This is a genomic window from Xylophilus sp. GW821-FHT01B05 (assembly GCA_038961845.1).
In the GTDB taxonomy this organism is placed as follows: domain Bacteria; phylum Pseudomonadota; class Gammaproteobacteria; order Burkholderiales; family Burkholderiaceae_C; genus Xylophilus.
The window spans coordinates 5,394,727-5,452,397 of the sequence record CP152408.1 but is presented as its reverse complement, the minus strand read 5'-3'; the positions used below and the strand labels follow the sequence as shown (position 1 = coordinate 5,452,397).

The following is a 57,671-nucleotide window of genomic DNA, read 5'->3' as shown; positions in this document are numbered from 1 at the left end:
CTGGAATCTCCAGCGAGCGGATCAGCGCGTGCAGGTCTTCTGCGCGCACGGTCTTGCCGCGCGTGACTTCCTTGAGCTTCTCGTACGCGCCCTGCACGCCAAAGCGGCGCATGACGGTCTGGATCGGCTCGGCCAGCACTTCCCAGGAGGCGTCGAGGTCGGCGTCGATGGCTTCGCGGTTGAGTTCGAGCTTGCCCAGGCCCACGCCCATGGCGTGGTAGGCGAGCTGGCTGTAGCCCAGCGCCACGCCCATGTTGCGCAGCACGGTGGAGTCGGTCAGGTCGCGCTGCCAGCGGCTGATGGGCAGCTTTTCGGCCAGGTGGCGCAGCAGGGCGTTGGCCAGGCCGAGGTTGCCTTCGGCGTTCTCGAAGTCGATCGGGTTGACCTTGTGCGGCATGGTCGAGGAGCCGATCTCGCCCTCTTTCAGGCGCTGCTTGAAGTAGCCCAGGCTGATGTAGCCCCAGATGTCGCGTGCCCAGTCGATCAGGATGGTGTTGACGCGGGCGATGGCGTCGAACAGCTCGGCCATGTAGTCGTGCGGCTCGATCTGGATGCTGTAGGGCTGGAAGGTGACGCCCAGGCCGAGCGGCTCGGGCGTTTCGATGACCTTGCGGCTGAAGGCTTCCCAGTCGAAGTCGGGCCAGGCCGAGAGGTGCGCGTTGTAGTTGCCGACAGCGCCGTTCATCTTGGCCAGCAACTGCACATCGGCCACCTTGGCGCGCGCGGCGACCAGGCGCACCACGACGTTGGCGATCTCTTTGCCGACGGTGGTCGGGCTGGCGGTCTGGCCGTGGGTGCGCGACAGCAGCGGCACGTCGGCGTGCAGGTGGGCCATCTCGCGCAGCTTGGTGATGATGGCGTCGATGGCGGGCAGCACGACGTTTTCGCGTGCGACCTTGAGCTGCACGGCGTGGCTGGTGTTGTTGATGTCTTCGCTGGTGCAGGCGAAGTGCACGAACTCGGCTGCGGCCAGCAGTTCGGGGCGTGCCTCGAACTTGCTCTTGATCCAGTATTCGACGGCCTTCACGTCGTGGTTGGTGACCTTCTCGATGTCCTTGATGGCATTGGCATCGGCTTCGGAGAAGTTCTTCACCAGGCCCAGCAGGTAGGTGCGTGCGCCGGGCGTGAGCGGCTTGAATTCGGCAAAGCCGGCGTCCGACAGGGCGATGAACCAGACCACCTCGACCTGCACCCGGCGGTGCATGAAGCCCAGCTCGCTCATCAGCGGGCGCAGGGTGGACAGGCGGTTGGCGTAGCGGCCGTCCAGCGGCGAGAGGGCGGTGACGGCGGAGGCGGCGGCAGGGGTAGGGCTCATGGGGCGGGATTGTAGGTGGCGGCCCGCGCGGGACCATTCGTGACAGTTTGGCGCCAGGGCGAGCCGATAGAATCTGCCCTCCGCCGGGTTCCCGGCTGCTGCCCCCACTTCCTGCATGAAACTGATCGGATCCCTCTCCAGCCCCTACGTTCGCAAGGTGCGCGTTGTCATGGCGGAGAAGAAGCTGGATTACCAACTGGTGCAGGACAACCCCTGGAGCGACGCCAGCGTGGCCCCGGCCTCCAACCCGCTGGGCAAGGTGCCTTGCCTGGTGATGGAGGGCGGCGAGGCGGTGTTTGATTCACGCGTGATCGTCGAGTACCTCGACACCTTGTCGCCCGTGGGCAAGCTGATCCCGCAGCCCGGGCGCGAGCGCGCCGAGGTCAAGACCTGGGAGGCGCTGGCCGATGGCATGCTGGACGCGGCCGTGCTGGTGCGCCTGGAGCAGGGCGGCTTTGCCGGCCGCACGGAAGCCGAACGCAGCCAGGTCTGGACGGATCGCCAACTGGCCAAGGTGCATGGTGCGCTGAAGGCCATGGCGCAGGGCCTGGGCGACAAGCCCTATTGCAGTGGCATCCACCTGAGCCTGTCGGACATCGCGGTGGGCTGCGCGCTGCTGTGGCTGGAGTTCCGCTTCCCCGACATCACCTGGCGCGTGGACTACCCCAACCTGGCCAAGCTGGTGGACAAGCTGTCGCTGCGCCCCAGCTTTGCGGAAACCCAGCCCGGGTGATGGAGCGCCCCCCGCTGCGGGTTTTTGGGCGGGGATTGGATTTTTAAGGAAAATAGGCCTCTAGCCCTTGTGTGATCTGGGCTATTAGCTATCTATTTTGTAGCTAAGTCGCGCGTGCTGCAGACGCGGCTGCGACGGGTTGCGGCAGGCGTGCGGCCTGCGCCCAGTCGATGATCTCCAAGCGGCCGTCGGCGTGCTCGGCCAGCGCGGTCAGGCTCTCTACCCAGTCGCCGTCGTTGGCGTAGAGGATGCCGTCGATCATGCGCATCTCTGCATGGTGGATGTGGCCGCAGACCACGCCCTGCACGCCGCGCTTGTGCGCCTCGCGCGCCACGGCGGCCTCGAAGTCGCCGACATAGCTCACCGCGCGTTTGACCTTGCCCTTCAGGTACTTGGACAGCGACCAGTAGGGCAGGCCGAGCCGGGCGCGCAATGAGTTCAGGTGGCGGTTGAGCTTGAGCGTGAACTCGTAGAGCGAATCGCCCACGTGCGCCAGCCATTTGGCGCACTGGATCACGCCGTCGAAATGGTCGCCGTGCATGACCCACAGCTTGCGGCCGTCGGCGGTCTCGTGCACCCAGTCTTCCGCCACCTCGATGCCGCCGAAGTTGTGCTGCAGGTACTTGCGCGCGAACTCGTCATGGTTGCCGGGGATGAAGATCACCCGTGTGCCCTTGCGCGCCTTGCGCAGCAGCTTCTGGATCACGTCGTTGTGCGCCTGCGGCCAGTACCAGTGGCGCCTGAGCTGCCAGCCGTCGATGATGTCGCCGACCAGGAACAGGGTGTCGCACTCGGTCTGTTTGAGGAAGTCCAGCAGCGCATGCGCCTGGCAGCCAGGCGTGCCCAGATGCAGATCCGAAATCCACAGGGTGCGGTAGTACCGGGCGGGAGCATCGGACGGCTCGCCGGGAGGGCGGGCAACCACTTCGCTCCAGGCGCGGAAGAGGGCTTCTTCGCGTTGCATGGCCCGATGCTGGCGGGCCTGCATGACCATGCCGTGGCAGCGGCGTGAATATCTTGTGACGGACGCACGGCGCCTGTGATGGGCGGCTGGGCGGGGCCCCGGCCGGCCGCAAGGGCCGGGGAGGCGGAAGACAAAATTGCTGCGAAGCGCCCCGACACGAAGGAGGGAGGGAGGGAGGAGGAGAAGAGTCGCCTCGGGATTGCAACCGATTCACGGAGAACCGGCAGACTTCGCAGCAAGAAAACGGTTATTTAGTGAGGGCTCATCGCCGCTCGTGCAGTGTGAGAGCCGCCAGCGTAAGTGACAGTTCCGCGAAAGCCGAGGCATTTGGGTAAGCTTTTGTAAGCTACCGGTAAGCCTGGGCCTGGGTTCAAGGCGCTGCCAGTTGCTTCTCCACCTCGCGCACAAAGCTCTTGTCGTCGGGCTCGGTCTTGCTGGAGTAGCTGTCCACCACGCGGCCATCGCGGCTGATCAGGTACTTGTAGAAGTTCCATTCGGGCGCAGTGCCCGTGGCGGCCGCCAGTTGCTTGAACAGTGGGTTGGCATCGGCACCGCGCACCGAGGATTTGACGAACATCGGGAACTTGACGCCGAAGGTGCTTTCGCAGAAATCGGCAATCTCCTTGTTCGAGCCAGACTCTTGCGAGAAGTCGTTGGACGGAAAGCCCAGCACCACCAGGCCGCGGTCGCGGTACTTGGCGTGCAGTGCCTCCAGCCCCTTGTACTGCGGCGTGAAGCCGCAGAAGCTGGCGGTGTTGACCACCAGCAGCACCTTGCCGGCGTACTGGCACAGCGACTGCGGTTTTTCGTCCTGCAGGCGCAGGAAGGTGTGCTGCAGCGTGGCCGGGCAGGCTGCAGTCGTGGCGGGCGCGGGCGTGTCGGCGGCCTGGGCCGGCAGGGCGGTGGTCAGGACGGCGGCAAGCGCCAGGGTGGACGGGAGGAGGAAGGTGAAGGTACGCATGGTGTCTGCCATCGTGGAACCAATCGGCGCACTTGTCGAGCGCGGGGCTTATCCATCGTACGCCGCCGCCCGGCTGTCACGCGTATGTCCTTGAATACCCTGATGATTTACGCCAGGGCCTCTGGTGGCTGCCGCTTAAGATTCAAGCAACGTGCAAGGATTTTCAATGCTGTACCCCGAACTCTTCAAGCAGCTCGAATCCGTCCGCTGGGACATGGAGCGAGACATTCCCTGGGACCGCTTCGACGCCGCGCAACTCACCGACGAGCAGGCGCAGACGGTGAAGATGAACGCCATCACCGAATGGGCAGCACTGCCGGCGACCGAGATGTTCCTGCGCGACAACCGCGACGACAGCGACTTCTCGGCCTTCATGTCGATCTGGTTCTTCGAGGAGCAAAAGCATTCGCTGGTGCTGATGGAGTACCTGCGCCGCTTCCGCCCAGACATGGTGCCGACCGAGCAGGAGCTGCACGACATCCGCTTTGACTTCGACCCGGCGCCGCCGCTGGAGACGCTGATGCTGCATTTCTGCGGCGAGATCCGGCTCAACCACTGGTACCGCCGCGCCGCCGAATGGCATACCGAGCCGGTCATCAAGCAGATCTACACCACGCTCAGCCAGGACGAGGCACGCCACGGCGGCGCCTACCTGCGCTACATGAAGCGCGCCATCGGCAAGTTCGGCAACGAGGCCCGCGCCGCCTTCACCAAGGTGGGCGTGCTGATGGCCAGCGCGCGCCGCACCGCCCAGGCGCTGCACCCGACCAACCTGCACGTGAACAAAGCGCTGTTCCCGCGCGACACCATCCAGAGCCGCCTGCCCAACCCGGAGTGGCTGGAGCACTGGCTGGACACGCAGATCAAGTTCGACGCGGTGTGGGAGAACAAGGTGGGCGAGCGCATCCTGCACAACCTGAGCCTGCTGCTCAACCGCAGCTTCAAGACGGTGCAGGAGCTGAACCGCTACCGCAAGGAATTGGCGGCGGCCTAGCTGCAGACAGTCTTTAGATCAAGGCCTGCATCTTTTCCAGCGGCAGCTGCACCTTGACCTCGTGGTGGGGCACGCCGGCGGTGATCTTGAACGCCGGCTGGCTGGTGTCGCGCACGGCCCGTTCGCCTATCGGCATGCCGTGGCGGTTCAGCACCACGGCCACCTTGGGCGTGGTGCCGCTGCGGCCGCGCTTGAGCACGATGGCGGTCTCGTTGCTGGCCAGCTTCACGAAGCAGCCCGGCGGGTAGACGCCCAGGGCGGCGATCAGCGCCGCGCCGGCCTCGTCCACCCGCTGCTCCTGGTCGAAGTAGCTGCCGCGCAGGGCCGCTGCCGCCGGCATGGCCGCGCGCGATACGCGCGGCGACAGGCGGGCGGCGAAGATGTCGGCGCGCTCGACCAGGCGCGCAATGCGCTGGGCCGGCTCCATCTGCGCCAGCGCGCCGGTGGGGGGCTCGTGGTGCTGGCGCACCGCGTCCAGCCATAGCGCGTCGTGCACGCCCAGGCGCTCCAGCAACTCGGCCGAGGCATTGGCGTGCACGGCGATGGCGGCCATCTGGGCCGCGTTGGGCCGCTCGGGCTGCCGCGCCAGGGTGTCTTGCAGTCCGGTCATGGAAATGTTCATGGTGAGCGCGGTCCGGCCCAGGGCCTCGCACATCGGCGCATCCCATTGCAGGGCGTCGCGCGCGGTCATGCTGCAGACCACGGCCACCAGCAGGCTGTGGGTGGCGCTGTACATCTCCAGCTCGCGCGCGGCGAAGTGCACCAGCGTGAACAGCGCGGTATCCGGCTGCTGGCGCACCTGCGCGTCGATGTCTGCGTGCAGCCGCCGCAGGCGCGGCAGGAAGTCGTGCTCTTGCGGGGCGCGCAGCAGCGCCGTGGCGCGGATCTGCAGCTCGTGCCAGTCAAGCGGCCCGGTGCGCAGCGCGGCTTCGTCGCGCGCATGCGCCGTGCCGCGTGGTGCGTCGGCGCTGATGCGCGCGGAGGCAATCTCGCCAATGGTGTGCTCGGTGCGCAGCAGCGTGTCGAGCTGGCCCATGAAGGCGCGGTGGTAGTCGGGCGACTCCTGGATGTCCACATACAGCGTGCCGCCGCCTTCGGCCAGCAGATCGAGCTGCTCCAGCACCAGGCCCCGCGCGGCCAGCAGCGTGCCCTCCGCCGTGCGGATGGAGAACGGCAGCGGCTGGCCGAGGCGTATCGATTCGAGTTTGAGCGGGACCAGCTTCATGGGGCGGTCATTATTGCCGCCGTACCCGCGCAGCGCCTTAGAACGTGTTTACGATCTGTATGGGGATCGCGTTGGAGTGCAATCGGGATGAGTGGGCGGCCCAGTCTGCTTGCATGGGCTCGTGCCCATGCAAGCAGATGGGGCGCCACAGCTTTCGAATTCGCGCCCGATTTCACTCCAACCCGCAGGGCAAGTGCCTTTGCGGGCGGTCTGCGGCGTTGCGGCGCTTGCCAATAGCCATGCTATTGGCTGCGTACCGCGCCTTGCATCCCATCCCGCAAAGACACTTGCGCGACCCCATAGAGATCGTAAACACGTTCTTAAAAGTCGACCGATGCCGTGAGCGAGAAGGTGCGTGGCGCGCCCAGCACCAGGTAGCCGTAGCCCGGGTAGCCGCCGACCGAGGCCCAGTAGTTCTTGTTGGCCAGGTTGTCGATGCGGGCGCGCAGCGTGAGCAGCTTGCCGTTGAACTCGGTCAGGTAGCGCGCGCCCACGTCCACCCGCGTCCAGGCGGGCACGGCCTGGGTGTTGGCCGCGTCGGCGTACTGCTTGCCGGTATGGATGACGCGCGCGTTCAGCGCCAGGCCGTGCACATAGGGCACATCCCAGTCGACGCCGAGGTTGGCCTGCTGCCGCGGCACGCCGATGACGTCCTTGCCGTCGGTGGCGCCGCCCAGCGTTTGCCGCTGCTTGGCATCCAGCAGGGTCAGGCCGCCCAGCACGCGCAGGCCTTTTGCCGCTTCGCCGAAGGCCGCCAGCTCAAGGCCCTGGTTGCGCTGCTTGCCGAACACGCCGTAGACGCCGTTCTGCACATAGGCGCTGGGCTTGTCGGTGGAGAAGAAGGCGGCGCTGGCGCCGATCTTGCCGCCGTCGTACTTCACGCCGATTTCCTTTTGCCTGGAAACATAGGGCGCGAAGATCTGGCCGGCATTGCTGATGTTGGTGCCGCTGGCGGTGTCGCCCTTGACCAGGCCTTCGATGTAGTTGGCGTACAGCGCGACCTGGCTGGTGGCCTTGAACACCACGCCGGCCACGGGCGTGGTGCGGCTCTTGTCGTAGGTCGTCAGTTGCGCGCCGCTGTTGTAGTCGTAGTTGGTGTCCTTGATGGTCTGCTGGCGCAGGCCCAGGGTCAGCAGCACGCGGTCTTGCGCCAGCGACAAGGTGTCGGCCAACGCCAGGCTGGTGGTCTTGATGCGCTCGACTTCCAGCGGGCTGCCCAGCACGCCGCCGGTGAAGTAGGTGGGCGAGGGCGCCGCCACGGCGTTGGGCTGGTAGATGCTGCTGGAAAAACCGGCGAAGTCCGAGAAGCCGTAGGCATTGCGCTCGCGGGAGTCGAACAGCGCGGCCGAGGCGGTCAGCGTGTGCTGGATGCCGCCGGTGACGAGCTTGCCGCGCACGCCGATCTCGCCGGTCTGGACCTTGTTCTTGCGCGTGTTGTCAAAGCGGTAGGCGGTGGTGTTGCCCAGGCTGTCCGTCAGCGTCGGGGCGGCCAGGGAGTTTTCTTCCTTGCCGTGGCGGGCGCCGTAGGCGGCCCAGGCCGTCCAGCTGTCATTGAGGTCGACCTCGCCGCGCAGTGTGCCGAACAGGTCGCGGTCGTTGGAGTAGGTCCACGGCTGGGCGAAGTTGCTCTTGGCGTCGGGTGCGGCCGGGATGGCCAGGCCGGCCGCGGGCGTCACGCTGGGCCGGGGCTGGCTGAGCTTGTGCTCCTGGAAGCCGAAGTCGCCCGACAGGCGCACGTTGCGGCTGTGCCAGTCCAGGCCCACGGCCAGCGCGCTCATCTGCTGCTTCTCGTTGCTGACGCCGGTGCCGCCGTCGCGCCGCGCTGCGTTGACGCGGATGCCGGTGGATTGGTCAGGGCCGAAGCGGCGGCTGATGTCCGCCGCCGCATAGCCCTGGCCGCCGGTTTGCGCGCCCACGGTCACGCGGTTGAGCGGCTCGCTACCGGCGCGCTTGGGCACCACGTTGATCAGGCCGCCCACGCCGCCACCGGCCACCGAGCCCGCACCCGCGCCGTTCAGGAAAGCATTGGCGCCGCGGAACAGCTCCACCCGCTCGACGAACTCGGTCGCCATGTACTGGCGCGGCACCAGCCCGTACAGGCCGTTGTAGGCGATGTCGTCCGAGTACACGACAAAGCCGCGGATGAAATAGGCCTGCTGGAAGTTGCCAAAGCCGCGCGCCTGCCGCACCGAGGCGTCATTGAGCAGCACGTCGCCAATGCTCTGCGCCTGCTGGTCCTGGATCAGCTCGCTGGTGTAGCTGGTGGTGGAAAACGGCGTGTTCATGATGTCCTGATTGCCCAGCACGCCAATGCGGCTGCCGCGCGCCACCTGGCCGCCGGCAAAGGGCTTGGGCAGCCCTTCGGCCGAGGCGTCGGCGCTGGCCTCGACCGTCACGGTGGCGAGCGTGCCGCCTTGCGGGGCTGTGGTCGATTGGGCGTGGGCGGCAACGCCCAGCAACAGGGTCAGGGTGGCGGAGGCAACCGGTGCCAGCGCAAAACGGGGAGTAGGCATGGTGTCCAGATGCTGTAAATGAGAATGAATCCCATTTTCTCCGCAATGCGAGCTACGTGGGAATGAGGCCCGCGTAAAAGCTCCTGGGTATGGTCGCAGCGTTGCCGGACTACAACGTTTCCAGACATAAAAAGGCCTGATTAGGTACCTGCCTCAGACTGACTTGAATTCTGGCTGGGATGTTTGATACTGGATTTATGTCCAGTTATCTGCGAGGCATCCCATGTCCATGAACCTCATCCAGTTCCAGCCCGGCCTGTCGCTGCTGCAGTTCCACGAGCGCTATGGCAACGAGGAGCAGTGCGAGAGCGCTCTCTTTGCCTCCCGCTGGCCCCAGGGCTGGCGTTGCGCGCACTGCGGATGTTCACGCTCGTTTCAAACGCGCAATGGCCATGGGCGCCAGCTGTGGGAGTGCCTGATCTGTGGCTACCAGTCCTCCAGCATCGTCGGCACGGTGTTTGAGCACACCAAGCTGCCTCTGCGGGTGTGGTTTCTGGCGATGTATCTGATGACCCAGCACAAGAACTCCATCAGCGCGCTGGCCTTGGGGCGCCAACTGGGCGTGAGTTACAAGACGGCCTGGCTGGTCAAGCACAAGCTCATGCAGACCATGCTGTTGCGCGAGGCGCCGCGGCGTCTGGATGAGCGGGTGGAGATTGATGACGCCTATCTGGGCGGCGAGCGTGCCGGCCATATCCACGGCGGGCGCGGGGCCTGGCGCAAGTCAGCCTTTGTGGCAGCGGTGCAGACCGATACCGAAGGCCATCCGAGGTTTATGCGCCTGAGTCCCGTTGCAGCCTTCACGAACGAGGCGCTCAAGGTCTGGGCCACAGAGAGCCTGGCTCCCACGGCCCACGTGGTCTCCGATGGCTTGCGCAGCTTTGCGCAGGTGCGCCAGATCGGCGCTACCCACGAGCGCTACGTGACCGGTGGCGGACGGGAGGCGGCTAAGAAGCCCGAACTGCGCTGGGTCAACACGATGCTAGGCAATCTGAAGACCGCGCTGGCGGGTACCTACCACTCGTTTGATCATGCCAAGTATGCGGCGCGCTATCTGGCGGAGTTTGCGTATCGATTCAACCGCCGCTTTGATCTCTCCTCCATGCCTGCTCGCTTGCTGCGCGCCGCTGTTACTACCAAGCCCCAGCCTCTGCTCATCCTCCGCATGTCTGAGGCAGGTACCTAATCAGGTAAAAAGGACTAATACCTAATTGGATAAAGGACTCTTAGCTCTACTTTTTGTAGCTAAAGCCCTGCTGGGTGGCCATGCTGCGCCGGCGAGCTGTCCCGGGCAAGGCGGCGCAGCCGTTCCAGGCATTCGCCCTGGGCGCCATGGCGAATGCGCGGGTCCCAGAAAGCCGCCAACCCCAGGCTGAGCGATGCGGGATAGGGCTTGATCGGCAGCCGCACCGTGCCCTCCACCGCCAGGCTGCGTGATTGGACCGGCGCCAGGCCCACGCCGAGCCCGCCGGCGATCAGGGCGCATTGGCTGTGCAGCCGCGACGCCGTTTGCGCCACCACCAGTTCCCGGCCCGCCAGGCGGCATTGGTCGCGGATCAGGGCGTGCAGCGCCGGGCCTTGCTCCTGCGGGAACAGTACGAAGGCATGGGCGGCGAGTTCCGCGAAGGAGATGGCCGCTTGCTCGGCCTGTGGATGGTCGCTGGGCAGCAGGGCATCGAAGCGGTCGTTGATGAGCAGCTCGCTGCTGATGCGCGCATGTGGTGGCACTGGCAGGTGGCCCAGTCCCAGGTCGATCTCGCCGCGGGCCAGCAGCTCCAACTGCTCTTCGGTGGGGGCCTCTTGCAGCTCGATGTGCAGGCCGGCGTCGTCGCTGCGCAGCTCCCGGACCAGCGCCGGCAAGAGCCGGTACAGCGCCGCCGACACAAAAGCGATGCGCAGGCGCCGGGCATGCGCGCGGTCTGCCTGCAGCGCCAGCGAGCGAGCGCGCTGCTCACCGCGCAGCAGCTCTGTGGCTTCATCGCGCAGGCTTTCGCCGGCAGGCGTTAGCTGGACGCGGCGGCTGGTCCGCAGAAACAGGGGCACGCCCAGCTCGGCTTCCAGCTTGGCGATGGCCCGGCTCAGGTGCGGCTGGGCCATGCCCAGTTGCTCTGCGGCCTGCCCGAAATGCAGGGCGTCGGCCACGGCCAGGAACTGCCGCAGTTGCGCGAATTCCATGTATGTATATTTTGGTATTGAAGTATGTAAATTGTAGATATTGATCGCATGGATGGTCATTCCTAGCATCCCCTGCCGGCGTCGGATGTGCGCAGGCAGACAAGGATGCAAGGACATGAATCGAAGAAAGACGACCGCCTGCCTGCTCGCGCTGGCCAGCATGTGGATGGCTGCGGCACCGGTGGCTGCGCACCATGGTTGGGGCTACTACGACACCAGCGGCCCGCTTTACCTGCGTGGGCAGATCAGCGCCGTTGACTGGCGCAATCCGCATCCGTCGGTGGTGCTGCAGGTGGCCGAGGCCGCATTGCCCGCCAGTTGGACGGGTCTGCCGGTGCCGCCGGAGCTGCGCGCGCTTGGCTTCGAGGCCACGCTGGCCCGGGCCCGGCCGGCCGCGCAGGCCGGGGCATGGATGCTGGACCTGGCGCCCATCAACCGGCTGGAGAGCTGGGGCATGCCGCGCCCGCCGCGCGTGGGCGATGCCTTGGTGGCCATCGCCTTTCCGTCCTGCACGCAGCCACGGGTGGCGCGCCCGGTGCTGATCGTGCTGGATGGCATTGGTGTGCGCCAGCAGTCGGTGGCCCTGCCCGCCGGCTGCAGCAGCCGATGAGCGTAGATGCCATGCTGGCCGCGCTGGAGGCTTGGGCACCGGTCACGGCGCTGCGCCAATCGGCCTGGGGCTATCCACTGGCAAGCTGGGCGCATCTGCTGGGGCTGGGCCTGCTGTTTGGCGCGATCACGGTGGTCGATCTGCGACTGGCCGGCGGCTTGCGCCGCCTGGATCGCGCGGCGGTGCTGACGTCCCTGGTGCCGCTGGCGCTGGCAGGGTTTGCGCTGGCCGCGCTCAGCGGCCTGCTGCTGTTTGCGCCGGCCGGGCGTGAATACCTGGCCAACCCCTACTTTGTCGCCAAGTTCCTGTGCATGGCACTGGCCGGCTTGAATGCGCTGGGACTGCATCTGGCGCTGCGCCGCAGCGGCACCGGTAAGTGGCTGCCGGCCTTCGGGCTGGCCTCGCTGCTGTTGTGGTGCGCGGTTATTTTTGCGGGGCGCATGCTGGCGTTTGGGTAGTGATGAGGCGGCGCGAGGCCGGGTCTGCGCCTGCTCAGCCATCATGCAAGCATTTGTATAATTGCAAATCATTCTTGTTAATGGTTGCGCCGGCAGGCTGCGATTTCTTTCATGGCAGTCCAGAAGCTTGCACCCACCCTCGATGTGGCCGCGCTCTACGGCGATCACCACCCTTGGCTGTTGGGCTGGCTGCGGCGCAAGCTGGGCGGGGCCGAGCACGCCGCCGATCTGGCGCACGACACCTTTGTGCGCATTCTCTCGGCGCAGGCGCGGCCGCAGGAGCTGGCGCTGCGCGAGCCGCGTGCCTACCTCACCACCGTGGCGCGGCGCTTGCTGATCAACCATGTGCAGCGCCTGTCGCTGGAACGCGCCTGGCATGAGGCCATGGCCCTGTTGCCCGAACCCCAGGCGCCCTCGCCCGAGCAGCGCCTGCTCATTCTGGAAACCCTGCAGCAGATCGACACCATGCTCGACGGCCTGCCACCCAAGGCGCGCGAGGCCTTTTTGCTGTCGCAGCTAGACGGCCTGACTTATGCACAGGTAGCTGCCCGCCTGGGCGTGACCGACCGCACCGTCAAGCGCTATATGGCGCAGGCGTTCGAGCAATGCATTCTGCTGGTGGCGCCTTGAGCAGCGCGGCCGTCGATTCGCGCGCCGCACGCGAGGCCGCGCAATGGCTGGTGCGCGTGCAGTCTGGCGATGCCAAGCCCGCAGAACTGGCCTCTTGGCGCGCGGCCGATCCATGCCATGAAGCGGCCTGGCTGCGCGCGGAACGCGTGGTGCACGCGCTGGGCCTGGCCAACGGCCCGGCTGCGCTTTTCGGGCCCTTGGGTGCGTCGGCGCTGCGCCAGTCCAGCCGTGCCGGGCGGCGGGCCGCTGTGCGCGTGCTGGCGCTGCTGATCGTGGCCGGCCCGGCAGCGTGGGCGGCGTGGCGGTATGCGCCTGAACCCTGGGGGGCCGACGAGCGCACGGCCACGGGCGAGCGCCGCGACATCACGCTGCCCGACGGCAGCCGAGTGGTGCTCGATACCGCCAGTGCTGCTGACATCGCCTTCAGCCCAGCGGCGCGGCGGCTGGTGCTGCGCGAAGGCGCCCTCTGGGTGCAGACCGTGGCGGACCCTGCCGGCCGGCCTTTCCTGGTGCAGACCGCGCAGGGCACCGCGCGGGCCTTGGGCACGCGCTTTACCGTGCGTAGCTTCGCGGCAGAGGCTGGGCATGACGCCACCACGCAGGTGGCGGTGATGCAGGGTGCGGTTGAGCTGCGTCCCGCGAATGGCCCGGCCAGCGTCATCGCCGCCGGCCAGCAGGCCCGCATGAGTGCCGAGGGCACTACGCCCGCCGAATCGCTGCAGCCCGAAGCCGATGGCTGGACGCATGGTGTGCTCTATGCCGAGAAGCTGCCGCTGGGGGCGTTCTGCGCCGAGCTGTCGCGCTACCGGCCGGGGCTGCTGCGCTGCGATCCGGCGGTGTCACAGCTGCCGGTATCGGGCGCGTTCCAGTTGGGCGATACCGACGCCGTACTCACCGCCCTGGCCGCATCGCTGCCGTTGCGCATCGAGCTGCGCACGCGCTACTGGGTGCAGATCGGGCCGAGGTAAGGCGCGCCGCGCTGGCGATGTCCCCTTTTGCGCATGCGCCGGTCAAAGCAATAGAGGCCGCTGCACTGGTGGCTTTATTCCGTTCTCCCATCCTGGCGGCCCTTGCTCGCCGTGCGGATGCAGCGGACTCTGCTTTCACCCGTTCAAAGGACACGCATCCATGGCGCATCGTCGCTCCGGCCGCCGGCCGGATTCCGCTTTCCATTTTTCTCGGGCGCGCAGCACCGTGGTGCAGGCGGCCGTGCTGGCCTTGCTGCTGCACACCGCTGCCGCAGCGGCGCAAGCCGTGCCGGCCGCAACGGCCGTCGCCGAGCAAACCTATGACATCCCGGCCGGCTCGCTGAGCCCTGCGCTCTCGCGCTTCGCCGGGCAGGTCGGCGTCACGCTGTCGTCGGAGCCGGCACTGACCGATGGCCGCAGCACGCCCGGGCTGCGCGGGCGCTACGGCGTGCACGACGGCTTTGCCCAATTGCTGGCGGGCACGGGCTTGCAGATCGCGCAGGCGAGCGACAAGGTGTTTGTGCTGCGCCGGGTCGCTACGACTGCGACCACCACCGCCCTGGCCCAGGTCGAGGTGCGCGCCAAGGCTGATGCCACCACCACCGAGCACACCGGCTCCTACACCACCGGCAGCATGAGCGCGGCCACCGGCTTGCCGCTGTCGATACGCGAGACGCCGCAATCGGTCTCCGTCATCACGCGCCAGCGCATCGAAGACCAGCGCCTGGAGACGCTGGACGACGCGCTGCGGGCCACTACCGGCATGACCTCTACCTACAACGGCAGCGAGCGCGCCCTTTGGTACTCGCGCGGCGAGCGGGTCGAGACGCTGCAGATCGACGGCCTGCCGATGAGCGTGGGCTTTGTGTTCTCCAGCGATTCGTTGTCGCTGCCGGCCACGGTGCTGTATGACCACGTGGAAGTGGTGCGCGGCGCCAATGGCCTGCTGCAGGGCTCGGGCAGCCCGTCGGCCGCCATCAACCTGGTGCGCAAGCGCCCCACGCGCGAGCGGCAGGTGGAGGTGGCCCTGAGCGCCGGCTCGTGGGCCAACCGCACCGCACAGGTCGATGCCAGCGGGCCGCTCAACGAGGCGGGCACGCTGCGCGCACGCGGCGTGGTCTATGCCAACAAGGCCAACAGCTTTCGTGACGCCGGTAGCAAGGACAACCAACTGCTCTACGGCATTCTTGAGGCCGACCTCACGCCCGACACCACACTGATGGGCGGGCTGGTCTGGCAGGACGACAACACCGGCGGCTACGACTGGGGTGGCCTGTCTACCCGTGTCGATGGTTCGTTCTACCCGTTTGCGCCCTCCACCACATTGACGCCGGGCTGGGCCTACCTCGACAAGCGCAACAAGCAGATCTTTGGCGAGCTCACGCACCGCTTCAACGACGACTGGAAGCTCACGCTGGCCGCCAGCAAAGTGGACGCCAAGTCCGACATGCTGGGCCGCTCGACGCGCCACCTGAGCCTGGACAACAGCTCCCTGCAAATGCGCGCAACCCAGCTCAATTACGACGATGCAAGCAAGAACCTGGGCGTGCAATTGCAAGGCGCCTACGAGCTGTTCGGCCGGCGCCATGAAGTCATGGCGGGCGCCAACCTGCAGGAGTCCGACTGGTTCTACAGCAGCGCCAGCGTGGGGGCCTACCAGTCGTTCGACCCGCTGAGCTTCAGCCCCGACAGCATTCCCGCGCCGTCGAACGTGGTGAACGTGCGTTCGCACGAAGGCAGCCACAAGAAGGACAGCGGCATCTACCTGGCCACCCGCTTCGACCTGCCCGCCTCCAACAAGCTGATCGTCGGGGGCCGGTTCAGCTGGGTGGACTACAACGCGTACTACTCCTGGAGCGACGAGGCTTCCCGCTACAAGGCCACGCGCGAATTCACGCCCTACCTGGGCCTGGTGCACGACCTGAATGCGAGCACCTCGCTCTACGCCAGCTACACCGAGATCTTCAAGCCGCAGAGCAACATCGACGCCAATGGCCAGTTGCTGCCGGCGGTGATCGGCAGCAACTACGAGCTGGGCGTGAAGGGCGCGCTGCTGGGCGGCGCGCTCAATGCGTCTGCAGCCGTGTTCCAGACCGAGCAAACCAACCTGCCCAGGGCCGTGGCCGCCGGCGAGAGATGCTCCACCCCCGCCGTCACTTGCTACGAGGCCGCCGACAAGGTGCGCAACCGCGGTGTCGAGCTGGATGTGTCGGGCGAGCTGGCCCGGGGCTGGCAAGTGGCCGCCGGCTACACCTACAACCAGTCGCAGTACGTGAGCGGCAATGGCAGTGGCACGGCCTACAACACGTATCTGCCACGCCAGTTGCTCAAGCTGTCCACCACCTGGCGGCTGCCGGCCGATCTGCATGCCTGGAAAGTTGGCGCCAACCTGCAGGCGCAAAGCGGCATCTACCAGGACCAGACCACTACCGCCTATCAGTCCTATGGCGGTGTTGCCTATCGGATCGAGCAAAAGAGCTACGCGCTGGTAGGCCTGATGGCCGCCTACCAGATCAACCGCCAGGCCGAGGTGCAGCTCAACGTGAACAACCTGTTCAACAAGCAGTACTACACGACCATCGGGGGCACCAACTGGGGCAACTTCATGGGGGCACCGCGCAGTGGGGCTGTGACCTTGCGGATGCGGTTCTAGCGCCAGACCCCGCAGGGCCGTTCATTCGGCGCGGTGCGGTTCAGGCACCTCGGCCGCCACCGGCCGCCGCCGCAGCTTGCGCATCACCCACTGCCCCAAATCATCGACATAGGTAAACACCGCCGGGATCACCAGCAGGCTCAGCACGGTCGAGGTGATCAGCCCGCCGATCACCGCCACCGCCATGGGCGAGCGAAAGCTCGGGTCAGCCGCGCCAAAGCCGACGGCGATCGGCAGCATGCCGGCGCCCATGGCGATGGTGGTCATGATGATGGGCCGGGCGCGCTTGTGGCAGGCGTCGAGCAGGGCCTGGAGGCGCGTCATGCCGTGCTCGCGCCGCGCCAGGATGGCGTACTCCACCAGCAGGATGGAATTCTTGGTGGCAATGCCCATCAGCATGATGAGCCCGATCAGCGAGGGCATGGAGAAGCTCTTTTGCGCGATCAGCAGGCCCACAAACGCGCCGCCCAGCGACAGCGGCAGCGCCGCCAGGATGGTGACCGGGTGCAGAAAATCCTTGAACAGCAGCACCAGCACGATGTAGATGCACAGCACGCCGGTCAGCATGGCCAGGCCAAAGCTGGCGAACAGCTCGCCCATGACCTCGGCGTCGCCAACCTCGGTCACGCGCACGCCGGAGGGCAGGTTCTGCACCGCCGGCAGTGCATGCACCACCTTGGCCGCGTCGCCCAGTTGCACGCTGGACAGCTCGATGTCGAAGTTGACGTTGCGCGCGCGGTCGTAGCGGCTGATGACGGCCGGGCCGCCGGCCACCTCCAGCGTGGCGACCTCGCCCAGCATCACCGGCCCGTGCGTGCCGGGCACGGCCAGGCGGCGCAGGGTGTCCAAGTCTTCGCGCGCGGCGTCGCCCAGGCGCACCACGATCGGCACCTGGCGCTGCGCCAGGTTGAGCTTGGGCAGCGACACGTCGTAGTCGCCCATGGTGGCAATGCGCAGCGTCTCGCCAATGGCCGCGCTGGTCACGCCCAGGTCGGCGGCGCGGGCGAAGTCCGGGCGCACCGCGATCTCGGGCCGCACCAGGCTGGCGCTGGAGGCAATGTTGCCAAAGCCGGGCACGGTGCGCAGCTCGCGCTCCACGGCGCGGGCGGCCTCTGACAGCGCCTGCGGATCGTCGCCGCTCAGCACCAGCACGTACTTGTTGTTGCCGCCGGCCAGGCCGACCTTCAGGCGCACGCCGGGCAGGGTCTCGAGCGTGTTGCGGATGTGCTCCTCTATGCCCAGCTTGCGCGGGCGCTCGCTGCGCGGCGCCAGTTGCACCGTGAGCGTGGCGCGGCGCGGTTCGGCGCCGCCGCTGCCGGCAAACGGGTCGCTGCCGGCGCTGCCGCCGCCAATGGTGGTGTAGATGCTCTTGATGTGCTCCAGCGCCATGATGCGCAGCCGCGCCTCTTCGGCCACCGCCATGGTCTGCTGCAGGTTGCTGCCGGGCGGCAGCTCCAGGTAGACCTGGGTCTGCGAGTTGTCGTCGGGCGGGATGAAGCCGGTCGGCAGCAGCGGGATCAGCGCCAGCGAGCCAAAGAAGAACAGCGTGGCCAGCGCCATGGTGGCCAGGCGGTGGCGCAGGCTCCAGTTGGCGCAGACCATGTAAATGCGCATCCAGCGCGGCTCGTGCTCGGCGGTGACGATGGGTTTCAGCAGGTAGGCGGCCATCATGGGCGTGAGTACGCGCGCCACCACCAGCGAGGCAAACACCGCCAGCGCCGCCGTCCAGCCAAACTGCTTGAAGAAGCGCCCGGCGATGCCGCTCATGAAGGCGGTGGGCAAGAACACCGCGATCAGCGTGAAGGTGGTGGCGACCACGGCCAGGCCGATCTCGTCGGCCGCCTCCATGGCGGCCTGGTAGGGGCTCTTGCCCATGCGCAGGTGGCGCACGATGTTTTCCACCTCGACGATGGCGTCGTCCACCAGGATGCCGATCACCAGCGACAGCGCCAGCAGCGTGATGCCGTTGACCGAGAAGCCCAGAAAGTACATGCCGGCAAAGGCCGGGATCACCGACAGCGGCAGCGCCACCGCAGAGACAAAAGTGGCGCGCCAGTCGCGCAGAAAGAACCACACCACCACCACCGCGAGGATGGCGCCCTCATACAGCAGGTGCAGCGAGCTGGCGTATTCCTCGGACACCGGCGTGACAAAGTCAAAGGCCTCGGTCAGCGTGATGTCCGGGTGCTGGGCCTTGAGCTGCGCCAGCGCCTGCTCGACGGCGGCGCCCACCTCTACCTCGCTCGCGCCGCGGCTGCGCGACACCTCAAAGCCCACCACCGACTGGCCGTTGAGCAGGGCGGCGCTGCGCTTCTCGGCCACGGTATCGGTCACGGTGGCCAGGTCGGCCAGGCGGATGCGCCGGCCGCCAATGGACAGTTGCAGGTTGCCCAGCTCTTCGGCCGATTGCACCGTGGCCAGGGTGCGCACCGGCTGCTCGCCGTCGCCCAGGTTGGTGCGGCCGCCGGCGCTTTCGTTCTGCACCTGGCGCAACTGGCGTGACACCTCGGCCGCAGTGGCGCCCAGCGCCTGCAGGCGCTGCGCATCGAGTGCCACGCGCACCTCGCGCTGCACGCCGCCCACGCGGTTGACCGCGCCCACGCCCGGCACCGTGAGCAGCTTGCGCGCCACCGTGTCGTCGACGAACCACGACAGGCCTTCTTCATCCAGCTGGCTGGACTGGATGGTGAAGGCCAGCACCGGCGTGCCGGCCAGGTCGACCTTGGTGATGATCGGGTCGCGCAGGTCGGCCGGCATGTCGGCGCGCACCCGGTTGACGGCCGAGCGCACGTCGTCCACGGCTTCCTGGATGGGTTTTTCCAGGCGGAACTCGGCGGTGATGGTGGCCACGCCGTCCTGGATGCTGGTGTGGATGTGCTTCAGGCCCTGCACGGTGGCGATCGAGTTCTCGATCTTGCGCGCCACGTCGGTCTCCAACTGGCCGGGCGCGGCGCCCGGCAGCATGGCGGTGACGGTGACCATGGGCAGGTCCATGTCGGGCAGGTTCTGCACCTTCATGGACTTGAACGACCAGGCGCCGGCCAGGGTCAGCAGCACGAACAGCATCACCGCAGGGATGGGGTTGCGGATCGACCAGGATGAGACATTCATATCGAATGCTCCTTATTTCGTAGCTGATAGCCCAGGCGTAGCATGGGCTGAAGGCACTTTTGATGCTGAAGTGCTGGTGGCCGCCACCACGCGCACGATGTCGCGGTCATTGAGAAAACCCGCGCCCTGCGCCACCACCGCCTCGCTGGCCTGCAGGCCGCTGGTGATCTCTACCTGGTTGCCGATGCGCCGGCCGGTCTGCACCTTGCGTTGGGCCACGCGCTGCTCGCCCGCGCCGCCGGGGGCATCCAGCGGGCCGGGCACGAAGACGTAGCTGAAGGCTTCGCGCACCACGACTGATTGCTGGGGCACGGTCAAAGCCTGGCTGTTGCCCAACTGGAATTCACCCTTCGCAAACATCCCGGCCTTGGCCGGCAGGCCGTTGCTGGCGGTGGCCGGCAGATCGACATAGACCAAGCCGTTGCGCGTCTGCGGATCGACCGTAGGGCCGACCATGCGCACCTTGCCCTCCAACTGCGCGCCGCTGGCAGCGGTAACGCTGACCGTGGCGCCGGGCTGGATGCGGCCCAGCTCGGCCGAGGTGACCTCGGCGCGCCACTCCAGGCGGCCGCGCCGCACCATGCGAAACAGCTCGGTGCCGGCGCTGAGCACGGCGCCCACGGTGGCGCTGCGCGCAGAGATCACGCCGCTGTCGGGCGCGCGCACTTCGGTAAAGCCCAACTGCAGTTGTTGCGCGTCGTAGTTGGCGCGTGCGGCGGCCACGCGGGCGTCGGCGGTCTGGGCGCTGGTCTGGTACTGCGCGATCTGCGATGCGCTGAGCGCGCCCGATGTCGCCAGCGTGCGCGCACGCTCGGCATTGGCGCGCGCCTCGGCGGCATTGGCCTCGGCCTCCAGCAGGCTGGCGCGGGTCTGGGCCAGCGCGGCCTTGGCCGTCTCGGGCGCGAAAGTGGCCAGCACCTGGCCGGCCTTGACCACGTCGCCCACGTTCACGCGCACCTCGGCCAGGCGCAGGCCGTTGACCTGCGCGCCAATGCTGGCCTCTTGCCAGGCGGCGATGCTGCCGTTGGCGCTCAGGCGGATCGGCAGCGCCACTTGCTGCGGCAGCGTGGTGGTCACGGTCAGCGCCGGCCGCGCCGTGGGCGCCGGGTCTGCGGCCACGGCGCGCAGCGTGCCCAGGGCCCAGCCGCCGCCGGCCAGCAGCAGCGTGGCGGCCAGCGCAAGGGCCGCCCGGCGGTTCAGGAAGGGCAGGGAAGATGAAACAATGCGGGAAGACATGTCGGGAATCCGGGGAGGGCGTGCGGGCACGCGGGTCAGCGGGAGGTCGTGGTGGCAGGCGCTGCAGAGACGGCATCGCCCGGCGCGGGCTGGCTGGCGTCCCAGCCGCCGCCGGCGGCGCGGTACAGGGCCACCCAGGCGGCCATGCGCTCGCGCTCCAGGTTGACGCGCGCGGTCTCGGAGGCCAGCGCGGTGCGCCGGCTGTCTTCCAGCTCCAGCAGGCTGGCCAGGCCGCTGCGGTAGCGCGCCTGCATGGCCTCGAAAGAGAGGCGGTAGCCGTCGGCGGCGGCCTCCGCCGAGGCGGTGCGGTCGGCGGCGGCTTGCAGGTTGACCAGCGCCTCTTCCACCTCGCGCACGGCCTGGCGTGCCTTGCCGCGATAGACCGCTGCGGCCTCGTCGTAGCGCGCCTGGGCCGCGTCCACGGCCGCGCGGCGGCGGCCACCGTCGAACAGCGGAAGCGCCACCGACACCGGGCCGACCGTCCAGCTGTTGAAGCTGAGCGTCTGCCCCTGCGATTCAGAGCGTGCGCGGCCGACCGTGCCCTGCAGCGAGAGCTGCGGGTAGCGCTGCGCGTCGGCGCTGGCCACCTCGGCGCTGGCGGCGGCCAGCTCGCGCGCGGCGTTGTAGACGTCGGGCCGCTGCTCCAGCACTTGTGCCGGCAAGGTTGCTATTGAAAATAGAGCTAAAAGCCCAGGTGCGGCCTGGGCTGAAGCCACTTTTTGTTCTAAAACTGTTTCGTCCAGCGCGGTCAGGGCGACCAGGCCCTTCAGGCTCACGTCGCAGGCCGCGCGCTGCTGGGTGCTGCGCGCGTCGGCGTCGGCCGCGCTGGCGCGGGCCAGCGCTGCGTCGGCCGGTGCCTGAAAGCCGGCGTCGGCCGCCAGCCCGGCCAGCCGCGCCGTCTCTGCACGGGATGCCGCGTCCGAGCGCGCCACCGCCAGCAGGCGGCGGCAATTGCGCAGCGTGTCGAGCTGGTTGGCGACATCGGCGGCCACGGCCACGCGCGCCTCGTGCCACGACGCGCGGGCGCCGGCCAGGCGGGCGTCGGCGGCATCGCGATTGGCGGCCAGGGCGCCGAACAGATCGGCATCCCAGCTCGCCTGCACGCCGCCCTGCAGGGTCGTGGCGATGCCGCCCAGGCTCACGTTCACACCGCGCTGTGCGCTGGCGCTGGCGTCGGCCGTGGGCAGTTGCGCGGCGCGCGCGGTGGCGGTGGTGGCGCGGGCCTGCAGCAGGCGCGAGCGCGCCTGCGCCAGCGTTGGGCTGGCCTCTTGCGCGGCGGCGATCAGCTCGACCAGCAGCGGGTCGTCCAGCCGCTGCCACCAGCGCTCCAGCCCTTCGACCGTGCCGCCGTGCGGCAGCGGCGCGTGCCAGGCGGCAGGCGCGGGCGCCGCCACCGTGGCCGGCGGGCGCGACAGGGCGCAGGCGGAAAGCAGCAGCGGCAGCAACAGGGCCGGGGCGGTACGTCGAAACAGCGTCATGCGGAGGTGTCGGGGGAAAAGGGCAGGCCGCGGCGCGCGGCTTCGCAGGCCGCCAGCGCCAGCGCCTGCTGCACCAGGCGCTCGCACCAGGTGTCGAGCGCGCGGGGCGTGGCGATCAGCGAGGGGCGTATGCCGTGCAGCAGATCGTGGCAGGTGATGAGGTGAAAGCACAGGCCCGCTATCGAGAAGGCGAGCCGGTGCACGTCGTCATCGGCGCGCGCCAGGCCCAGGCGGCGGCGCAGGATGCCCACCAGCGCGGCATGCTGGCGCCCGACGTCCTGCTCCAGCTCTTCGGCCCACTGGCCCGTGGGCTCCAGCATCTCGCGCATGTGCAGGCGCATGCACTGCTGCACGATCTCGCCCTGCCGCAGCAATTGCAGGTGGTAGTGGATGTAGGCCTGCAGCGATGCGCGCAGCGACAGCTGCGGCTGGTCGTACAAGGGGATCAGGTCGCGCGCCGCGCCCAGCGGCTCCGTGAGGGCGGCAAGGTAGAGGCCGGCCTTGTCGGCAAAGTAGTAGCGGATCGCCGCCAGGTTCACGCCCGCGGCCTCGGCCACCTGGCGCGTGGAGGTGCGGGCAAAGCCTTGCTCGGAGAACAGCCGCAGGGCGGTCAGCAGCAGGCGCTGGCGCGCTTCTGCGCCGTCGGCGCGCTGTGCTCGTGGAGAAGAAGTGGGGCTGGGAGATGTGGCTGATGGCGCTGGCATGGGGCCGCATTACAGCACAACATCAATCGATTGATTGAAATAGCGCCGGCATGTACCGGAGCGGCGGCGATCAGCGGCGCTCGACGATCACCGGCGCAATCTGCAGGCCGGCGCGGATCTGCGCCGCCGCGCGCAGGGCGGCCTCGCGCGAGTCGAACGGGCCGGCCTGCAGGCGGTTCAGGCCGCGTTCGTTGTACACACCCAGCAGAGGGGCCAGCGACTGCAGCTCGCGCGTGGCCTGCTGCTGCAACTGCTGGGCGCCTTCGGGCCGGCCAAACGCGCCCAGCTGTACCCAGAAGCCCGGCGCCATGGCGGGTGGCGCGGCAATGGCGGGCGCGGCGGGCGCCGGCTCCAGCGGCGGCAGGGGCTGCGTGCGCAGGCTGTCTTCGTTGGCCATGACGGGTTGGGGCTCGGCCAGCACCGGTTCGGGCGCCGGGGCGGGCTCTGCCACGGCGGCTGGCGGCGGTGCTGGCGGCATGCCGCGCACCGTCAGCGGCACGCTCCAGCCCGCATTGGCGGGCGGCGGTGCGGGCGGTGGTGTCTGGGCTACTGGCTGCACGGCCGCCAGCGGCACGGCGACCATGGCTGCGGGGGCCGGCGTGGCGGCCTGGGCCAGTGCGCTGCCATCGCCGTCGCGGCGCCAGGCGCCGGTGCGGATGTCTTGCTGCGTGATGCGCGTGATCTCTACCGGCGCCACGCCGCGCAGCAGGTCGAGCCGGAGCGCTGCGGTGTAGCTCAGGTCGATGACACGGCCGTCGTGGAACGGGCCGCGGTCGTTCACCCGCACGATCACCTCGCGCCCGTTGGCCGGGTTGCGCACGCGCACGTAGCTGGGCAGCGGCAGCGTGGTGTGGGCGGCGGTCATGGCGTACATGTCGTAGCGCTCGCCGTTGGCGGTGGACTGGCCGTGGAACTTGCGGCCATACCAAGAGGCCAGGCCGCTTTCGCGAAACGGGCGGTCGTCCTGGATCGGTGTGTAGCTGCGGCCCAGCACGGTGTAGGGCTTGTTCGGGCCGCCGCTGCGCAGGGCTTCGATGCGCGGCTCGGCGTCGGGCACGCGCTCCAGGCCGGTTGGCGGGTTGGCGTCGGGGCCGTCGCGCCCGCTGCTGGCAACGCCGCCACCGCCGCGCGGGCCGCTGGCGCAGCCGGCCAGCAGCACGGCCACGGCGCAGGCGGCCATGGCCGCGGCGCGCTTAGCCAAAGACCGCCTTCCACAGCGCCAGCACCGCCGCGCGCGGCTCTTCGGCATCTTCGATGGCCATCTGCGTGGGCGCCTCGTCCAGCCGCGCCTGGTGCTGCACGCGGCGCAGCACGCGGTAGGCGTCGGCGGCGCGCTCGCCCAGGCCGGGCGGCAGCAGGCCGGCGGCCTCGGCGCGCCGCAGCAGGGTGATGTTGCCGCGGTTCTCGCGCAGGGCAGGGTGCCGGGCCGACTCGGCCAGCACCAGGTACTGCACCGCGAACTCCACATCGACCATGCCGCCCGCGCTGTGCTTGACGTCAAAACGCCCGCCCTTGACCGGGTGCGCGGCGCGCACCTTGTCGCGCATGGCGACGATCTCGCGGCGCAGCGCGGCGGCGTCGCGTTCGGCGGTGATGACGGCCTCGCGCACTTCCTCGAAGCGGGTTTGCAAGGCGTCACTTCCCAGCTCGCCGTCGGGCCGCCCCAAGGCGGGCTGCGCCCCCTCGGGGGGCAGCGAGGACACGTCAGTGCCGAGCGTGGGGGCAAACGTGATGCATCGCGCCCTTGTCATGGCCTGGTGCTCCCAGGTCCACGCCGTATTGCTGCCACGCTTCTGCTGGTAGTTGGAGAAGGCGGCAAAGCTGGTCACCAGCAGGCCCGAGCTGCCGTTGGGCCGCAGCGCGGTGTCGATCTCATACAGGTCGCCCTCGCCGGTCTTGACGGTGAGCCAGTTGATCAGCTTGCGCACGAAGTTGGCGTAGACCTCGGGGGCGCGCTCGTCCTCGTCGTCGAACACGAAGACGATGTCCAGGTCGCTGCCGTAGCCCAGCTCCTTGCCGCCGAGCTTGCCGTAGCCGATCACGGCAAAGCGCTGCAGCGCGTCGTCGGCTTCGCGGTGGCGCCCGCGCAGGCGCTCCCAGCACCAGCGCGCGGTGATGCGCAGCACGGTGTCGGCCAGGGCGCTCAGGTCATCCGCCACCTGCTCGACCGTGAGCCGGCCCTCGACGTCGCGCGCCAGGGTGCGGAAGGTCTCGGCGTGGTGGGCGCGGCGCAGCAGGTTGAGCAGGTTCTCGTCGTCGTCCTCGGCCGTGGTGCGCACCGAGGCCAGGCGCTGCGCCAGGTCGCGCTCGAAGTCGGCCGGCTGGAAGCGCTCGGAAAACAGCGCCTCGCTGGCCAGCTCGTCGATCACGCCCGGGTGTTGCAACAGGTAGCGCGCCGGCCACTTGGCCGCGCCCAGCAGGTGCAGCAGGCGCTGGTGGATGGCCGGGCGCTCCAGCAGCAGCGCCAGGTAGCTCTGGCGGCGCAGCAGCGGCTCGATCCAGTTGGCCATCTGCACCGCGCCTTCTTCATTGACGCTGCCGTCGGCCACCCAGCGCGCGGTGCGCTGCAGCAGGCGCACCAGGCGGGCGCGGTCTTCGTCGCGCAAGGCCTGCACGCGCGGGTGCTCGCGCCATTGCGCCACGCGCTGGCGCAGGCGCTCGGGCAGCGAGGCCAGCAGGGCTTCGATATCGGGCGGCGGCTCGGCCTTGCGGTTGCAGTTGCCCTTGCTGCAGTTGCTGGCACCGCCAAGCAGGGCGTCGAACTCTTGTGCGACGAACTCGCGGTGCGCGTCCAGGTCGTGCAGGAAGGGGCAGACCTGGGCGTAGCCCAGGCTGTGCGCGATCCAGTCCAGGTCGGCGTCCTGCGTGGGCAGCACGTGGGTTTGCTGGTCGTCCAGGTACTGGATGCGGTGCTCGACCCGGCGCAGGAAGGTGTAGGCGCGGGCCAGGGCCTCGGCGGTCTCGGGCGTCATCAGGCCGGCCTGGGCCACGCGCGGCAGGGCGTCCAGCGTGGTGCGGCTGCGCAGCTCGGGGAATTGGCCGCCGCGCACCACCTGCAGCAACTGCACGGTGAACTCGATCTCGCGGATGCCGCCGCGCGACAGCTTGACGTCATTGGCGCGCTCGGGCTTGCCGGCGCAGCGGCGCGCGGCCTGCTCGCGGATCTGCCGGTGCAGGCTGCGCAGCGCATCGAACACGTTGTAGTCCAGGTAGCGGCGGAAGACGAATGGCAGCACCACCTGGCGCAGGCCCTGCACCGGCAAGGTTTCGACGCAAGGGCCCAGGCAGGCGCGCGGCGCCACCACGCGGCTCTTGAGCCAGGCAAAGCGCTCCCACTCGCGGCCCTGCACCAGAAAGTATTCCTCCAGCGCCGCCAGCGACACCGCCGGTGGCCCGGAATTGCCGTTGGGCCGCAGCATCAGGTCGACCCGGAACACAAAACCGTGCTCGGTGGTGTCGCCGATCAGCCCGTAGATGGCCTTGACCGCGCGCGCAAAGTATTCATGGTGGGTGATGCGGCCACGGCCTTCGGCGTCGCCCTGCGTTTCGCCGTCCTGGTCGTAGACATAGACCAGGTCGATGTCGCTGGACACATTCAGCTCGCGCCCGCCGAGCTTGCCCATACCCACCACCCACAGCTGCGCGCGGCTGCCGTCGGCGGTGAGTGGTGCGCCGTGGCGGGCGTCCAGCTCGGTAAAGGCTTCGGTGCAGGCGGCGTCCAGCGCCAGCTCGGCCAGCTCGGTCACGCCGCGGGTCACCACGGCCAGCGGCGCCTGGGCGTCGCAGTCGAGCGTGGCCAGGCGCTCCATTACCAACTGGCGCAGGATGCGCAGCGCGGTGCCGGTGTCGTGGCCCAGCCCGCGCAGGGCCGCCAGGGCCTCGGCCATGCTGCTGCGCACCGGTGCGCCGGGCGGCAAAAGGGGCAGCAGATCGCCATAGCGGCGGCGCAGGCGCTGCACGAAGCGCGCGTGCGCGGCCAAGTCTCCGGGTGTGAAAGCAGGTGTTGCAGCCATGTCGCTGCCGCAGCCGGCCTCCGTCAGCTCCGCCCCTGCTTCCAGGGAAACAGCATGTTCTTCCATCGAACCACCCCCAATGCTGCGGGTCATAATTCCTGTCACATCCAAGCCCACCATGAACGAACCGATCGAGATCCCCTCACGCGCGCTAAAAATCTGGGTGGCCGTAACGGGTGGGTTGTTCTGGTTTTTGGTGGCCGCGTGGCTTTGCTTCTTCGCCGTGTGGGGGGCATTGCACGGCTGGATTGTGCCGCGAATCGCCGATTTCCGTCCCCGCATCGAGGCAGAGGCCAGCAAGGCCTTGGGGGTGCCGGTGCGTATCGGCCAGATATCGGCCCGCTCCGAGGGGCTGGTGCCCTCCTTCACGCTGGGCGACGTGGCGCTGCTCGATGCCGAGGGCCGCACCGCGCTGCGCCTGCCACAGGTGGTGGTGGCCTTGTCGCCACGCTCGCTGTGGAACCATGGTTTCGAGCAGCTTTACCTTGATGCCCCCGAGCTCGACGTGCGGCGGGCGGCCGATGGCCGCATTCTTGTTGCGGGCATTGCCCTCTCCACCGAGCACACGGGCGGGGACAACGCCGCGGCCGACTGGCTGTTTTCGCAGACCGAGGTGGTGGTCAAGAACGGCACCGTGCGCTGGACCGACGAGCAGCGCGGCGCCGCGCCGCTGGCGCTGTCGCAGGTGGACATCGTGCTGCGCAACCGGCCCTGGCGCCACGCGCTGCGCGTGGATGCCACGCCGCCGCCTGACTGGGGCACGCGCTTCAGCGCGATGGGGCGCTTCCGCCAGCCGCTGCTGGCCGGTGGCAATGGTCGCTGGCAGGACTGGGTCGGCCAGGGCTATGCCGACTTCGCGCAGGTCGATGTGTCGCAACTGCGCCAGCATGTGGACCTGTCCCAATTCGGTGTGGACGTGGCCAGCGGGCGCGGTGCGCTGCGTGCCTGGGCCGACGTACGCCAGCGCCGTGTGGCCGGCGGCGTGGTCGATCTGGCACTGGAGGCGGTGCAGGTGCGCGCTGCGCCCGATCTGCAGCCGCTGGCCCTGCAGCGCCTGCAAGGCCGCTTGTCCGGTTCCTACAGCGACGCGAAACTTTCGCTGGCCGCGCAGGGGCTGCAGTTCGACACCGACGACGGCACGCACTGGCCGCTGGGCGATGCCGCGCTGAACTACACCCAGGCCACGCCACGGCGTGGCGCGCAGGGCGAACTGCAGGCCGACCGCATCGACCTGGCGGTGCTGGCCCATATCGGCGAGCGCCTGCCGCTGGCCGAGTCGCTGCGCCAGGCGCTGGCGGCGCACGCACCGCGCGGGCAGATCGAAAACCTGCAAGGGCGCTGGGAGGGTGATGCCAACGCACCCAGCAGCTACCAGGTGCGCGGCCGCGCCGTGGGGCTGGCCGTGGCGGCGCAGCCAGCGCCGGCGTCGGCGGTTGCGCCAGCGGCCCCGGGCGGCCATGTGCACCCGCCTACAGGCACGCCCGGCCTGAGCGGCGCCAGCGTGGATTTCGACTTCAACCAGGCCGGCGGCACGGCGCAACTGGCCATGGACGACGGCATGCTGGAGTTCCCCGGCATCTTCGAAGAGCCCACCGTGCCGGTGGACAAGCTGCGCGCGGACCTGCGCTGGACGCTGGCGGGCAGCCGCATCACCGTCGAGGTGCCGAGCCTGAGCTTTGCCAATGACGACGCGGCGGGCGAGGCGCATGCCAGTTGGCACAGCGCCGCAGGCGAAGGCGCTGCGCGTTTTCCCGGTGTGCTGGATTTGACCGGCAGCCTGCAGCGCGCCGACGGCACGCGGGTACACCGCTACCTGCCGCAGGTGATCCCGCCCGACGTGCGGCACTACGTGCGTGACGCGGTGCAGGCCGGCCGTGCCAACGGCGTGCAGTTCCGCGTGCGCGGCGACCTTTTGCACATGCCCTTCGCCGACCCGCGCCAGGGCGACTTCCGCATCGCCGCGCAGATCCGCGACGCCACTTTTGCTTACGTTCCCACCACCCACCAGCCGGCGGGCGAAGCGCCCTGGCCGGCGCTGGCGCCGCTGACGGCCGAGCTGGTGTTCGAGCGCAACAGCATGGAGATCCGCAACGCCACCGGCCGCATCGGGCTGCCGGGCAAGCCGGGCGAGCTGCAGGTGCAGCAGGCCAATGCGCGCATCGCTGATCTGGCGCACAGCGTGGTCGAGGTCAGCGCCGCGGCGCGCGGCCCGCTGGCCGAGATGCTGGCGGTGGTCAGTGGCTCGCCCATCGGCGGCCTGATCGGCAGCGACGCCACTTTCCTGCATGCCAGCGTCACCGGGCCGGCCGACCTCAAGCTCAACCTGTCGCTGCCATTGGCCACGATGCACCAGTCGCGGGTGCAGGGCAGTGTGCAACTGGCCGGCAATGATCTGCGCTTCACGCCCGACTCGCTGCTGCTGGCGCGCACCCGTGGCACGGTGGCCTTTACCGAGAGCGGCTTCAGTGTCAGCGGCATCCAGGTATCGACCCTGGGCGGTGATGCCCGCATAGACGGCGGCATGCGGGTGGCCACGGCCACCGCGCCGGCAATGCCGATGTCGATGCGCATGCAGGGCACGGTCAGCGCGGCCGGACTGCGCGAGGCCACGGAGCTGGGCTTTGTCTCGCGCCTGGCCGCGCATGCCTCAGGCTCGACCAGCTACAGCGCCACGCTGGGCACCCCTGACAACCGGGTCGAGATCCAGTTGAGCAGCAGCCTGCAGGGCCTGGGCCTGGACCTGCCGGCGCCGCTGGGCAAGGCCGCCGACGCAGCGATGCCGCTGCGCTACCACAACCATGCGCTGGCGCCAGAGCGCGGCGCCGCGCGCGACCAGGTCGTGTTGGACCTGGGCAGTGCGGTGGCCCTGCGCTATGAGCGCGACGTCTCCGGCGCGGTGCCGCGCGTGTTGCGCGGCAGCATAGGCATAGGGCTGGCGGCCGACGAGCAACCACTGCTGGCTGAACGCGGCGTGTCTGCCAATGCGCGCCTGGGCAATTTCGACGTCGATGCCTGGGAGTCGGTGCTGATGGGCGGGGCGCCGCCCGCAACTGCGGCCCGGCCCGCGACCGCAACGGCCGGCCCGGCAGCGGGCAATGAGGCGGCCGACTACCTGCCCGATACCTTTGCCGTGCAGGCCGACACGCTGTCGCTTGAAGGGCGGACTCTGCACAAGGTGGTGATCGGTGGCTCGCGCCAGGGCACGGTGTGGCGCGCCAATATGGATGCGGAAGAACTCAATGGCTATGCCGAATACCGGCCGGCTGCGGGCGACAGCGGCGCGCGGCTGTTCGCGCGGCTGGCGCGGCTGAAGGTGCCCGAGAGCGCCACCAAGGAAGTCGAGACCCTGCTCGAAGAGGGCCGCAGCGCAGACGCCGGCAGCGCACTGCCGGCGCTGGACATCGTGGTCGAGGATTTCGAGCTGAAGAGCCGCCGCCTGGGGCGCCTGGAGATCGACGCCGTGCACCGCAGCGCCGCCGGTGGCCGCCAGCGCGAATGGCATCTGAACAAGCTCAACCTGTCCATGCCCGAGGCCACTTTTGCCGCCACGGGCGACTGGGGCCGCCCCGCGCCCAGCACTGGCGATGCGGCGCAGAACCGCACGCTGATGAACTTCACGCTGGACATCCGCGACAGCGGCCAACTGCTGGCACGCTTCGGCATGCACGACGTGATACGCCGTGGCGCTGGCCGCCTGCAGGGCCAGGTCGGCTGGACCGGCTCGCCCTTCGGGCCGGACTACCCATCGATGAGCGGGCAGCTCAATCTCAACGTCGAAACCGGGCAGTTCCTCAAGGCCGACCCGGGCCTGGCCAAGCTGTTGAGCGTGCTGTCGCTGCAGTCGCTGCCGCGCCGGCTGACGCTGGATTTCCGCGACGTGTTCAGCGAAGGCTTTGCCTTTGACTTCGTGCGCGGCGATGTCGCCATAGCGCAGGGCGTGGCGCGCACCAACAACCTGCAGATGAAGGGCGTCAACGCCGCCGTGCTGATGGACGGCCAGGCCGACCTGGAGCACGAGACGCAGAACCTGCGCGTGGTGGTCGTGCCCGAGATCAACGCCGGCACCGCCTCGCTGGTGGCGGCTGTCATCAACCCGGCCGTGGGCCTGGGCACCTTCCTGGCGCAGATGTTCCTGCGCGGCCCGCTGACAGAGGCCGCCACGCAGGAGTTCCACATCACCGGCGCCTGGGCCGACCCGAAGATCGACAAGCTCACCGGTCGCCAGCGCCTGGGCCACGAGAGCAATTGACTGTGATGACACCCCCAGGCTTCGCACTTCGTGTCTGCGCCAACCCCCTAAAGGGGGCACCGCCTGCGGCCTGGCAAAGCCAGTTCCGCGGCGGTTTACGTATGGCCTGCTCCGCGGCCTTTTGTGTTTTTGGGAGCGTGCGCTGCCAGCGGTGCTCCATAGAAAACTGAGAAGGAAAAAACAATGAAAGTCGCCGCCATCCAGATGGTCTCCGGCACCGAACTGGCCGCCAATCTGCACAGCGCCCGTGCGCTGCTGGAAGAGGCCGCCACGGCTGGCGCCGAGCTGGCCGTGCTGCCCGAGTACTTCTGTGTGCTGGGCCGGCGCGATACCGACAAGCTCGCGCTGCAGGAGGCCGACGGCGCCGGCCCGATCCAGCGCTTTCTGGCGCAGGCTGCGCGCGAGCTGGGGCTGTGGATCGTGGGCGGCACGTTGCCGGTGTCCCTGGACGGTACGGCCGTCCCCGGCGCGCGGGCCCACAACACCACGCTGGTCTTTGCGCCCGACGGCCAGCGGGCAGCGCGCTACGACAAGATGCATCTGTTCTGCTTCGACGACGGCCAGACCGCCTTCGACGAAGCGCGCACGCTGGTGGCGGGCGCCGCGCCGGCGTCCTTCGTGCTGCCCTCGCGCGACGGCCATGCCTGGCGCATCGGGCTGTCGGTCTGCTACGACCTGCGCTTTCCCGAGCTGTACCGCCACTATGCGCGCGAGGGCTGCGACCTGCTGCTGGTACCCAGCGCCTTTACCTACGTGACCGGCGAGGCGCACTGGGAACTGCTGCTGCGCGCCCGCGCGGTCGAGAACCTGGCCTATGTTTGCGCCGCGGCGCAGGGTGGACAGCACGAGAACGGGCGCCGCACCTGGGGCCACAGCATGCTGGTCGATGCCTGGGGCGGCGTGCTGGCGCAGCGCGCCGAAGGCGCGGGCGTGGTCCTGGCCGATCTCGACGCCGCGCGCCTGGGTGTGCTGCGCACCCAATTGCCGGCGTTGGAGCACCGGCGGCTGTGAGCATGGCCCGTCCGAGCCAGGAACTGCGGCTGGGGCGCATGGCACGCCTGCTGTGGCGCCTGTCCTGGCGCCTGCAGGGGTCCTGGCGGCGCTGGTCGCTGTGGCTGTTGCTGGCGGTGCTGGTGGTGGCGATGCTGGTCACCCTGGTGTGGCTGGCCGGACGCTACGAGGCCAGCCAGGTGCAAAGCCGCATCGAGCGCGATACCGCCGATGCGGTGGCCGATATCCGCAGCGGCCTGGCGCGCAATGTGCAGAGCCTGCAGGCGCTGCAGGCCAGCCAGCCCCTGCCAGCCGAATGGGGAGGGGCGGCTGCGCAGTTGCTGCGCGTGCACCGCGAACTGATACGCCTCGAATGGCGCGACGCCAGCCTGAGCCTGCGCGCGCATGCCGACACGCCCTACCGCACCGTGGCCTTCGATGCGCCGGCACAAGAGCTGCAGGCATCCTCCGACACGCAGCTCACCTGTGGCGCGGCGCGGCGGCTCAATGGCCCGTCCTATTCGTCGAGCTACTTCGTGCCGCGCGCCGACGGCATGGGGCTGGAGGTGGTCGAGCTGTGCCTGCCGCTGACCGTGGGCACGCGCATCGCCGGCTACCTGGTGGCGATCTACGGCCTGCCGGAAGTCCTGTCCGACCTGATCGGCCCGCAGATCAGCCGGCACCAGGAGATCTCCTTCACCGAGGCCGACGGCACGCGCCTGGCCTCGCTGCATGGCGCGGTGCGCCGTGGCACGCGCAAGTTCAGCGCCCAGCAACTGCTGGACCTGCCGGGCAGTGCGCTGGTGCTGCGCATGGACAGCTGGCAGGGCGCGCCCAACCTGTTCCCCAATGTGCTGACCGCGCTGGTGACCTTCATGTCGATCGCGCTGGTGTCGGTGCTGGTGCTGCTGGTCAAGGACAACCGGCTGCGGCTGCAGGCCGAGCGCGACCTGGCCGACGCGCTGGCGTTCCGCAAGGCGATGGAGGATTCGCTGGTCACCGGCCTGCGCGCGCGCGACCTGGAAGGCCGCATCACCTACGTCAACCCGGCCTTCTGCAAGATGGTGGGCTTTGGTGCCGAGGAACTGCTGGGCCGCGTCGGCGAGCTGCCCTATTGGCCGCCCGAGCGCTCGGACGAGTACCTGGAGCGCCAGGCCAACCGCTTTGCCGGCGAGCTGCCGCCGCGTGATGGCTTTGAGTCGCTGTTCATGCGCAAGGACGGCACGCGCTTTCCGGTGCTGATCATCGAGGCGCCGCTGATCAATGCGCAGGGCCTGCACACCGGCTGGATGGGCGCCTTCCTGGATTTGAGCGAGCAGCGCCGCATCGAAGAGCTCTCGCGCGCCAGCCACGAGCGGCTGCAGGCCACGGCGCGCCTGGCCACCGTTGGCGAGATGGCATCGCTGCTGAGCCACGAGCTGAACCAGCCGCTGGCGGCGATCTCCAGCTACGCCACCGGTTCGCTCAACCTGCTGCAGTACAGCGACGGCGCCATGGCTACCACCGCTGCCGCCGACATCGCCGTGGCCATGCGCCGCATCGCCGAGCAGGCCGAGCGCGCCGGCCGCGTCATCCGCAGCGTGCACGACTTCGTGCGCCGGCGCGAGCAGGCGCGTGAATCCACCAGTGCGCGTGACTTGCTCGACGCCGTCATGCCGCTGGTGAGCCTGCAGGCGCGCAAGCTCGGCGTGCAGGTGCGCAGCACGCTGGAAGCCGGGCTGCCGCGCGTGCTGTGCGACCGCACCATGGTCGAGCAGGTGCTGCTCAACCTGGCGCGCAATGCCATGCAGGCCATGGACCAGCCGGGCGTGCGCGATCGGCGGCTGGAGCTGGGCGTGCGCCGCGCCGTCTCGGGCGAGCGCGGCGGCTGGGTCGAATTCACCGTGACCGACAACGGCCCGGGCATTCCAGCCGACGTGGCCGCGCGGCTCTTCACCCCTTTCTTCACCACCAAACCCGAGGGCATGGGCCTGGGCCTGAGCCTGTGCCGCACCGTGATCGAGCAGCACGGCGGCTTCCTCGACCATGCGCCCGGCGCCGTGGCGGGTACCATCTTCTCTTTCACCTTGCCGGCCGTGAAGCCGGCCTGAACTGATCACAGATGGAGCCTGGCCTCGACGCAATCGTGTTTGTAGTGGACGATGACGCTGGCGTGCGCGACGGCCTGGCCTGGCTGCTGCGCTCGCGCCGGCTGCTGAGCGAGACCTACGCCAATGCGCTGGCCTTCGAGCAGATGCTGCAGTCCCAGGAGGGCGCAGGCGCGGCGCCGCCAGCGCAGCCCTGCTGCCTGCTGCTGGACGTGCGCATGCCCGGCATGAGCGGGCTGGCGCTGTTCGACACGCTGGTGGCGCGCGGCCTGCACGCGGCCATGCCGGTGATCTTCCTTACCGGCCACGCCGACGTGCCAACCGCGGTTGACGCCGTCAAGCGCGGTGCCTTCGACTTCTGCGAAAAGCCGTTCTCCGACAACGCGCTGGTGGACCGGGTCGAGCAGGCGCTGCGCCGCTCCGCCGAAGTGCTGGCGCAGCGCCGCGCCGCCAAGGAAGTCCATGCGCGCATCACCGACCTGACCGACCGCGAGCGCGACGTCATGCGCCTGGTGGTCGAGGGCCTGCCGAACAAGCTGATTGCCGACCAGCTCGACATCAGCGTGCGCACGGTGGAAGTGCACCGTGCGCGCGTGTTCGACAAGATGGACGTGCGCTCCGCGGTCGAGCTGGCCAACCTGCTGCGCACCGCGGAGTAGGCCGGCGGGTCAGCCGCGCGGCTGCGACTCACCCACAAAGATTTCCACGCGGCGGTTCTGCGCCCGGCCCTGCACCGAATCGTTGCTGGCGATCGGCTGGTGCGAGCCGTGGCCTTCAATCGTGAAGCGGCGGCTGTCCAGGCCGCGCATCACCAGGTAGTCCCGGGTGGCGGCCGCACGGTCCACCGACAAGGGGTTGTTGACGGCGTCGCTGCCGGTGCTGTCGGTATGGCCGATGATGCGCACCGTTGCGCCGGGATTGTTCTGCAGCCCGCTGGCGAAGCGGTCCAGGATCGGGGCAAAGTCAGACTTCACGTTGGCCCGCCCGGTGTCGAACGAAATATCGCTCGGGATGTCGAGCTTGAGCTGGTTGTCTGTGGTCTGCGAGACCGCCACACCGGTGCCCTGTGTGGCGGCCTGCATTTCCTGCTTCTGGCGCTCCATGCGCTGCGACCAGATATAGGTGCCCAGCGCGCCCACGCCTGCGCCCACCACTGCGCCCGTACCTGCGCTGCCGCCCAGCGCCGAGCCCAGCACTGCGCCGCCCAGCGCGCCGGCGCCGGCACCCATGGCGGTGCGGCGTTGGGTGTCGCTCATGTTCATGTCCGCGCAGCCGGCCACGAAGACAGCGGTAAGAACGGTTCCGAAGAGGATCTTTCGCATGGCGTGCTCCTTTGCATTGGATGAAATACGGCAACGCGCACGCACGGGCGGGATGCCCGTGTTGCTTGTCACCGATTCATTATGGAAGTCGCCCGCCGGGGCCGGCGGTATCGCCATGTAAGAGCCATTCCTTCAAGGTTTAGGTCCTTGAGGTGAAACGTCATAACTATCAAATAGATAGCTATAAGCCCAGGCTGCACCTGGGCAAATGGCATATTTCATTCATATAAGCAGTGCCGGCAAGGTCTTGACGGACGTGCGCGCAGGAGCGTGTCTACTTTTGCGGCGGATCCTCGGGCGGGTCGTCCTGGCGGCCCGAGAACATGGTCCACCAGACGATGAACACGAGCACGGCCAGCGCCAGCAAGGCTTCGAGCAAAATCAGGCCCATGACAAAAAGACTCCTGCGGGTGGCGACAACCCTGGCGATTGTAGGAATGCTCGCTGCCTGCGCGACCCGGCCCGTCCCCCTGGAGGAGGCGCCGGCCCCGGCGCCGCGTCCGCCCGCCCCTGCCGCACCCGCCGCCGCGCGGCCTCTGCCCTGGCCGACCGGCACGCTGCCGCAGGTGCAAAGCCGCTGGGTGCCGGCGGCCTGGGAAGAACTGCCGGGTTTCCAGGACGATGCACTGTTCGAGGCCTGGAACGCCTGGATCAAGAGCTGCGAGCGCCCGGCGCCGGCCTTTGCCGCGCTGTGCGGCGACATCCGCCAGCTCTCCATCGCCACGCCTGAAGAACAGCGCGCCTGGATGGTGGCGCGGCTGCAGCCCTACCGCGTGGAGTCCAGCAGCGGCAACCCCGACGGCCTGCTGACCGCCTACTACGAGCCGGTGATCCCGGCCAGCCGCCTGCCCACGGCGCAGTTCACCGTGCCGCTTTACAGCGCACCCGCCGGGCTGGCCGCGCGCAAGCCCTGGTTCACGCGCCAGCAGATCGAAACCCAGCCCGACGCGCGCGCCGCGCTGGCCGGCCGCGAGATCGCCTGGATCGCCGACCCGGTCGAGGCCATGGTGCTGCACATCCAGGGTTCGGGCCGGCTGCGCGTGGCCGAGCCCGATGGCACCCAGCGCACCGTGCGCCTGGCCTATGCCGGCACCAACGACCAGCCCTACCGCAGCATCGGCAGCTGGCTGCTGTCCACCGGCCAGACGCGCGACGCTACCTGGCCCGGCATCCGCGCCTGGCTGGCGCAGAACCCGCAGCGCCTGAACGAATTGATGTGGGCCAACCCGCGCTACGTGTTCTTCAAGGAAGAGCCGCTGGAGGGCGTGGACGCGAGCTTCGGGCCGCGCGGCGCGCAGGGCGTCGAGCTGACGCCGGGCCGCTCGATCGCCGTGGACCGGCAGAGCATTCCCTACGGCACGCCGGTCTGGATCGTCTCGCCCGGGCCGCAGCGCAGTTTGCAAAAGCTGGTGCTGGCGCAGGACACCGGCAGCGCCATCGTCGGCGCGGTGCGGGCCGACTATTTCACCGGCTGGGGCGCGGATGCGGGCGAGGTCGCCGGGCGCCTCAAGCAAAACCTGCGGCTCTGGGTGCTCTGGCCCAAGTAGCTGTCCCCTTCACTTCAACAGGATGCACCCATGAACCGGATCTGGACATGCACGCTGCCGGCGCTGGGCCTGCTGGCATTGCTCGCAGGCTGCGCACAGAGCGGCCCGTTCGCGCGCGGCACGGCCTACCGCTGCGACAACGGCGTGAACTTCACGCTGCTCGCGGGTGAAAGCGTCAGCTTGCAGGGCTTCCGCGGCACCGAGCTGCTGCTGCGCGATGCCGGCGGCATGGGCCCGAACCAGGCGGTCTACAGCAATCCACAGGTGCGCGTGGAAACCGGCCTGGGCGCCGACGGCCGCGAGGCGCTGCTCGAAGGCCTGGTGCCGGGCACGCGCGCGCGCTGCCGGGCGCAATAGCGCGCTTTCAGGAAAGCACCAGCAAGCGTTGACCGGTTGGTGCGGGGTCAGCAACTTCCCGCATGCCTGCGACTGCGGTGCCCGCTGCACGACAAGGTCAAAGCCCCCTTGCTCCGCTGATACGCGCACACTACAAGGATCACCTCGGCGCGGCGGTGGGCTATTGCGCTGCAGCGCCGGCGCAGATGAAGCTGCCCTGAACACGCTCGCGGGCAGCTCCAGAGAACGAGCAAAAAGCCGCATCCCGAGGGCGCCAGCCTTTTTTATCCGGCAGCCTGGCAGGGGAAAGGTAAACAAGCCTTTTCGGCGGCAGACAGGCGCTGGCGCTTCCCGGGAAGATCCGTGGCGTGCGTGCATCGCCCACTAACGGTGGCTGGCATTGGCCAGCACGTAGGTTTGTTTCCCAGCCGGGCTATTGCTTGCCAGTCGAGTGCAGGCGAACGTCTAATAGAGACACAACTTGTAAAAGCTCGGGGCAATCTGTGACCGTTCGAGCAAAAAGGCCCTACCGTGGATAACGCGAATCTTGAATACCTGAGCAGCCTGCAGTGCGCGCGGCAGTGGCGGGGCTTTATTCAGGCGTTCGCCGTCGAACTGGGTGCGCAGCATTCCGAGGCAGACCTTGCCGTGCTGATGCGGCGCGCCGGCAGCCGCTTTGCACAGGGCTCTGTGTTGGGTTCTTGCGACACATTGTGGGACCTGCAACTGGCCATGGGCCGGGTCTGGATCGGCCTGGACTGGGGCTGGGTGGTGCTGGAGGAAACCGCTGACCACCTGCGCGTGCGCCACCACTGCAGCCCGCTGCTGGCGGCCTTTGGCGCTGGCGCCGAGCGCTGGTCCCCCGCCTTTCTGGAAGGTGTCTACCAGGAGTGGTTCCGCCAGGCAGGCGCAGGCGACCTCCATGTGCGGCAAGCCGGCGGCTTCGACGCGGCGGGCGGGATCGAGTTTCACCTTGCCGCAGCTTCGCACGCAACATCATGAGCCAGAACGATATCGTCAACCTGTTCAAACAGTTCGGCGGCAAAGCGTCCCAGTACCAGGAAATAGCCCGCGAGAACCAGGCCCAGCAGTCGCACGGGCGCTGGCCGCTGCTGTCGGCGCTGGATGCCGCGAGCAGCGAGCCGCCCGCACCGGTGGCCGAAACCCCGCCCGCAGCCCCGGCGGGCGCTGCAGCCCTGTTCGCCAACCGGCCTGCCGCGCCGCTGCGCGCGGCCCCTGCACCTGCTGCCGCGCCGCAAGACATGCGGCAGGAGCCTTTGCAACAGGTTTTCGCACGCCTGTCGCGGCCCCGGCCGCCGGAGCCCGCGCCGGCATCTGGAGATGAGCTCTCGCTGCTGCGCAAGCTCTTGAGTTCATGAAGATCGTCGCGGTAGCCTCCGCCAAGGGCGGCGTCGGCAAAACCACCGTGACCGCCAGCTTGGCCGTGGCCCTGGCCAAGGCTGGCCGCATGGTGCTGGCGGCAGACCTCGATCCGCAGAACGCGCTGCGCCTGCACCTGGGCCTGGATCCGCGCGATCCGGGCGGCAGTGCCCGCGCCACCTTGAAGGGCGCGCCCTGGCTGTCGGGCTGCACAGCCGGCCCACCCGGCATTGTGGTGCTGCCCTACGGCCAGCTCACCGAGGATGAGCGCGAGGCCTTCGAGCAGCGGCTGGAGACCGATCCGCAGTGGTTGATGCGCCACCTGCAGCAACTCGGCTTGCCCGAGGAGGTCGTGGTGCTGCTGGACACGCCGCCCGGCCCCTCCATCTACATGCGGCAGGCGCTGGCCGCCGCCGACCTGGTGCTCGTCGTCACGTTGCCGGACGCAGCCTCCTATGCCGCCTTGCCGCTGATGGACAAGCTGGTGCGCCGCTATGCCGGCACGCGCCCCGGCTTTCTTGGCCAGTGCTACCTGCTCAACCAGGTCGACAGCACGCGCCAGCTCTCGGCCGATGTGGCCCAGGTGCTGCGCCAGCGGCTGGGCAGCAGGCTGTTGGCTTGCATCCATCGCGATCAGGCGGTGTGCGAGGCGCTGGCCTACGACCAGAGCGTGCTCGACTACGCGCACGACAGCCTGGCCAGCCACGACTTCATCGCCGCTGCCACCGCACTGGCGCGCCAACTCGAGGCTGCGCCGCAGGCCCACGCATGACCAGCCAGGACGAATTCCGGGTCGACAAGCAGGGTGTCGCCGCGCGCCTGCGCGCGGCCATCATGCGTGTCGTGAACCATCCCGCATGGGGCCATGCCACGTTGCGCTGGAGCACCGGGCTGCTGGGCCTGGGGCTGTTCATCCTGGTATTCACCGTGCCGCTGAACCTCGGCGGCCAGGTCGCCTTCGCGGTGGTGAGCTTTGTCGCCGCGCTGCTGCTGCGCAAGGTGCCGGGCCGGCTGCCCACGCTGGCGATGATCGTCTTCTCGATCACGGCATCGATGCGCTACATCTACTGGCGCTTCACAGACACCCTGGGCTTTGAAGGCCTGCTCGACAACTTCTTCGGCACTGGCTTGGTGCTGGCCGAGCTGTATGCGTTGGCGGTGCTGCTGCTGGGCTACTTCCAGACCGCCTGGCCGCTGGAGCGCAAGCCCTTGCCCATGCCGGCCGACCGCAGCAGCTGGCCTGCGGTGGATGTGCTGATCCCCACCTACAACGAACCGCTGGAAGTGGTGAAGCAGACCGTGTTCGCGGCCATGGGCCTGGACTGGCCGGCGGACCGCCTGAATATCTTCCTGCTCGATGACGGGCGCCGCCCCGAGTTCCGCGACTTCTGCACCGAGATCGGCGTGGGCTATCTCACGCGCGACGACAACCGCCATGCCAAGGCCGGCAACATCAATGCGGCGCTCAAGCAGACCTCGAGTGAGCTGGTGGCGATCTTCGATTGCGACCACATCCCGGCGCGCTCCTTCATGCAGATCTGCGTCGGCTGGTTCCTGCGCGACCCGAAGCTGGCCATGCTGCAGACGCCGCACTATTTCTTCTCGCCCGACCCGTTCGAGAAGAACCTGGACACCTTCCGCGCCGTGCCCAACGAGGGCGAGCTGTTCTACGGCCTGGTGCAGGACGGCAACGACCTCTGGAACGCCACCTTTTTCTGCGGCTCCTGCGCGCTGATCCGCCGCGCCCCGCTGGAGGAGATCGGCGGCGTGGCGGTAGAGACCGTGACCGAAGACGCACACACCGCGCTCAAGCTCAACCGGCACGGCTACAACACTGCCTACCTGGCGATCCCGCAGGCTGCGGGCCTGGCCACCGAGAGCCTGTCGGGCCATATCGGTCAGCGCATCCGCTGGGCGCGCGGCATGGCGCAGATCAGCCGCCTGGACAACCCGCTCACCGGCCCTGGCCTGCGGCTGGGGCAGCGGCTCTGCTACATGAACGCGATGCTGCACTTCTTCTACGGCCTGCCGCGCATCATCTTCATGACCGCGCCGCTGGCCTACCTGTTGTTCGGTGCCCATGTGTACCAGGCCACGGCCGCGATGATCGCCGCCTTCGCGCTGCCGCATTTGATGCACGCCAGCATCACCAATTCGCGCATGCAGGGGCGCTTCCGCCACTCGTTCTGGAACGAGGTCTACGAGTCGGTGCTGGCCTGGTACATCCTGCGGCCGGTGCTCACGGCCTTCATCAACCCGCGCCTGGGCAAGTTCAATGTCACGGCCAAGGGCGGTCTCATCGATCACTCTTACTTCGACTGGGGCATTGCGCGGCCCTACCTGCTCCTGATGGCCGTGAACCTGATCGGTCTGGCAATCGGCCTGGTGAAGTTCAGCAGCCACAGCGGTGAGGCCGCGTCAACCCTGGCCATCAACTTGGTCTGGACGATCTACAACGCCGTCATTCTGGGCGCCAGCATTGCTGTCGCCAGCGAGAGCCGACAGGTGCGTCGTGCGCCGCGCGTGGATGCCTCGCTGCGCGCTGTACTGACCCTGGCCAGCGGTCGCACGGTGGTCTGCAAGACCGAGGATTTCTCGCAGACCGGTTTGGGGCTGCTGGTGCCCGCGGACCTTGAACTGCCGCAGGGCGAGCTCTTGCACGTGACCCTGTTCCGCAACGAGGACGAGGCCTCGTTCCCGGCGGAGATCGTGTTTCGCAACGGCGCGCACCTGGGGCTGCAGTTCCAGGAAATGAGCCTGCCGCAGCAGGCCGCGCTGACCCAGATGACCTTTGCCCGGGCCGACCTGTGGGCCAGCAGTTGGGGCCACGGCGAGCGCGACACGCCGCTGCGAGCCCTGGCCGGTGTGATGAGGATAGGGGTCAAGGGCTTCGGCATCTTCTTCAAAAATCTGTACGCCATGGTGCGCAGGCCACGCGCTCTGCGGCAGCCAGGCTCCAAACTCGATACAGGCAAACAATGAAAACAATGACAACTGCAGGCCAGGGAACACGCATGGCGAGATCGCGCAGCGTGCTGTCGGCCGCCGTCGCGCTGGCAATGTTGGCATTCGCTGCGGCCAGCGAGGCGGCAAAGGTCTCGGCCCCGGCTGCCGCCGTGCTGCCTGGCGTGCCAGCCACGGCGCCCGCTGCCGCCGTCCGTAGCTACAGCATGTCGTTCAAGCAGCTGGGTGCCACCTACCCGCTGCAATTGCGCGGCGTGCAGGGCTTGGGCGGTGTGCCATTCAGCGTCCGTGCCGACGAGGTGGTGGTGGGCGCCAAGCTCAAGCTCAAGTACGCGTACTCGCCAGCGCTGCTGTCCAACATCTCGCACATCAACGTGCGGGTGAACGGCGAGGTCGCCGGCACGATTGCAGTGCCCCGCGAACAGGCCGGCACGGATCTGGAGCAGGACATCGCCATTCCGCCGCGCCTGATCACTGACTTCAATCGCATCGACCTTGAGCTGATCGGCCACTACACGCTCGAGTGCGAAGACCCATTGCATTCCAGCCTCTGGACCAGTATCAGCAACCAGAGCAGCATCACACTCGACGTCACGCCGGTCGCCCTGCCGGACGACCTCGCACTGCTGCCCGGCCCGTTGTTCGATCGCCGCGACGTGCGTTCGCTGAACCTGCCCTTCATCTTCATGGCGCCTCCGGTGCCATCCACACTTGAGGCGGCGGGGGCGGTGTCTTCCTGGTTCGGTGCACTGGCGGGCTACCGCGGTGCCAAGTTCCCCGCCGCCATCGGCACGCTGCCCGCCAGCGGCTCGGCAGTGGTGTTCGTGGTCGGCAGCGACGGCCTGCCAGGTGTGGACCTGCCTGCGCCGGCCGGCCCGACCCTGGCCATGGTCACCAATCCGAACGACCCGGTGTCCAAGCTGCTCGTCGTCATGGGGCGCGACGCGGCCGAACTCCGGACCGCCGCTACCGCGCTGGCGGTTGGCGGGCCCGCGCTGTCGGGCCGCATGGCCACCGTTACGGGCATGAAAGAAATCGAGGCACGCAAGCCCTACGACGCGCCCGCCTGGCTGCGCAGCGACCGGCCGGTGCGCTTCGGCGAGATCGCCGACCAGCGCGCGCTCAATGTCTCGGGCTACACACCGGACACGGTGCGTATCAATTTCCGCGCGCCGCCGGATCTGTTCGCCTGGCGAGAAAAAGGCATCCCGGTGGATCTGCGCTACCGCTATACCCCGCGGCCCACGGCTGACAAGTCGACGCTCAACATCAATGTCAATGACCAGTACCTGCGCGCCTACCCGCTGCGCGCGGCGAACCACGATAGCCCCAGCGTGATCGATGCGCTGCTGCCCACGCCGGAAGACGGCACGGTCATGGCGCATGAGCGCCTGCGGGTGCCGCTGTTCCTGCTGCCGGCCCAGTCGCAACTGCAGTTCCATTACTACTACGACTACGTCAAGCAGGGCTTCTGCAAGGACGTGATGCTCGACAACGTCAGGGGCGCCATCGACGCCGATTCGACCATCGACATCTCGGGCTTTTCGCATTTTCTGGCCATGCCCGACCTTGCCGCCTTCGGCAACAGCGGCTTTCCTTTCACGCGGATGGCCGATCTTTCGGAAACCGCCGTTGTCATGCCGGACAAGGGCGACCTGCCGGAATGGTCGGCCTACCTGAACCTGATGGGCCTGATGGGCCGCTCCTCAGGGTATCCCGCGACGGGCGTGCTGGTCACCCCGGCCTCGCTGGTCGAGAAGGTGTCCGGCAAGGACCTGCTGGTCATCTCCTCCGGTGCCGACCAGCCCTTGCTGCAGCGTTGGGAGCGCGATCTTCCCGCGGCTGTCACGCCCACGGCGCGCCGCTTCCCGCTGTCCGATCTGGCCTACCGGGTGCTCGGTTGGTGGGACGGGCGCCAGCAGGAGCAGCCGGTCGACCGGCGCGAAGAATTGAGCTACACCGGCAGTGGCCCGCAAGCGGTCATCAGCGGCTTCGAGTCGCCCTTGTCGGGCGGGCGCAGTGTGGTGATGGTGTCGGCCGACCAACCTGAGGCGCTGGACGGCGCGGTCAATGCATTGCTCGACCAGGATCTGCTCAAGCATGTGCACGGCAGTGCGGTCGTCGTGCGTGGGCAGCAGGTGTCCAGCCTGGTGTCTGAGCAGACCTACCATGTCGGCCGGCTCGACCCGCTGACCTGGATCCAGTGGTTCCTTTCGCGGCATCCCCTGGTGCTGGTGGTGGTGGGCCTGGTCGCCGCGGCGTTGCTGGCCGTGGTGATGTACTTGGCGCTGCGTGCCCGGGCGCGCCTGCGCCTGCGCTCGAATGCTTGAGAACGACATGAGCCCGCGCCCTTCGAGGAGCCGGTTGGCCCGGTCCCCTGATCCCTGGCCAACGGGCCTGCGCCATTCGCGCCTGTTCCGGGAGAGACCATGTATCCACGTACCAAGCCCCTTGTTCTGATTCTCCTGATGGCGCTGAATGTGCCTTCGATGGCTGCTGTCGGCGGCGGCGGTGACGCCATGCCTGGCCCGCGCGCGCGGCAATTGCCGGAAGACGTGCCGTCGGCGTGGGAGTCCACGCGCCGCTATCTGGAGCAACGCGTGCTGGACGCGCCGGCCGACGTTCACGCACGCCTGGCCCTGGCCCAGCACGAGATGACACGCGCGTCCACGCTGCGCAGCGGCATCGTGCAGATCTCCCTGTTGGCGGGCGACCGCGAGGTAGGGGCTGCGGCCATCGAGAGCTGGCGTGACGCCCTGGCCTGGACCGATGGACAGGCATCCGACATTCCCCTGTTTCAGGCCTTCCTGCGTGTGCGCCCGCGCGATGCAGCGGTGCGCGGACGCTTGAACGAGATCGCTCGCCGGCACGGCGTGTCGCCGAATGCGGTCGCTGCAGTGTTCCCTCCGCCACCCCTGACAGGCAGGGTCCAGGACGACATATCCGACACTCCGCCGCCGCTCGCTTCCTCGCCGGCACTGGGCTATGTCCCTGCGCCAGCCCCGGCCCCGGAACGCAGCTTCGCGCAGGCGTCGGGCCCGACGCCAGCAGCACCCGTGGCCGCCGGTACCGCTGCGGGAGGCACCGAGGCACAGGCGAAGGCGCGCGGCCTGGAGGAAGAAATCGACGCGATTGAGCGTGAGCGCATCGCCACTCTGTCGGTGGGCACCGTGGTGCGTTCGCGTCAGGGTGAGAAGGGCATGAGCCAGCTCACCGATACCGAAATCCCCATCTCGCTGCGCTTCGACTTCGGCGACGGCAAGGCCACCATCAATGTCACCCCGGTGATCCTGAGCAGCGGCACGCCGGCGACGGGCATCAACACCATCAGCAACTTTGGCGGTGGTCCCCTGCTGGCGGGCGCCTTGCCCGGTGTCTCCGCAGGGTCGCAGAATGCTTCCGGCGTGGGCCTGGGCGTGGGCTGGGAGTCTGGCAATCTGCAGGCCGACCTTGGTACGACTCCCTTGGGATTCCGTTACACCGATGTGAACGCGGGCATCAAGTACCGCCTGCCGGTCAGCGACGCGTTCTCCTTCAGCATCGGCCTGTCGCGCCGGCCGGTGACCGACAGCGTGCTGTCCTTCGCAGGCGCGCGCGACGATCGCACCGGCACCGCCTGGGGCGGTGTGTCCGCCACCGGCGGCCGGCTGGAGGCCAACCTGGACGAGGGCAGCTATGGGCTCTACGGCTACGGCTCGCTGCACCGCCTCACCGGCCACCAGGTGGAGTCCAACAGCCGCGCCGAACTGGGTGCCGGCAGCTACTGGCGCATCCTGCGCACCGAGGACTCGGGCCTGACCGTCGGGCTGGCGCTGACCGCTCTGGGCTTCGACAAGAACCTGAGCTTCTTCACCTACGGCAACGGCGGCTATTTCAGCCCGCAGCAGTTTGTCTCGCTGGCCGTGCCGGTGGAGTGGCGGGCGCGCACCAGCCAGCTGTCCTATCGGCTCAACGGTTCACTGGGCGTGCAGCACATGCGCACCGACAGTGCGCCTTTCTTCCCGCTCAATCCCAGCCTGCAGACCACCACGGCGGCCTTCTATCCGGGCCAGAGCAAGACCGGCCTGGGCTACAACCTGGGCGTGGCGCTCGAATACCAGCTCCAGCCTCAGTGGTTCCTCGGTGGCCGCCTGGCGATCGACAACGCACGCGATTACCGGCAGTTCAACACCAACGTGTACCTGCGTTACGCCTTCGGGGCCGTGACCGGCCCGCAGGCCATGCCGGTCAATACCGTGCGGTCGCCCTATGCGAACTGATCCCTTGCATCCCGCCGCATCCCGGCGTACCTGCCTGCGCCTGCTGCTGGGCACGCTGCTGGCGCAAGGGCCCCTGCGCGCCGGAGCGGCAGCGGCGCGCCCGTGCCCTGAGCCGGGCTGGCCCCTGTGGCAGGCCTTTGTGCAGTATTTCGTCCAACCGGACGGCCGTGTGCTGGACGCCAGCACGCCGCAAAAGCACAGCTCCTCCGAGGGGCAGTCCTACGGCATGTTTTTCGCCCTGGTCGCCAACGACAGGGACCGCTTCGAGTTGCTCTGGCGCTGGACCGTCGACAACCTGCTGGGCGGGCGGGTGGAAGGCCATCTGCCTGCCTGGTTCTGGGGCCTGGCGTCGGATGGCGGCTGGCGTGTGCAGGACGACAACTCGGCCTCGGACGCAGACTTGTGGATCATCTACAGCCTGCTGGAAGCCGCGCGCCTGTGGCGGCGGCCCGATTACGAGCGCGATGCCGGCCTGCTGCTGGCCGAGGTCGAACGCAGGGAAGTCGCCGAGGTGCCCGGCCTGGGCGCCATGCTGTTGCCGGGTGAGCGCGGCTTCGTGCACGAAGAGGGCCAGAACGAGGCCAAGCGCCGGAGCTGGCAGTTCAATGCCAGCTACCAGCCATTGCCGGTACTGCGGCGCTTGGCCGTGGCTGCGCCGCGCGGCCCGTGGCGCCGGATCGCGGACAACACCCTGACCCTGCTGCGGCAGACGACGCCGCCAGACGGTTTCGTCGCCGACTGGGTGGCCTATACGGTCGATGCGCAGGGGCAGGGCCGCTTCGGCCCCCACCCCACCAAGGCGGATGTCGGCAGCTACGATGCCATCCGCACCTACATGTGGGCCGGCATGGTGCCGCGCTCCGACCCGCTGGCATCCGACCTGCTCGGCCTCGTCCGTGGCATGTCCGTTGCGACCTCCGCCGCTGGCGTGCCGCCTGAATTCGTCAGCGTTTCTTCTGGCAAGACGCGTGGCGTCGGACCTTTCGGATTCTCCGCAGCCTTGCTGCCGTACCTGCAGGCTACCGGCAATGGCGCGGCCCTGGCAAAGCAGCAGCAGCGCGTCGCCGACGGCCTGTTGCAGGTGCTGGCGCCGCAGAACGCAAAGGACAAGCAGCCTCCTTACTACGACCTGGTCTTGACGCTTTTCGGCCTGGGCTGGCTGGAGGGCCGCTACCGCTTTGGCCGCACCGGGGCACTCGAACCCGCCTGGGAAACCTCATGCCGCGCCACAAGCACCCGTTGATTGCCGCAGCCGTGGCCGCCCTGCTGTTGTCGGCCCACGGTGCCGGCCTGGCCCAGAGCCAGAGCGATGCCGAAAAAGCGCTGGTCGAGCAAGGGCAGTACTGGCAGTCGCGCAATATCGAGCGCGCCACCGAGGCGTGGGAGAAGCTGCTGCTGGTCAGTCCCGGGCATCCGCAAGCCCTGGCCAGCCTCGGGGAACTGGCCATCAGGGCCAAGAAGCTCGACGCTGCCAAGGCCTATCTGGTGCGGCTGAGCAAGGCCCATCCGGACAGCCAGGCGGCATTGCAGCTGGAGCAGGACATCAGTTTCGCCAGCGACCACGCCGTGGCCGAACTCGACCAGGCGCGCATCCTGCTGCGCGAGCAGAAGTTCGACGCCGCCATTGCCAAGTACCGCAGCCTGTTCAACCACCGCTTGCCGCAGGGCAAGGTGGCGCTGGAGTACTACACGGTGCTCGGCTATTCGGCCGCCGGCTGGGAAGATGCCATCGCAGGGCTCGAGCGCCTGCGCAGGATTGCTCCCGGCGACCCGCATATCCAGCTGGAACTGGCCAATCTGCGAACGCTGAGGCAGAAGACCCGCCTGGAGGGCTTGCGCGGCCTGGTGGTCTTGTCCCGCCGTGCGGACGTCGGCGGTGATGCGACCGAGCATTTGCGATCGGCGCTGGCCTGGATGGGCGCGCCGCCGCCCGCCAGCCTGGTGCCTTTCTTCCAGGAATACCTGAAGGCGAACCCGGACGACACGGAGATACGCGCCCAGTTGACTACCAAGCCAAAGCCGGGGGCTGCTGGCAGCAGCACCGTGCGCCTGGACCCCTTCTCTGCCCACATCAGCGCGGGCTTCGCGGCGCTGGATGCGGCTGACATCGCGCGCGCCGAGACCGAGTTCCAGTCCGCGCTGAAATTGAAAGCCCGCAGCGACTCGGCGCTTGGCGGCATGGGCCTGGTGCGGCTGCGCCAGGAAAAGTTCGCGGCGGCGCGCGAGCTCCTGGCCGAGGCATCGCGGCAGGGCGGCGCAGACCGCTGGAAGCAATCCCTGGACAGTGCCAGCTACTGGGACCTGGTGGCGCAGGCAAGCGCAGCGCGCAGCGCCGGGCGCCTGGACGATGCGCGACAGAAACTCGAACAGGCGGTGCAGATCGATCCGCAGGAGCCGACCGCAGAGAACGCGCTGGGCGGGGTCTTCTCCGAACTCAAGCAAACCGCAGACGCCGAGCGTGTCTACCGCAGCGTGCTGGCGCGCCAACCCGACAGCCTCGACGCCTTGCGCGGACTTGTCGGCGCCTTGGCTGCGGCCGGCCGCAGCGCCGAAGCCCTGAAAATGATCGATGGCCTGAACCCCGAGCAGCAGGCCCGCATCGACGTACGCAAGCTGCGCGCCGAGCAGAGCCTGGCTGAATACCGCGCCGCCCTGGCGGAAGGCGACGCCGCGCTTGCCCGCGCCAAGCTGGAGGCTGCGATCAGCCTGTCGCCAGACGATGCGTGGACCCGGCTGGACCTGGCGCGCATGTACCTGAAGGCCGGCTCCGGCGCCGATGCGCGCGGCGTGATGGATGCCCTGCTGCAGCGCCGCCCGGAAGACCCGGAGGTGCTCTACCCCAACGCCCTGCTGCTGGCGGAATTGAAGGACTGGGACGGTGCATCCGCTCTGATGGAGCGGATTCCGGCGGCAAGCCGGACACCGCCGATGCGGGCTCTGTACACCCGTGCGGGCGTGAATGCGCAGGTCGATGCCGCCGTGGCCCTGGCCCGGGCTGGCCGCGCGCAAGAGGCCAGGGCCCCACTGGCCCAGGCCGAAGCCCGGCTCGATGCCAGCGCGGATGCCGACCTGCTGGGCCTGGTGGTCCAGTCCTATATGGACATCGGCGACACGCCGCGTGCGCGGGTGCTGCTGCGGTCCGCCATGTCGGGCAACGGTGGCTCGCTGGCGGTGCGCCTGCAGTACGCCGACCTGTTGCTGCGTACCGGCCAGGACGCTGAACTGGCGGGGTTGTTGCGGGAACTGCAGCGTGAAAACCTCGCACCGCCGGACCGCGCGCACTACGACAGCATTCGCCGGATCCATGTGTCGCGCCAGGTCGAGACGCTGCGCAAGCAAGGGGATCTGGCATCCGCCTATGACCTGCTGGCCCCGCTGCTGGCACAGGCACCGGACGACCCGGCCCTGCTCAGCGCCCTGGCGCGCCTGCATGCCGACGCCGGACAGCCTCAGGAGGCTGCGCGCCTATACCGGCAGGTGCTGGCGCGCAACCCGGACGATGCGGGCGCGCTCATGGCCGCCGGCATTCTGGCCACCGCCCGGCGCGACTACGCCTATGCTGAACAGGCCTTGCTGCGGGCCCGGCAGCTCCAGCCGCAGAACCCGGACGTGGTGGCGGCGTTGGGACGCCTCTACCGCGTACAAGGCAAGAACGGCGAGGCCGTGGCGCTGCTGCGCCAGGCGCTTGGCATGGTGCGGGCGCAGGAAGCGCCTGCGGCCCAGGCGCCGACCGCGCCTGCCACACCCGCAGACAACAACCCGTTTGCCTACCTGCGCCGGGGCGGCGCTGCCCCCGCACCGGTGGTATCGCCCCCGCCTGCTGCACGACCTGCCGCACCCAACCTGCCGGAATCGAACGTCAGCCGCCCCGCCTGGTAGCGTGTTGCCATTCGTACACCCGACCCAATCCCGCCCAATTTCATTCGAACCGAGAGGAACCCCATGCTCGCAACCCTGGCCGGACTCAGCATTCTCATCATCGGCGACAGCCACCTGACCAACGCTGGCTACCTGATCGATACCCTGCAGGACCAGTTCCTCAGCCGTGGCGCCAAGGTCGTGCACACCGTCGGCGTCTGCGGCTCCACCCCCGCCGACTGGACCACCATCAAGAAGGGCGACTGCGGCGGCGCCGAGCGCGTCGGCAAGGGGGCCATCACCTATACCGGCATCAATGCCGCCACCAAGCCGGTCAAGCAGCTGATCCAGGCGGAAAAGCCTGACCTGGTGGTCGTCGTCATGGGTGACACCATGGCCAGCTACAAGCAAGCGGCCTTTCCCAAGGCCTGGGCCTGGCAGCAGACCACCGCCCTGACCAAGGACATTGCCAGCGCTGGTACCTCCTGCGTGTGGGTCGGCCCTGCGTGGGGCAGCGAAGGCGGCATGTATGGCAAGACCTTCGAGCGGGTGAAGACCGCGTCCGAGTTCCTGGCCTCCAACGTGGCACCCTGCACCTACGTCGATTCGCTGAAATTCTCCAAGCCCGGGCAATGGCGCACGGTCGATGGGCAGCATTTCACGCCCACCGGCTACAAAGACTGGGGCAAGGCCATCGCCGACGCCATGGTTGCGGGGAAGAAGTGATGCGTGGCCTGGTCTTCCGCCTGCCCCTGTTGGCAACGTTGGCCGGCGGTTGCGCTGCCGCGCTGGCCGCCGCTCCCTTGCTGTACGAGACCGGGCCTGCGCAGGACTCGGCCTTTGTGCGCTTCGTCAATGGCACTGGCCAGAAGCTCGACGTCGTCGCCGGCAAGGCGCGCCTCGCGCTCACCACCGACAAGCCGGTATCGGACTTCCAGTCGGTCAAGCCGAACATCGATATCAAGGGCGATTTCGAAGGCGCCGGTGTGCGCAGTCCCATCGCCGTGAAGACGGCGCCGGGGGCATTCGCCACCGTTGTCGCGCTGGTGCCGGCCGGGCAGAAAGCCGTGACCACCACCGTCCTGAGCGAAACGCCAGACGACTTCAATGCGCTCAAGGCCTCCATCGCGTTCTACAACGTCGATGCCGCTTGCAAGGGCGCTGCGGTGCAGGTGGCGGGGCGCAACGTAGCGCTGTTCACCGGTGTCGCGCAGGGCAGCAGCCAGCGCCGCGCGATCAACCCGGTGCAGGTCGGCGTGCAGCTCATGTGCGATGGCAAGCCGCGCGGCAATGCCATCGACCTCGGCACGCTGCAGGCCGGGCAGCGCTACAGCCTGGTGCTCGTGCCCTCGGCCGCCACCGGTTCGCGCCTGATCTTCGCCACCGACGACGTGGCGCGCTGACGCGTCCAGACCCGCCCAACCGCCGCCTGACGCCCCGTGGTTTTCGCCTCGCTCGAATTCCTGCTGCTGTTCTTCCCGCTGTTCCTGGTGGCGTATGCGGTCACGCCCGTGGGCGGGCGCAACGCAACACTGCTGGCCGGCAGCTGGATCTTCTATGCCTGGTGGAGCCCGCCCTACCTGCTGATGCTGATCGCGCTGACAGCGCTGACCTGGGGCGGGGGGCTGCTCCTGGCGCGTGGCGCGGCGCCGCAGCGCCAGCGTGTGCAGCTGGCCGCACTGATCACCGTGCTGGTGGGCATCCTGGCGTGGTTCAAGTACGCCAACATCCTGGTCGAAACCCTCAACACCGCCCTTGGCTGGGCCGGCGCGCTGCCACTGCCCTGGCAGAAGGTGGCGCTGCCCATCGGCCTGTCCTTCATCGTGCTGCAAGCCATCTCGTACCTGGTGGACGTGTACCGCGGCACCGTGACGGCGCAGCGCAGCTTCGTCGCCTTTGCCGCCTACAAGGCCATGTTCGGCCAACTGATCGCCGGGCCCATCATCCGCTACGACTGGGTCAAGCGCGAGATCGGCAGCCGCCGCTTCGGCTGGGACGGTTTCTGCGCCGGCGCCTGGCGCTTCATGATGGGCATCAGCATGAAGGTGCTGATCGCCGACACGCTGGCGCCCGTGGCCAATCTGGTCTTCGCCCAGTCCGAACCCTCGTTCATTGACGCCTGGCTCGGCTGCGGCGCCTATACGCTGCAGCTCTTCTTCGACTTTGCGGGCTACAGCGCCATGGCCATCGGCATCGCCCAGATGCTGGGCTTTCACTTTCCCGAGAACTTCCACCACCCCTACCTGGCGCGCAGCATCCAGGACTTCTGGCGCCGCTGGCACCTGTCGCTGTCGAGCTGGATCCGCGACTACATGTACATCCCCATGGGCGGCAACCGCGGCGGCAGCTTTGCCACCTACCGCAACCTGCTGCTGACCATGGCCATCGCCGGCCTCTGGCATGGCGGCGACAGCTGGAACTACCTGCTGTGGGGCATCGCCCACGGCCTGGCCCTGTGCTGCGCTCGCGCCTGGAGCGGCGCCGGGTACAGCATGCCGGCGCCGCTGGCGCGCATCGCCACGCTGCTGTTCGTCATGCTGGCCTGGACGCTGTTCCGCGCGCATGACGCCGGCGGCGCCCTGCGCATGTATGCTGGGCAGTTCGGGCTGCAGGGCTTCGGCTTGGGCGATGCGCTGGCCGTCGAACTCCGGCCGGCCCATGCGCTGGCCGGCCTGCTCGGCATCGCCTGCGTTGTCTGGCCGGCGGTGGGCCCGCGGCTGGCGCAGCGGGCCGGCCCGCGCCTGGCGGCGATCGGTGCGCTGTGGCCGGTGCCTGCCTTCCTGCTGTCGTTCGCGCTGATCGCCAGCCGCGGCGCGGTGCCGTTCCTGTACTTCCAGTTCTAGCCGCATGGCACCGCCCGTCCAGAACACCGCACCACCGCAGCCGCCAAGCCCGCCCCGGGCCGCAGCGCGGGTGGCCGGCATGGCTCTGCTGCTGTTCCTGTGCGGAGGGCTCGGCAGCACCTTCTATGCGGTAGTGGCCAAGGGCCTGGACCTGCTGCCGGCTGGCCTGACGCGTGCCGCCTTCCTCGACGGAGCCACCATGCGCGGCATCGCCGACGCGCTGGCCAAGGCACCGCCGGCCCGGGCTGCGGCCGATGCCGAGCGCGGCGCCAGTTGGGTGCTGATGCGCGACCTGGGACCGCAGGTGCGGCAAGGCTGTCCTGGCTGGCTGTTTCTGGCAGAGGAACTGGTGCCCCACCCCGGCGCGGATGCCCACCTGCAGGCGCGCGCCGAGGTGGCTGTGCGCCTGCGCGCTGCGCTGGAGCAGCGCGGCATCCGCCTGCTGGTGGCCATGGTGCCCGACAAGAGCCGCATCGAACAATCGCGCCTGTGCGGCCTGGTGCGTCCGGCCCGTCTGGCGGGGCGCATGGACGACTGGCTGGCCCGGCTGCGCGCTGCCGGGGTGGCCACGGTGGACCTCACGCCCCCGCTGGCGGCGCTGATGGCGCGGGGCGAAGACCCGTTCTTTCGCACCGACACGCACTGGACCGAGGGCGGCGCCGCCGCTGCGGCGCACTCGGTGGCGGAAGCGGCCAAGGCCCTCGGCATCGAGGCCGTGCCGCCGCAGGCCTACGACGTGGTCCGCCAGCCCGCTGCGCGGCGCCCGGGCGACCTGGTGCACCTGGCCGGCCTCGATGCCTTGCCGCTGTCCCTGCAGCCCGCGCCAGAGACGGCACAGGCCAGCGTCTTCACGCCACGCAAGGACGCCAGTGGCGGGGCTTCGGCAGAGGCCGACTTGTTCGGCGACGCCGATCTGCCACGCATCGCGCTGATCGGCACCTCGTTCTCGCGCAACTCCCATTTCGGTGATTTCCTGGCGCAGGACCTGGGCACGCCGGTGGCCAACCTGGCGCGCGACGGCGGCAACTTCTGGGGGGCGGCCGAAGCCTATTTCGCCAGCCCCGCCTTCAAGCAGACGCCGCCGCGCCTCGTCATCTGGGAGATCCCGGAGCGCGCGCTGCAGCGCACGACCGAAGGCGAGCACTGGGTGCTGCCATGAGTCCTAGGGAAAGTTGCGCTGATGCAGGCGCGTCCCCCAGCCTGCGCGACGCCACGGCTGCGGACCTCGACTTTGTCTTCACCGCCAAGCGTGTCGAAGCCCTGCCCCCATCGCCAAGCCCTTCGACAGGCTCAGGGCGAACGGGGGTGAGTAGTTACGAAATTTAGAAGAAAAGTAGCTGTAGCCCTTGTCCTGCCTGGGCTATTAGCTATGATTTTTGACAATCAGTCCAGGTAGTCCGAATAGTCCTTCTTCTGATACCTCTTGGCCACATTCCACGGCGGCGTTGCGGCTAGCGGCTGGGCTTGCACCACGGTCTTGCGGCTGGAGGGGCCCTGGCTGGATTCGACCAGCACCGGGTATTGCAGGCGCTGGTTCCACACCACTTTCAGCGTGCGGCCGGGTTCTTGCGACACGTAGGTGACCAGGTCGCCTGCGGTGGCGGTGGCCTTCAGCGGCTTGAGCGATGCCGGGTCGATCAGGTGGTAGGCGGCGGTCCACGAGCCGTCGAAGCCGACGTTGCCGTAGTCGGTGGGCGCGACGTCGACCAGCACCTTGTCTTCGGCCGAGGCCAGCTGCAGCGCCGGCTTGCCGTCCTTGCCGCGCTGCAGCCAGCGCGCGGCGGCGGCCACGTCCAGGTGCTTGTGGCCCTTGTCGCCAGCGGCGTGCTCGTGGGCCGAGTGCCAGCCTGCGGGCACGACGCGCTCGACCCAGACCTGGTCCTGCCGGCGCACCACGCGCTCGGAGAACTCCACCGTGCGCTTGATGCCGTCGCTGCCGGCCGAGACGATGGTGTGGCGCACCAGCAGGTCGGCGTCTTGCGCCAGCGCGGGCAGGGCGCTGGCCAGCAGCAGGGCGGCGAGGGTGTGTTGCAGCTTCATCATCAGAAACCAAACGCCTGCTTGAGCAAGCCGTTGACGCGGGTGTTGTCCAGCGTGCCCTTGAAGATGTTGCTGCCGGCGCCGGTGGCAAACAGCATCACGTCGCCGCCGCCGTGGGTTTCGGCGCCGGGGCTGCCCAGCACCACGCCCACTTCTTGCAGATAGTTCTTGTCGCCCGAGGTGTCGACGTTGGTGAGGTCGTCGCGCGTGGCCTTGCGCGGGCCGCCGCCGTTGCCAAACACCAGCGTGGTGTAGGGCAGGCCATCGGCCGCCTTGGCGGTCTTCTTGGTCTTGTAGTCGGTGGTCTTGCCGAGCACGTCGTTGCCCAGGTGCGAGTAGCCGTTGAAGGCCATCGTGTGGTCATGGTCGGCGGTGACCACCACCAGCGTGTTCGACAGATCGACCTTGCCCAGCGCGGCCTTGATGGCGTCGTCGAAGGCGATGGTGTCGGTCAGTGCGCGCTTGGCGTTGGTGCCGTGCAGCGCGTGGTCGATGCGGCCGCCCTCCACCATCAGGAAGTAGCCGTTGCCGTTCTTGGCGAGTGCGTCGATGGCTTTCACCGTCATCTGCGCCAGGCTGGGTTCCTTGGTGGGGTCGCGGTCCAGCTCGTAGGACATGTGGCCTTCGGACAGCGCCTGGTCGAACAGGCCAATGAGCTTGCCGCTGGGCGCGGCGTTCAGGCTGGCCAGGTCATTCACGTAGCTGTAGCCCTTGGCCTGCAGCTCGGCCACCAGGTCGCGGCCATCGGGGCGGCCGCGTGGCGTGGTGCTGGCGTTGAACGGGCGCCAGTAGTAGCTGATGCCGCCCAGCAGCACGTCCACGCCATTGCCCAGCGCGCTGTTGTAGCCGGCGCCGCCGGGCACGGCCTGGCGCGAGATCGCATATTCAGCATCGCGGTGGCAGATGTGGGCGTAGGTGGCAGCCGGCGTGGCATGCGTCAGGCGCGCGGTGGTGACCACGCCTGTGGCCTTGCCCTTGGCAATCGCCTGCTCCAGGATGGTGGGCACGGCCGCGCCATTGCTGGCCGCGCAGTTGTTGACCGCGTTGCTGACGGCCGGGCTCACGCTGCTGTCGGCCGAGGGGCGGGTGGCCACGGTGTTGCCGTCCATGGCGATCACCTCGTTGCGCGACTTCACGCCCGTGGTGTAGGCCGCCATCGAGGGTGCGCTGTCGGTGGTTTGCGCATCCAGCGAATAGGTCTTGATGCGGGCTGCGCGCGGCAGCGATTCCATGGTCAGCAAACCGGCCTCGCCGTATTTGTAGATGCGGCTGGCGGTGACGGTGACCGGGCCCATGCCGTCACCCAGGAAGAAGATGACGTTCTTGGCCTCGCCGGCGGCGAGGGCAGGGAAGGCGCAGGACAGGGCCAGGCAGAGCGCGCTGGCGGAGCGAATGAGGTGCATGGAGGAAGTCTCGGTTTGGTTCGGTGGGGGCTGCATCACAGGCCGCTGGCCTTGCGGATCAGCCCGAACACGGCGGTGTTGTCGAGGGTGCCGCTGAAGCTGTCGGCGCCGCGCCCGATGGCGCCCAGAAACACATTGCCGCCGCCATGGGTCTCGTTGCCCGCCGTCACCGGGATCACGGCTTCCTGGTGGTAGCTGCTGGCGAACACCTGCGCGTCGCTGAGCGCGGTGCGCACAGAGGGCCGGTTCTCGCCATTGCCAAAGCCGATGATGGTGTAGGGGTTGCCGCTGGTGTCGGTGGCCAGCGCGCCGTTGGTGTAGCTGCGCAGCAGGCCCAGCACGCCCGGGTTGGTGGCGCTGCTGGGGCCGGTGCGGGCCGAGTAGCCGTTGAGCACCAGCGTGTGGTCATGGTCGGCGGTGACCACGATCAGCGTGTTCTTCAGGCCCGGGTCGATCACCTGCATCTTGTCGATGGCGGCCTTGATGGCGCCGTCGAAAGCCACCGTGTCGGCCAGCGCCTTGCGTGCCGTGGTCTCGTGCAGTGCGTGGTCGATGCGGCCGCCTTCCACCATCAGGAACATGCCCTTGGGGTTGCTCTTGAGCTGGTCGATGCTGCGCGTGGTCATCTCGGCCAGGCTGGGCTCCTTGGCCGCGTCGCGGTCCAGGTCATAGGCCATGTGGCTGGGCGTGAACAGCGCCAGCAGCTTGCCGGTGGCGGGCAGGGCGCTGAAGTCGGTCTTGTTGCCGGCAAAGGCATAGCCGCGCGCCTTCATCTCGGCCACCAGGTCGCGCGTGTCGGTGCGCACGCTGCCAGCCGTGCCCTTGGGCAGGAAGTGGCGCAGGCCGCCGCCCATGACCACGTCGATGCCGTCGGCCAGCGCGCTGTTGAAGCCCGCGCCCTGGGGCACCATTTGCGCGGCGATGTTGTTCTCGCCGTCGCGGTGGCAGATGTGGGCGTAGGTGGCGGCTGGCGTGGCATGCGTGATGCGCGTGGTGGTCACCACGCCCGTGGCCAGGCCGCCGGACTTGGCCAGCTCCAGCATCGTCGTCACCGCGCTGCCGTTGCCGCTGGTGGGGCAGGTGGAGTCAGAGCCGCTCACGTAGTCGGCGCCGGTCGTGGTGTTGAAGGCCGAGGTCGGCGCGGTCATGGAGATGACCTCGTTGTTCATCTTCACGCCGGTCATGTAGGCGGCCATGGAGGGCGCGCTGTCGGTGACCTGGGCGTTGGCCGAGTAGGTCTTGATGAAGGCCGTCTCGGGCAGCGTGTCCATGGTCAGGTTGCCGTCTTCGCCCACCTGGTAGATGCGCGCGGCCGTCATGGTCGTCAGGCCCATGCCGTCGCCAAGGAAGAACAGGACGTTCTTGGGAGCCGCCGCCGGGCCAGAGTCTGAGCCGCCGCAAGCAGTCAGTGCCGCCGTTGCGAGCGCTGATGCGATAAACCAGTGCTTCATGTACTTGCCTTATTTCCGAGTGTGTCTAAAGGTGTGCAGGCAGGCAGTCTCCCGGCATGAAGTGACAGGGATATGAAAAAAACCTGGCCGCGTTCGCCCCCCTTGAGTGCATGCCGCCGGACCAGCGCGGGCTTCGTATCAGCCTGGCAAAGAAACGCAAAACAGACCGCGATGTCATGGTTTTGTCATGTCGCCGTCGCA

42 protein-coding genes (1 of these 42 running past the window's edge) are annotated in these 57,671 nt (G+C 68.5%); 26 read left to right on the top strand and 16 right to left on the bottom strand.

What is annotated here, in order from left to right:
- On the bottom strand, nt 1-1,315 hold the 5' portion of the coding sequence (purB, locus tag AAFF27_25400) for an adenylosuccinate lyase (GenBank protein XAH23273.1). 80 nt of this gene lie to the left of the window's left edge; 1,315 of the gene's 1,395 nt are visible here — the first part of the coding sequence; it begins with the start codon at nt 1,313-1,315; the stop codon falls past the left edge of the window.
- Nucleotides 1,316-1,430: 115 nt separating this feature from the next.
- Between purB and AAFF27_25395 the strand changes: the two genes are divergently transcribed.
- Nucleotides 1,431-2,048: a glutathione S-transferase N-terminal domain-containing protein gene (locus AAFF27_25395; GenBank protein XAH23272.1), complete on the top strand. Its 618-nt coding sequence runs from the start codon at nt 1,431-1,433 to the stop codon at nt 2,046-2,048.
- Nucleotides 2,049-2,151: 103 nt separating this feature from the next.
- Here AAFF27_25395 and AAFF27_25390 read toward each other — a convergent pair whose 3' ends face one another.
- A complete protein-coding gene (locus AAFF27_25390) occupies nt 2,152-3,012 on the bottom strand; it encodes a UDP-2,3-diacylglucosamine diphosphatase (protein ID XAH23271.1) in 861 nt (286 codons plus the stop codon).
- A 370-nt stretch (nt 3,013-3,382) separates the two neighbouring features.
- Nucleotides 3,383-3,973, bottom strand: a complete 591-nt coding sequence (locus AAFF27_25385; protein ID XAH23270.1) for a glutathione peroxidase — start codon at nt 3,971-3,973, stop codon at nt 3,383-3,385.
- Between the two features lie 166 nt (nt 3,974-4,139).
- Between AAFF27_25385 and AAFF27_25380 the strand changes: the two genes are divergently transcribed.
- Entirely contained in the window at nt 4,140-4,967 is an 828-nt protein-coding gene (locus AAFF27_25380; GenBank protein ID XAH23269.1) for an acyl-ACP desaturase, read from the top strand.
- Between the two features lie 13 nt (nt 4,968-4,980).
- On the opposite strand, the gene AAFF27_25375 is transcribed toward AAFF27_25380, so the two are convergent.
- The gene (locus AAFF27_25375) at nt 4,981-6,192 is read right to left on the bottom strand and encodes a phosphohydrolase (protein XAH23268.1); all 1,212 of its coding nucleotides are present in this window, start codon (nt 6,190-6,192) and stop codon (nt 4,981-4,983) included.
- Nucleotides 6,193-6,512: 320 nt separating this feature from the next.
- Complete coding sequence (locus AAFF27_25370; GenBank protein ID XAH23267.1) at nt 6,513-8,705, bottom strand: TonB-dependent receptor; 2,193 nt, start codon at nt 8,703-8,705, stop codon at nt 6,513-6,515.
- Between the two features lie 223 nt (nt 8,706-8,928).
- Between AAFF27_25370 and AAFF27_25365 the strand changes: the two genes are divergently transcribed.
- Nucleotides 8,929-9,891 carry an IS1595 family transposase gene (locus AAFF27_25365; protein ID XAH23266.1) on the top strand — a complete coding sequence of 321 codons (963 nt, stop codon included), beginning with the start codon at nt 8,929-8,931 and terminating at the stop codon, nt 9,889-9,891.
- Between the two features lie 59 nt (nt 9,892-9,950).
- Here the strand turns inward: AAFF27_25365 and AAFF27_25360 are convergent, their stop codons facing one another.
- The gene (locus AAFF27_25360) at nt 9,951-10,880 is read right to left on the bottom strand and encodes a LysR family transcriptional regulator (GenBank protein XAH23265.1); all 930 of its coding nucleotides are present in this window, start codon (nt 10,878-10,880) and stop codon (nt 9,951-9,953) included.
- A 115-nt stretch (nt 10,881-10,995) separates the two neighbouring features.
- Here AAFF27_25360 and AAFF27_25355 point away from each other — a divergent pair, with 115 nt between their 5' ends.
- From AAFF27_25355 to AAFF27_25335, 5 genes are all read left to right on the top strand, one after another.
- Nucleotides 10,996-11,490, top strand: a complete 495-nt coding sequence (locus AAFF27_25355) for a DUF6152 family protein (protein XAH23264.1) — start codon at nt 10,996-10,998, stop codon at nt 11,488-11,490.
- Nucleotides 11,487-11,948, top strand: coding sequence for a hypothetical protein (locus tag AAFF27_25350; protein XAH23263.1), 462 nt, complete (start codon nt 11,487-11,489; stop codon nt 11,946-11,948). The genes AAFF27_25355 and AAFF27_25350 overlap by 4 nt, the downstream gene beginning before the upstream one ends.
- Before the next feature lie 111 nt (nt 11,949-12,059).
- Nucleotides 12,060-12,578 carry a sigma-70 family RNA polymerase sigma factor gene (locus AAFF27_25345; GenBank protein ID XAH23262.1) on the top strand — a complete coding sequence of 173 codons (519 nt, stop codon included), beginning with the start codon at nt 12,060-12,062 and terminating at the stop codon, nt 12,576-12,578.
- Nucleotides 12,575-13,546 (top strand): FecR domain-containing protein, encoded by a 972-nt coding sequence (locus tag AAFF27_25340; protein ID XAH23261.1) that lies wholly within the window; start codon nt 12,575-12,577, stop codon nt 13,544-13,546. The genes AAFF27_25345 and AAFF27_25340 overlap by 4 nt, the downstream gene beginning before the upstream one ends.
- A gap of 160 nt (nt 13,547-13,706) precedes the next feature.
- Nucleotides 13,707-16,199 (top strand): TonB-dependent siderophore receptor, encoded by a 2,493-nt coding sequence (locus AAFF27_25335; protein XAH23260.1) that lies wholly within the window; start codon nt 13,707-13,709, stop codon nt 16,197-16,199.
- A gap of 21 nt (nt 16,200-16,220) precedes the next feature.
- On the opposite strand, the gene AAFF27_25330 is transcribed toward AAFF27_25335, so the two are convergent.
- From AAFF27_25330 to glnE, 6 genes are all read right to left on the bottom strand, one after another.
- A complete protein-coding gene (locus AAFF27_25330) occupies nt 16,221-19,310 on the bottom strand; it encodes an efflux RND transporter permease subunit (protein ID XAH23259.1) in 3,090 nt (1,029 codons plus the stop codon).
- 12 nt (nt 19,311-19,322) lie between these two features.
- The gene (locus tag AAFF27_25325; protein ID XAH23258.1) at nt 19,323-20,546 is read right to left on the bottom strand and encodes an efflux RND transporter periplasmic adaptor subunit; all 1,224 of its coding nucleotides are present in this window, start codon (nt 20,544-20,546) and stop codon (nt 19,323-19,325) included.
- A 35-nt stretch (nt 20,547-20,581) separates the two neighbouring features.
- A complete protein-coding gene (locus tag AAFF27_25320; GenBank protein XAH23257.1) occupies nt 20,582-22,024 on the bottom strand; it encodes an efflux transporter outer membrane subunit in 1,443 nt (480 codons plus the stop codon).
- Nucleotides 22,021-22,728: a CerR family C-terminal domain-containing protein gene (locus AAFF27_25315; protein ID XAH23256.1), complete on the bottom strand. Its 708-nt coding sequence runs from the start codon at nt 22,726-22,728 to the stop codon at nt 22,021-22,023. The genes AAFF27_25320 and AAFF27_25315 overlap by 4 nt, the downstream gene beginning before the upstream one ends.
- Nucleotides 22,729-22,798: 70 nt before the next feature.
- A complete protein-coding gene (locus AAFF27_25310; protein ID XAH26328.1) occupies nt 22,799-23,908 on the bottom strand; it encodes a septal ring lytic transglycosylase RlpA family protein in 1,110 nt (369 codons plus the stop codon).
- Nucleotides 23,909-23,921: 13 nt separating this feature from the next.
- A complete protein-coding gene (gene glnE / locus AAFF27_25305) occupies nt 23,922-26,741 on the bottom strand; it encodes a bifunctional [glutamate--ammonia ligase]-adenylyl-L-tyrosine phosphorylase/[glutamate--ammonia-ligase] adenylyltransferase (protein XAH26327.1) in 2,820 nt (939 codons plus the stop codon).
- Between the two features lie 118 nt (nt 26,742-26,859).
- On the opposite strand from glnE, the gene AAFF27_25300 reads away from it, so the two are divergent.
- The 4 genes from AAFF27_25300 (at nt 26,860) to AAFF27_25285 (ending at nt 34,726) form a co-directional block, all read left to right on the top strand.
- A complete protein-coding gene (locus AAFF27_25300) occupies nt 26,860-30,990 on the top strand; it encodes a YhdP family protein (protein ID XAH23255.1) in 4,131 nt (1,376 codons plus the stop codon).
- Nucleotides 30,991-31,173: 183 nt separating this feature from the next.
- Nucleotides 31,174-32,001 carry a carbon-nitrogen hydrolase family protein gene (locus AAFF27_25295; GenBank protein ID XAH23254.1) on the top strand — a complete coding sequence of 276 codons (828 nt, stop codon included), beginning with the start codon at nt 31,174-31,176 and terminating at the stop codon, nt 31,999-32,001.
- A 38-nt stretch (nt 32,002-32,039) separates the two neighbouring features.
- Complete coding sequence (locus tag AAFF27_25290) at nt 32,040-34,070, top strand: ATP-binding protein (protein ID XAH26326.1); 2,031 nt, start codon at nt 32,040-32,042, stop codon at nt 34,068-34,070.
- 11 nt (nt 34,071-34,081) lie between these two features.
- The gene (locus AAFF27_25285) at nt 34,082-34,726 is read left to right on the top strand and encodes a response regulator (GenBank protein ID XAH23253.1); all 645 of its coding nucleotides are present in this window, start codon (nt 34,082-34,084) and stop codon (nt 34,724-34,726) included.
- Nucleotides 34,727-34,735: 9 nt separating this feature from the next.
- On the opposite strand, the gene AAFF27_25280 is transcribed toward AAFF27_25285, so the two are convergent.
- Nucleotides 34,736-35,389 carry an OmpA family protein gene (locus AAFF27_25280; GenBank protein ID XAH23252.1) on the bottom strand — a complete coding sequence of 218 codons (654 nt, stop codon included), beginning with the start codon at nt 35,387-35,389 and terminating at the stop codon, nt 34,736-34,738.
- A 338-nt stretch (nt 35,390-35,727) separates the two neighbouring features.
- Between AAFF27_25280 and AAFF27_25275 the strand changes: the two genes are divergently transcribed.
- From AAFF27_25275 to AAFF27_25210, 14 genes are all read left to right on the top strand, one after another.
- On the top strand, nt 35,728-36,936 hold the full coding sequence (locus AAFF27_25275) for an MltA domain-containing protein (protein ID XAH23251.1): 1,209 nt from the start codon (nt 35,728-35,730) through the stop codon (nt 36,934-36,936).
- Nucleotides 36,937-36,966: 30 nt separating this feature from the next.
- Nucleotides 36,967-37,293, top strand: a complete 327-nt coding sequence (locus AAFF27_25270) for a hypothetical protein (GenBank protein ID XAH23250.1) — start codon at nt 36,967-36,969, stop codon at nt 37,291-37,293.
- A 510-nt stretch (nt 37,294-37,803) separates the two neighbouring features.
- On the top strand, nt 37,804-38,274 hold the full coding sequence (bcsD, locus tag AAFF27_25265; GenBank protein XAH23249.1) for a cellulose biosynthesis protein BcsD: 471 nt from the start codon (nt 37,804-37,806) through the stop codon (nt 38,272-38,274).
- Complete coding sequence (bcsP, locus tag AAFF27_25260; protein ID XAH23248.1) at nt 38,271-38,651, top strand: cellulose biosynthesis protein BcsP; 381 nt, start codon at nt 38,271-38,273, stop codon at nt 38,649-38,651. The genes bcsD and bcsP overlap by 4 nt, the downstream gene beginning before the upstream one ends.
- The gene (gene bcsQ / locus AAFF27_25255; GenBank protein XAH23247.1) at nt 38,648-39,424 is read left to right on the top strand and encodes a cellulose biosynthesis protein BcsQ; all 777 of its coding nucleotides are present in this window, start codon (nt 38,648-38,650) and stop codon (nt 39,422-39,424) included. The genes bcsP and bcsQ overlap by 4 nt, the downstream gene beginning before the upstream one ends.
- A gap of 62 nt (nt 39,425-39,486) precedes the next feature.
- The gene (gene bcsA / locus AAFF27_25250; GenBank protein XAH26325.1) at nt 39,487-41,634 is read left to right on the top strand and encodes a UDP-forming cellulose synthase catalytic subunit; all 2,148 of its coding nucleotides are present in this window, start codon (nt 39,487-39,489) and stop codon (nt 41,632-41,634) included.
- Nucleotides 41,635-41,666: 32 nt separating this feature from the next.
- Nucleotides 41,667-43,946 (top strand): cellulose biosynthesis cyclic di-GMP-binding regulatory protein BcsB, encoded by a 2,280-nt coding sequence (gene bcsB, locus AAFF27_25245; protein ID XAH23246.1) that lies wholly within the window; start codon nt 41,667-41,669, stop codon nt 43,944-43,946.
- Between the two features lie 99 nt (nt 43,947-44,045).
- Nucleotides 44,046-45,875 (top strand): cellulose synthase subunit BcsC-related outer membrane protein, encoded by a 1,830-nt coding sequence (locus tag AAFF27_25240; GenBank protein ID XAH23245.1) that lies wholly within the window; start codon nt 44,046-44,048, stop codon nt 45,873-45,875.
- Entirely contained in the window at nt 45,865-47,118 is a 1,254-nt protein-coding gene (bcsZ, locus tag AAFF27_25235; protein ID XAH23244.1) for a cellulose synthase complex periplasmic endoglucanase BcsZ, read from the top strand. The genes AAFF27_25240 and bcsZ overlap by 11 nt, the downstream gene beginning before the upstream one ends.
- Entirely contained in the window at nt 47,094-49,754 is a 2,661-nt protein-coding gene (locus AAFF27_25230; GenBank protein XAH23243.1) for a tetratricopeptide repeat protein, read from the top strand. Before bcsZ ends, AAFF27_25230 begins: the two co-directional genes overlap by 25 nt.
- A 63-nt stretch (nt 49,755-49,817) precedes the next feature.
- Nucleotides 49,818-50,459, top strand: a complete 642-nt coding sequence (locus tag AAFF27_25225) for an SGNH/GDSL hydrolase family protein (GenBank protein XAH23242.1) — start codon at nt 49,818-49,820, stop codon at nt 50,457-50,459.
- Entirely contained in the window at nt 50,459-51,136 is a 678-nt protein-coding gene (locus tag AAFF27_25220) for an alginate O-acetyltransferase AlgF (GenBank protein XAH23241.1), read from the top strand. The genes AAFF27_25225 and AAFF27_25220 overlap by 1 nt, the downstream gene beginning before the upstream one ends.
- Before the next feature lie 36 nt (nt 51,137-51,172).
- On the top strand, nt 51,173-52,576 hold the full coding sequence (locus AAFF27_25215) for an MBOAT family O-acyltransferase (protein ID XAH23240.1): 1,404 nt from the start codon (nt 51,173-51,175) through the stop codon (nt 52,574-52,576).
- A 4-nt stretch (nt 52,577-52,580) separates the two neighbouring features.
- Nucleotides 52,581-53,735, top strand: a complete 1,155-nt coding sequence (locus tag AAFF27_25210) for a cell division protein FtsQ (protein ID XAH23239.1) — start codon at nt 52,581-52,583, stop codon at nt 53,733-53,735.
- Between the two features lie 224 nt (nt 53,736-53,959).
- On the opposite strand, the gene AAFF27_25205 is transcribed toward AAFF27_25210, so the two are convergent.
- The 3 genes from AAFF27_25205 to AAFF27_25195 are packed head-to-tail and all read right to left on the bottom strand — an operon-like array spanning nt 53,960 to nt 57,470.
- A complete protein-coding gene (locus tag AAFF27_25205; protein ID XAH23238.1) occupies nt 53,960-54,619 on the bottom strand; it encodes a hypothetical protein in 660 nt (219 codons plus the stop codon).
- A complete protein-coding gene (locus tag AAFF27_25200) occupies nt 54,619-56,019 on the bottom strand; it encodes an alkaline phosphatase (GenBank protein XAH23237.1) in 1,401 nt (466 codons plus the stop codon). The genes AAFF27_25205 and AAFF27_25200 overlap by 1 nt, the downstream gene beginning before the upstream one ends.
- A 35-nt stretch (nt 56,020-56,054) precedes the next feature.
- Nucleotides 56,055-57,470, bottom strand: a complete 1,416-nt coding sequence (locus AAFF27_25195; GenBank protein XAH23236.1) for an alkaline phosphatase — start codon at nt 57,468-57,470, stop codon at nt 56,055-56,057.
- Nucleotides 57,471-57,671 lie beyond the last annotated feature (201 nt).

What these genes read in the sequence shown, in the direction of transcription:
- AAFF27_25395 (XAH23272.1), top strand. Translation starts at nt 1,431, where the DNA reads ATGAAACTGATCGGATCCCTCTCCAGCCCCTACGTTCGCAAGGTGCGC.
- AAFF27_25390 (XAH23271.1), bottom strand. Translation starts at nt 3,012, where the DNA reads ATGCAACGCGAAGAAGCCCTCTTCCGCGCCTGGAGCGAAGTGGTTGCC.
- AAFF27_25385 (XAH23270.1), bottom strand. Translation starts at nt 3,973, where the DNA reads ATGCGTACCTTCACCTTCCTCCTCCCGTCCACCCTGGCGCTTGCCGCC.
- AAFF27_25380 (XAH23269.1), top strand. Translation starts at nt 4,140, where the DNA reads ATGCTGTACCCCGAACTCTTCAAGCAGCTCGAATCCGTCCGCTGGGAC.
- AAFF27_25375 (XAH23268.1), bottom strand. Translation starts at nt 6,192, where the DNA reads ATGAAGCTGGTCCCGCTCAAACTCGAATCGATACGCCTCGGCCAGCCG.
- AAFF27_25370 (XAH23267.1), bottom strand. Translation starts at nt 8,705, where the DNA reads ATGCCTACTCCCCGTTTTGCGCTGGCACCGGTTGCCTCCGCCACCCTG.
- AAFF27_25365 (XAH23266.1), top strand. Translation starts at nt 8,929, where the DNA reads ATGTCCATGAACCTCATCCAGTTCCAGCCCGGCCTGTCGCTGCTGCAG.
- AAFF27_25360 (XAH23265.1), bottom strand. Translation starts at nt 10,880, where the DNA reads ATGGAATTCGCGCAACTGCGGCAGTTCCTGGCCGTGGCCGACGCCCTG.
- AAFF27_25355 (XAH23264.1), top strand. Translation starts at nt 10,996, where the DNA reads ATGAATCGAAGAAAGACGACCGCCTGCCTGCTCGCGCTGGCCAGCATG.
- AAFF27_25350 (XAH23263.1), top strand. Translation starts at nt 11,487, where the DNA reads ATGAGCGTAGATGCCATGCTGGCCGCGCTGGAGGCTTGGGCACCGGTC.
- AAFF27_25345 (XAH23262.1), top strand. Translation starts at nt 12,060, where the DNA reads ATGGCAGTCCAGAAGCTTGCACCCACCCTCGATGTGGCCGCGCTCTAC.
- AAFF27_25335 (XAH23260.1), top strand. Translation starts at nt 13,707, where the DNA reads ATGGCGCATCGTCGCTCCGGCCGCCGGCCGGATTCCGCTTTCCATTTT.
- AAFF27_25330 (XAH23259.1), bottom strand. Translation starts at nt 19,310, where the DNA reads ATGAATGTCTCATCCTGGTCGATCCGCAACCCCATCCCTGCGGTGATG.
- AAFF27_25325 (XAH23258.1), bottom strand. Translation starts at nt 20,546, where the DNA reads ATGTCTTCCCGCATTGTTTCATCTTCCCTGCCCTTCCTGAACCGCCGG.
- AAFF27_25320 (XAH23257.1), bottom strand. Translation starts at nt 22,024, where the DNA reads ATGACGCTGTTTCGACGTACCGCCCCGGCCCTGTTGCTGCCGCTGCTG.
- AAFF27_25315 (XAH23256.1), bottom strand. Translation starts at nt 22,728, where the DNA reads ATGCCAGCGCCATCAGCCACATCTCCCAGCCCCACTTCTTCTCCACGA.
- AAFF27_25310 (XAH26328.1), bottom strand. Translation starts at nt 23,908, where the DNA reads ATGGCCGCCTGCGCCGTGGCCGTGCTGCTGGCCGGCTGCGCCAGCGGC.
- glnE (XAH26327.1), bottom strand. Translation starts at nt 26,741, where the DNA reads ATGGCTGCAACACCTGCTTTCACACCCGGAGACTTGGCCGCGCACGCG.
- AAFF27_25300 (XAH23255.1), top strand. Translation starts at nt 26,860, where the DNA reads ATGAACGAACCGATCGAGATCCCCTCACGCGCGCTAAAAATCTGGGTG.
- AAFF27_25295 (XAH23254.1), top strand. Translation starts at nt 31,174, where the DNA reads ATGAAAGTCGCCGCCATCCAGATGGTCTCCGGCACCGAACTGGCCGCC.
- AAFF27_25290 (XAH26326.1), top strand. Translation starts at nt 32,040, where the DNA reads ATGGCACGCCTGCTGTGGCGCCTGTCCTGGCGCCTGCAGGGGTCCTGG.
- AAFF27_25285 (XAH23253.1), top strand. Translation starts at nt 34,082, where the DNA reads ATGGAGCCTGGCCTCGACGCAATCGTGTTTGTAGTGGACGATGACGCT.
- AAFF27_25280 (XAH23252.1), bottom strand. Translation starts at nt 35,389, where the DNA reads ATGCGAAAGATCCTCTTCGGAACCGTTCTTACCGCTGTCTTCGTGGCC.
- AAFF27_25275 (XAH23251.1), top strand. Translation starts at nt 35,728, where the DNA reads ATGAACACGAGCACGGCCAGCGCCAGCAAGGCTTCGAGCAAAATCAGG.
- AAFF27_25270 (XAH23250.1), top strand. Translation starts at nt 36,967, where the DNA reads ATGAACCGGATCTGGACATGCACGCTGCCGGCGCTGGGCCTGCTGGCA.
- bcsP (XAH23248.1), top strand. Translation starts at nt 38,271, where the DNA reads ATGAGCCAGAACGATATCGTCAACCTGTTCAAACAGTTCGGCGGCAAA.
- bcsQ (XAH23247.1), top strand. Translation starts at nt 38,648, where the DNA reads ATGAAGATCGTCGCGGTAGCCTCCGCCAAGGGCGGCGTCGGCAAAACC.
- bcsA (XAH26325.1), top strand. Translation starts at nt 39,487, where the DNA reads ATGCGTGTCGTGAACCATCCCGCATGGGGCCATGCCACGTTGCGCTGG.
- bcsB (XAH23246.1), top strand. Translation starts at nt 41,667, where the DNA reads ATGGCGAGATCGCGCAGCGTGCTGTCGGCCGCCGTCGCGCTGGCAATG.
- AAFF27_25240 (XAH23245.1), top strand. Translation starts at nt 44,046, where the DNA reads ATGTATCCACGTACCAAGCCCCTTGTTCTGATTCTCCTGATGGCGCTG.
- bcsZ (XAH23244.1), top strand. Translation starts at nt 45,865, where the DNA reads ATGCGAACTGATCCCTTGCATCCCGCCGCATCCCGGCGTACCTGCCTG.
- AAFF27_25230 (XAH23243.1), top strand. Translation starts at nt 47,094, where the DNA reads ATGCCGCGCCACAAGCACCCGTTGATTGCCGCAGCCGTGGCCGCCCTG.
- AAFF27_25225 (XAH23242.1), top strand. Translation starts at nt 49,818, where the DNA reads ATGCTCGCAACCCTGGCCGGACTCAGCATTCTCATCATCGGCGACAGC.
- AAFF27_25220 (XAH23241.1), top strand. Translation starts at nt 50,459, where the DNA reads ATGCGTGGCCTGGTCTTCCGCCTGCCCCTGTTGGCAACGTTGGCCGGC.
- AAFF27_25210 (XAH23239.1), top strand. Translation starts at nt 52,581, where the DNA reads ATGGCACCGCCCGTCCAGAACACCGCACCACCGCAGCCGCCAAGCCCG.
- AAFF27_25205 (XAH23238.1), bottom strand. Translation starts at nt 54,619, where the DNA reads ATGATGAAGCTGCAACACACCCTCGCCGCCCTGCTGCTGGCCAGCGCC.
- AAFF27_25200 (XAH23237.1), bottom strand. Translation starts at nt 56,019, where the DNA reads ATGCACCTCATTCGCTCCGCCAGCGCGCTCTGCCTGGCCCTGTCCTGC.
- AAFF27_25195 (XAH23236.1), bottom strand. Translation starts at nt 57,470, where the DNA reads ATGAAGCACTGGTTTATCGCATCAGCGCTCGCAACGGCGGCACTGACT.